At 36.3% G+C, this 47,243-nt stretch carries 53 protein-coding genes, 8 tRNA genes and 2 pseudogenes; 56 read left to right on the top strand and 7 right to left on the bottom strand.

Annotated features, from left to right (window positions below):
• Positions 1–54: 54 nt before the first annotated feature.
• The 25 genes from HCB38_RS14790 to HCB38_RS14670 all read left to right on the top strand — a co-directional run bounded on the left by HCB38_RS14790 (position 55) and on the right by HCB38_RS14670 (position 19,637).
• Positions 55–127: transfer RNA gene (locus tag HCB38_RS14790), tRNA-Phe, on the top strand.
• A gap of 21 nt (positions 128–148) precedes the next feature.
• Positions 149–232: transfer RNA gene (locus HCB38_RS14785), tRNA-Tyr, on the top strand.
• A 7-nt stretch (positions 233–239) separates the two neighbouring features.
• Positions 240–313: transfer RNA gene (locus tag HCB38_RS14780), tRNA-Trp, on the top strand.
• A 14-nt stretch (positions 314–327) separates the two neighbouring features.
• Positions 328–400 (top strand) — tRNA-His (locus HCB38_RS14775).
• Between the two features lie 31 nt (positions 401–431).
• Positions 432–503: transfer RNA gene (locus tag HCB38_RS14770), tRNA-Gln, on the top strand.
• Positions 504–508: 5 nt separating this feature from the next.
• Positions 509–580: transfer RNA gene (locus HCB38_RS14765), tRNA-Gly, on the top strand.
• 20 nt (positions 581–600) lie between these two features.
• A tRNA-Cys gene (locus HCB38_RS14760) sits at positions 601–674 on the top strand.
• A gap of 45 nt (positions 675–719) precedes the next feature.
• Positions 720–803: transfer RNA gene (locus HCB38_RS14755), tRNA-Leu, on the top strand.
• A 126-nt stretch (positions 804–929) separates the two neighbouring features.
• Complete coding sequence (locus HCB38_RS14750; RefSeq protein WP_246414945.1) at positions 930–1,187, top strand: hypothetical protein; 258 nt, start codon at positions 930–932, stop codon at positions 1,185–1,187.
• A 19-nt stretch (positions 1,188–1,206) separates the two neighbouring features.
• Entirely contained in the window at positions 1,207–1,677 is a 471-nt protein-coding gene (locus HCB38_RS14745) for a macro domain-containing protein (protein WP_185638942.1), read from the top strand.
• A gap of 296 nt (positions 1,678–1,973) precedes the next feature.
• Positions 1,974–2,444: an Rrf2 family transcriptional regulator gene (locus HCB38_RS14740; RefSeq protein ID WP_003723817.1), complete on the top strand. Its 471-nt coding sequence runs from the start codon at positions 1,974–1,976 to the stop codon at positions 2,442–2,444.
• 33 nt (positions 2,445–2,477) lie between these two features.
• Complete coding sequence (locus tag HCB38_RS14735; protein ID WP_185638939.1) at positions 2,478–5,261, top strand: YhgE/Pip domain-containing protein; 2,784 nt, start codon at positions 2,478–2,480, stop codon at positions 5,259–5,261.
• Positions 5,262–5,415: 154 nt separating this feature from the next.
• Complete coding sequence (locus HCB38_RS14730) at positions 5,416–6,717, top strand: PTS sugar transporter subunit IIC (RefSeq protein ID WP_185638937.1); 1,302 nt, start codon at positions 5,416–5,418, stop codon at positions 6,715–6,717.
• Positions 6,718–6,735: 18 nt separating this feature from the next.
• Positions 6,736–7,092 carry a PTS sugar transporter subunit IIB gene (locus HCB38_RS14725; RefSeq protein WP_185319441.1) on the top strand — a complete coding sequence of 119 codons (357 nt, stop codon included), beginning with the start codon at positions 6,736–6,738 and terminating at the stop codon, positions 7,090–7,092.
• On the top strand, positions 7,092–7,406 hold the full coding sequence (locus HCB38_RS14720; RefSeq protein WP_003763713.1) for a PTS sugar transporter subunit IIA: 315 nt from the start codon (positions 7,092–7,094) through the stop codon (positions 7,404–7,406). The genes HCB38_RS14725 and HCB38_RS14720 overlap by 1 nt, the downstream gene beginning before the upstream one ends.
• Before the next feature lie 13 nt (positions 7,407–7,419).
• On the top strand, positions 7,420–8,166 hold the full coding sequence (locus tag HCB38_RS14715; protein ID WP_185638935.1) for a carbohydrate deacetylase: 747 nt from the start codon (positions 7,420–7,422) through the stop codon (positions 8,164–8,166).
• Between the two features lie 15 nt (positions 8,167–8,181).
• A complete protein-coding gene (locus HCB38_RS14710) occupies positions 8,182–10,098 on the top strand; it encodes a BglG family transcription antiterminator (protein WP_185638933.1) in 1,917 nt (638 codons plus the stop codon).
• A gap of 20 nt (positions 10,099–10,118) precedes the next feature.
• The gene (locus tag HCB38_RS14705) at positions 10,119–11,426 is read left to right on the top strand and encodes a 6-phospho-alpha-glucosidase (protein WP_185638931.1); all 1,308 of its coding nucleotides are present in this window, start codon (positions 10,119–10,121) and stop codon (positions 11,424–11,426) included.
• A 121-nt stretch (positions 11,427–11,547) separates the two neighbouring features.
• Positions 11,548–12,393: a Cof-type HAD-IIB family hydrolase gene (locus tag HCB38_RS14700; protein ID WP_185638929.1), complete on the top strand. Its 846-nt coding sequence runs from the start codon at positions 11,548–11,550 to the stop codon at positions 12,391–12,393.
• A 45-nt stretch (positions 12,394–12,438) separates the two neighbouring features.
• Positions 12,439–13,170: a glucosamine-6-phosphate deaminase gene (locus HCB38_RS14695; protein ID WP_185319436.1), complete on the top strand. Its 732-nt coding sequence runs from the start codon at positions 12,439–12,441 to the stop codon at positions 13,168–13,170.
• 13 nt (positions 13,171–13,183) lie between these two features.
• A complete protein-coding gene (locus HCB38_RS14690; protein ID WP_185619641.1) occupies positions 13,184–13,714 on the top strand; it encodes an HdeD family acid-resistance protein in 531 nt (176 codons plus the stop codon).
• 189 nt (positions 13,715–13,903) lie between these two features.
• Positions 13,904–14,515, top strand: coding sequence for a hypothetical protein (locus tag HCB38_RS14685; protein ID WP_185319434.1), 612 nt, complete (start codon positions 13,904–13,906; stop codon positions 14,513–14,515).
• A gap of 199 nt (positions 14,516–14,714) precedes the next feature.
• A complete protein-coding gene (locus HCB38_RS14680) occupies positions 14,715–15,956 on the top strand; it encodes an MDR family MFS transporter (protein ID WP_185319433.1) in 1,242 nt (413 codons plus the stop codon).
• A 3-nt stretch (positions 15,957–15,959) separates the two neighbouring features.
• Positions 15,960–17,558 (top strand): amidohydrolase, encoded by a 1,599-nt coding sequence (locus HCB38_RS14675; protein WP_185638926.1) that lies wholly within the window; start codon positions 15,960–15,962, stop codon positions 17,556–17,558.
• Between the two features lie 126 nt (positions 17,559–17,684).
• Positions 17,685–19,637 (top strand): Na+/H+ antiporter, encoded by a 1,953-nt coding sequence (locus tag HCB38_RS14670; protein ID WP_185319431.1) that lies wholly within the window; start codon positions 17,685–17,687, stop codon positions 19,635–19,637.
• A gap of 31 nt (positions 19,638–19,668) precedes the next feature.
• Here HCB38_RS14670 and HCB38_RS14665 read toward each other — a convergent pair whose 3' ends face one another.
• Positions 19,669–20,562, bottom strand: a complete 894-nt coding sequence (locus HCB38_RS14665; RefSeq protein ID WP_185319430.1) for a LysR family transcriptional regulator — start codon at positions 20,560–20,562, stop codon at positions 19,669–19,671.
• Positions 20,563–20,803: 241 nt separating this feature from the next.
• Between HCB38_RS14665 and ssuE the strand changes: the two genes are divergently transcribed.
• From ssuE to HCB38_RS14600, 13 genes are all read left to right on the top strand, one after another.
• Positions 20,804–21,349, top strand: coding sequence for an NADPH-dependent FMN reductase (gene ssuE, locus HCB38_RS14660; RefSeq protein ID WP_185638924.1), 546 nt, complete (start codon positions 20,804–20,806; stop codon positions 21,347–21,349).
• Between the two features lie 15 nt (positions 21,350–21,364).
• Positions 21,365–21,901: a GNAT family N-acetyltransferase gene (locus tag HCB38_RS14655; protein WP_185319428.1), complete on the top strand. Its 537-nt coding sequence runs from the start codon at positions 21,365–21,367 to the stop codon at positions 21,899–21,901.
• Between the two features lie 16 nt (positions 21,902–21,917).
• Positions 21,918–22,727 carry an amino acid ABC transporter substrate-binding protein gene (locus HCB38_RS14650; RefSeq protein WP_185638922.1) on the top strand — a complete coding sequence of 270 codons (810 nt, stop codon included), beginning with the start codon at positions 21,918–21,920 and terminating at the stop codon, positions 22,725–22,727.
• Between the two features lie 21 nt (positions 22,728–22,748).
• The gene (locus HCB38_RS14645; RefSeq protein ID WP_185619651.1) at positions 22,749–23,465 is read left to right on the top strand and encodes an amino acid ABC transporter permease; all 717 of its coding nucleotides are present in this window, start codon (positions 22,749–22,751) and stop codon (positions 23,463–23,465) included.
• Positions 23,466–23,478: 13 nt separating this feature from the next.
• Positions 23,479–24,186, top strand: coding sequence for an amino acid ABC transporter permease (locus tag HCB38_RS14640; protein WP_185638920.1), 708 nt, complete (start codon positions 23,479–23,481; stop codon positions 24,184–24,186).
• Positions 24,183–24,962, top strand: a complete 780-nt coding sequence (locus tag HCB38_RS14635; RefSeq protein WP_185619653.1) for an amino acid ABC transporter ATP-binding protein — start codon at positions 24,183–24,185, stop codon at positions 24,960–24,962. The genes HCB38_RS14640 and HCB38_RS14635 overlap by 4 nt, the downstream gene beginning before the upstream one ends.
• Positions 24,959–25,954, top strand: coding sequence for an LLM class flavin-dependent oxidoreductase (locus HCB38_RS14630; RefSeq protein ID WP_185638918.1), 996 nt, complete (start codon positions 24,959–24,961; stop codon positions 25,952–25,954). The genes HCB38_RS14635 and HCB38_RS14630 overlap by 4 nt, the downstream gene beginning before the upstream one ends.
• Complete coding sequence (locus HCB38_RS14625) at positions 25,947–26,213, top strand: glutaredoxin family protein (RefSeq protein WP_185607814.1); 267 nt, start codon at positions 25,947–25,949, stop codon at positions 26,211–26,213. Before HCB38_RS14630 ends, HCB38_RS14625 begins: the two co-directional genes overlap by 8 nt.
• On the top strand, positions 26,210–27,532 hold the full coding sequence (locus HCB38_RS14620) for an LLM class flavin-dependent oxidoreductase (protein ID WP_185619655.1): 1,323 nt from the start codon (positions 26,210–26,212) through the stop codon (positions 27,530–27,532). Before HCB38_RS14625 ends, HCB38_RS14620 begins: the two co-directional genes overlap by 4 nt.
• 71 nt (positions 27,533–27,603) lie before the next feature.
• On the top strand, positions 27,604–28,305 hold the full coding sequence (locus HCB38_RS14615; RefSeq protein ID WP_185619657.1) for a pseudouridine synthase: 702 nt from the start codon (positions 27,604–27,606) through the stop codon (positions 28,303–28,305).
• Positions 28,306–28,437: 132 nt separating this feature from the next.
• On the top strand, positions 28,438–29,556 hold the full coding sequence (locus HCB38_RS14610) for a carbohydrate kinase (protein ID WP_185319420.1): 1,119 nt from the start codon (positions 28,438–28,440) through the stop codon (positions 29,554–29,556).
• A complete protein-coding gene (locus tag HCB38_RS14605; protein WP_003770033.1) occupies positions 29,553–30,464 on the top strand; it encodes a pseudouridine-5'-phosphate glycosidase in 912 nt (303 codons plus the stop codon). Before HCB38_RS14610 ends, HCB38_RS14605 begins: the two co-directional genes overlap by 4 nt.
• 79 nt (positions 30,465–30,543) lie before the next feature.
• Positions 30,544–30,987, top strand: a complete 444-nt coding sequence (locus HCB38_RS14600; protein WP_185607817.1) for a 2-thiouracil desulfurase family protein — start codon at positions 30,544–30,546, stop codon at positions 30,985–30,987.
• Here the strand turns inward: HCB38_RS14600 and pepC are convergent.
• Positions 30,984–32,309 carry an aminopeptidase C gene (gene pepC / locus HCB38_RS14595; RefSeq protein WP_185638916.1) on the bottom strand — a complete coding sequence of 442 codons (1,326 nt, stop codon included), beginning with the start codon at positions 32,307–32,309 and terminating at the stop codon, positions 30,984–30,986. The two genes, HCB38_RS14600 and pepC, sit on opposite strands and share 4 nt — an antisense overlap.
• A gap of 216 nt (positions 32,310–32,525) precedes the next feature.
• On the opposite strand from pepC, the gene HCB38_RS14590 reads away from it, so the two are divergent.
• The 4 genes from HCB38_RS14590 (at position 32,526) to HCB38_RS14575 (ending at position 36,552) form a co-directional block, all read left to right on the top strand.
• Complete coding sequence (locus HCB38_RS14590) at positions 32,526–33,278, top strand: DeoR/GlpR family DNA-binding transcription regulator (protein ID WP_185319417.1); 753 nt, start codon at positions 32,526–32,528, stop codon at positions 33,276–33,278.
• Positions 33,275–34,198: a 1-phosphofructokinase gene (gene pfkB / locus HCB38_RS14585; protein ID WP_185319416.1), complete on the top strand. Its 924-nt coding sequence runs from the start codon at positions 33,275–33,277 to the stop codon at positions 34,196–34,198. The genes HCB38_RS14590 and pfkB overlap by 4 nt, the downstream gene beginning before the upstream one ends.
• Position 34,199: 1 nt before the next feature.
• Positions 34,200–36,098, top strand: a complete 1,899-nt coding sequence (locus HCB38_RS14580; RefSeq protein WP_185638913.1) for a PTS fructose transporter subunit IIABC — start codon at positions 34,200–34,202, stop codon at positions 36,096–36,098.
• 106 nt (positions 36,099–36,204) lie between these two features.
• Complete coding sequence (locus tag HCB38_RS14575) at positions 36,205–36,552, top strand: helix-turn-helix domain-containing protein (RefSeq protein WP_003749261.1); 348 nt, start codon at positions 36,205–36,207, stop codon at positions 36,550–36,552.
• Positions 36,553–36,599: 47 nt separating this feature from the next.
• Here the strand turns inward: HCB38_RS14575 and HCB38_RS14570 are convergent, their stop codons facing one another.
• From HCB38_RS14570 to HCB38_RS14550, 5 genes are all read right to left on the bottom strand, one after another.
• On the bottom strand, positions 36,600–37,067 hold the full coding sequence (locus tag HCB38_RS14570; RefSeq protein ID WP_185638911.1) for a competence protein ComK: 468 nt from the start codon (positions 37,065–37,067) through the stop codon (positions 36,600–36,602).
• Entirely contained in the window at positions 37,058–38,416 is a 1,359-nt protein-coding gene (locus HCB38_RS14565) for a recombinase family protein (protein WP_185638909.1), read from the bottom strand. The genes HCB38_RS14570 and HCB38_RS14565 overlap by 10 nt, the downstream gene beginning before the upstream one ends.
• Before the next feature lie 64 nt (positions 38,417–38,480).
• A complete protein-coding gene (locus HCB38_RS14560) occupies positions 38,481–39,344 on the bottom strand; it encodes a hypothetical protein (protein WP_221772830.1) in 864 nt (287 codons plus the stop codon).
• 66 nt (positions 39,345–39,410) lie between these two features.
• Positions 39,411–39,578, bottom strand: a complete 168-nt coding sequence (locus HCB38_RS14555) for a hypothetical protein (protein ID WP_185638905.1) — start codon at positions 39,576–39,578, stop codon at positions 39,411–39,413.
• 157 nt (positions 39,579–39,735) lie between these two features.
• The gene (locus HCB38_RS14550) at positions 39,736–40,212 is read right to left on the bottom strand and encodes a helix-turn-helix domain-containing protein (RefSeq protein ID WP_185638903.1); all 477 of its coding nucleotides are present in this window, start codon (positions 40,210–40,212) and stop codon (positions 39,736–39,738) included.
• 163 nt (positions 40,213–40,375) lie between these two features.
• On the opposite strand from HCB38_RS14550, the gene HCB38_RS14545 reads away from it, so the two are divergent.
• From HCB38_RS14545 to HCB38_RS14480, 14 genes and pseudogenes are all read left to right on the top strand, one after another.
• Positions 40,376–40,597, top strand: coding sequence for a helix-turn-helix transcriptional regulator (locus tag HCB38_RS14545; RefSeq protein ID WP_185638901.1), 222 nt, complete (start codon positions 40,376–40,378; stop codon positions 40,595–40,597).
• Between the two features lie 28 nt (positions 40,598–40,625).
• The gene (locus HCB38_RS14540; RefSeq protein WP_185638898.1) at positions 40,626–41,414 is read left to right on the top strand and encodes a phage antirepressor KilAC domain-containing protein; all 789 of its coding nucleotides are present in this window, start codon (positions 40,626–40,628) and stop codon (positions 41,412–41,414) included.
• A gap of 118 nt (positions 41,415–41,532) precedes the next feature.
• Complete coding sequence (locus HCB38_RS14535) at positions 41,533–42,066, top strand: hypothetical protein (protein ID WP_185638896.1); 534 nt, start codon at positions 41,533–41,535, stop codon at positions 42,064–42,066.
• Positions 42,063–42,278 carry a hypothetical protein gene (locus tag HCB38_RS14530; protein WP_185638894.1) on the top strand — a complete coding sequence of 72 codons (216 nt, stop codon included), beginning with the start codon at positions 42,063–42,065 and terminating at the stop codon, positions 42,276–42,278. The genes HCB38_RS14535 and HCB38_RS14530 overlap by 4 nt, the downstream gene beginning before the upstream one ends.
• A gap of 108 nt (positions 42,279–42,386) precedes the next feature.
• Complete coding sequence (locus HCB38_RS14525; protein WP_003734954.1) at positions 42,387–42,575, top strand: gp45 family putative tail fiber system protein; 189 nt, start codon at positions 42,387–42,389, stop codon at positions 42,573–42,575.
• 231 nt (positions 42,576–42,806) lie between these two features.
• Positions 42,807–42,995 carry a hypothetical protein gene (locus HCB38_RS14520; RefSeq protein WP_233459027.1) on the top strand — a complete coding sequence of 63 codons (189 nt, stop codon included), beginning with the start codon at positions 42,807–42,809 and terminating at the stop codon, positions 42,993–42,995.
• Complete coding sequence (locus tag HCB38_RS14515; RefSeq protein WP_109422737.1) at positions 42,992–43,873, top strand: hypothetical protein; 882 nt, start codon at positions 42,992–42,994, stop codon at positions 43,871–43,873. Before HCB38_RS14520 ends, HCB38_RS14515 begins: the two co-directional genes overlap by 4 nt.
• On the top strand, positions 43,827–44,639 hold the full coding sequence (locus tag HCB38_RS14510) for a PD-(D/E)XK nuclease-like domain-containing protein (protein ID WP_185638892.1): 813 nt from the start codon (positions 43,827–43,829) through the stop codon (positions 44,637–44,639). Before HCB38_RS14515 ends, HCB38_RS14510 begins: the two co-directional genes overlap by 47 nt.
• Before the next feature lie 18 nt (positions 44,640–44,657).
• Positions 44,658–45,329: pseudogene (locus HCB38_RS15215) on the top strand (Lin1244/Lin1753 domain-containing protein); the annotation flags it as partial.
• Positions 45,330–45,380: 51 nt separating this feature from the next.
• A pseudogene (locus tag HCB38_RS15205) lies at positions 45,381–45,554 on the top strand (phage replisome organizer N-terminal domain-containing protein); the annotation flags it as partial.
• Positions 45,551–45,808, top strand: a complete 258-nt coding sequence (locus HCB38_RS14495) for a hypothetical protein (RefSeq protein WP_185638890.1) — start codon at positions 45,551–45,553, stop codon at positions 45,806–45,808. The pseudogene HCB38_RS15205 and the gene HCB38_RS14495, both read left to right, overlap by 4 nt.
• Before the next feature lie 21 nt (positions 45,809–45,829).
• Complete coding sequence (locus HCB38_RS14490) at positions 45,830–46,111, top strand: hypothetical protein (RefSeq protein WP_185638888.1); 282 nt, start codon at positions 45,830–45,832, stop codon at positions 46,109–46,111.
• The gene (locus HCB38_RS14485) at positions 46,108–46,572 is read left to right on the top strand and encodes a class I SAM-dependent methyltransferase (RefSeq protein ID WP_185638886.1); all 465 of its coding nucleotides are present in this window, start codon (positions 46,108–46,110) and stop codon (positions 46,570–46,572) included. Before HCB38_RS14490 ends, HCB38_RS14485 begins: the two co-directional genes overlap by 4 nt.
• Positions 46,569–47,138, top strand: coding sequence for a DUF1642 domain-containing protein (locus tag HCB38_RS14480; protein ID WP_185638884.1), 570 nt, complete (start codon positions 46,569–46,571; stop codon positions 47,136–47,138). The genes HCB38_RS14485 and HCB38_RS14480 overlap by 4 nt, the downstream gene beginning before the upstream one ends.
• Positions 47,139–47,243 lie beyond the last annotated feature (105 nt).

The raw sequence follows: 47,243 nt of genomic DNA, 5'->3' as shown, positions 1-47,243 counted from the left end.
CCTGCCTGTCACGCAGGAGATCGCGGGTTCAAATCCCGTCGGGACCGCCATTATGGCTTGGTAGCTCAGTTGGTAGAGCACTTGATTGAAGCTCAAGGTGTCGGCAGTTCGATTCTGTCCCAAGCCACTTTTTTTCTTTTATTAATATGGAGGGGTAGCGAAGTGGCTAAACGCGGCGGACTGTAAATCCGCTCCTTCGGGTTCGGTGGTTCGAATCCACTCCCCTCCACCATTATTATAGGGGCATAGTTTAAAGGTAGAACTGAGGTCTCCAAAACCTCCAGTGTGGGTTCGATTCCTACTGCCCCTGCCATATATAAAATAATGGCGGATGTGGCGAAGTGGTTAACGCACCTGATTGTGGTTCAGGCATTCGTGGGTTCGATTCCCATCATCCGCCCTTTTTGTTTTTATAAAACTATTATAATTGTTGGGCCATAGCCAAGCGGTAAGGCAACGGACTTTGACTCCGTCATGCGTTGGTTCGAATCCAGCTGGCCCAGTTAATGCGGAAGTAGTTCAGCGGTAGAACATCACCTTGCCAAGGTGGGGGTCGCGGGTTCGAACCCCGTCTTCCGCTTTTTTAGTTGAATATTGTGCGGCGCCATAGCCAAGTGGTAAGGCAGAGGTCTGCAAAACCTTTATCACCGGTTCAAATCCGGTTGGCGCCTCCATTTGCATAATTAATGTTTTAAAGTTATAATTTAATATATTGTTACGCCGGCGTGGCGGAATTGGCAGACGCGCTGGACTCAAAATCCTGTGCCCGCAAGGGCGTGCCGGTTCGACCCCGGCCGCCGGTATACTATAATACCAACGTTTCTAACGATTCGTTGGTATTTTTTTATTGTAAAGGTGGAATCTGCTTGAAAGTTATGTTATAAATAGAGACGGAAAAGGCCAATTTAGTAGAAGAGGTGTATAATTAAATGTTTTCAAAAATAAATTACAAAAATGGAAATATTACTTTTCTTGATCAAAGTGGTCTTTTGAAAGAGGATATTTTACAAGTTCAATATCCTAATGATTTACTGTTAGATGTTGGCTTTTATGGGGAGCAATATAAAATTTTTGTAATAAAAAATTTGAATTGGGAAGAACCGGTGGTAGTTTATGCATTAACGGATTTTAATGACATGTTATACTACTTACAAAAAATAATTAATGATATAACTATGTTTAAATAAATTTACAGAGGTGGAGAAAATGACAGAAATTATTTATTTAAAAGGCGACGCTACAAATCCGATGGCAAAAGGAAATAAAATTATCGCACATATTTGTAATGATGTTGGTGGTTGGGGAAAAGGTTTTGTTTTAGCTATTTCTAGAAAGTGGAAAGAGCCAGAAAAAGTGTATAGAAAATGGTATAAGGACAAAAATAATTTTAAATTGGGAGAAATTCAACTGGTTCCAGTGTTGGATTATATTAGTGTTTGTAACATGGTTGGTCAGAAAGGAACAAAAACAGGATCAAAAGGTGCTCCCATTCGATATGAAGCAGTAGAAAGCTGTTTAAAAAAATTGTCTAAAATTGCGCAAGAGCAGCAAGCGAGTATTCATATGCCTAGAATTGGGTGTGGATTGGCTGGCGGAAAATGGGAAATTATTGAACCTATTATTAGAAAAACACTTACGGATAAAGGTATAGAAGTATATATTTATGATTTTGATTAAGAAAGCAAAATATTTCGATGAAAGCATTATCGGTGGATGGTCTTTAAAGAATATCCACTGATAGTGCTTCTTTTGTTAGTTTATAGTAACCAATGGATAAATGAAATACATTAATATGCCTGTAAAATAGCAAATTTGTTGGAATGCTAATTTCATAAAAACGCATTCATTAAATTTTTTTCCATTTTTAGTAAAAAAGGCTTGCACTTTAAAAAAAATGGGTGTATTGTATATAGATGTTGAATGTCCATTAAGGATATTGAAAGGTAATAATGGGAAGAGGGAGGATTTTTATTATGAAGTTGAGCAAAAGTATGGATCAGGTTTTTTGTATTATGACGATGTTGTACACCCAGAAGGTAGATGTTCCCATTTCTTCCGTAACTATTCATCACCGTTTGCGTGATTCGTCGCCGTCTTATATTAGTAAAATTTTGAGGAAGCTAGTCGTTAGCGGGCTGATTAATTCAGTGTCGGGTAATAACGGTGGTTTCACGCTTGCTAAAGACCCTGAAGAAATTAATTTGCTGGACATTGTAGAAGCAGTGGAGGGGAAAATTGATACATACCCAGATTCCGACTTAATCCACACTGTTTTCTCTGACTATCATGAATTTGCAGAGTCCGGAATACACACCATTACAAGTGCTTTTAGAAACGCTGATAAAGAATACGCTAATTATTTATACTCGCAAAAATTATCTGTTTTAGTAGAGCAAGTTATTGGGAAAGAACGAACCACTATCATAGATTGGAACGAAGCGTAATAAATCTTTAAAAGAAAGAAGTGCGGTAATAAAATGGATATGGTAAAAAATGAGTGGAAAAAATTATTTAAAAACAAAATACTACTTTTATCATTTGTAGTTATTCTGTTTATTCCACTTTTATATGCAAGCTTTTTCTTAAAATCCGTCTGGGATCCGTATGGCAAAACAGGGGATTTACCAGTAGCGGTAGTTAACAATGACAAACCGGTTGATTATTACGGTCAAACAATGGATGTTGGTGATCAGTTAGTAACCAAACTGAAAAGTAACAAAGAACTCGATTGGAATTTCCTCTCCAAAGAAGACGCGGAACAAGGTTTAAAAGATGGCAAATATTATATGGTTGTCACGATTCCAAAAGATTTCTCTAAAAATGCAGCATCCGTTTTAGATAAAGATCCGAAAAAAATGGAATTAACCTATAAAACAAACGGCTCGCTTAACTATTTAGGACAAGTTGTGAGTGAACAAGGAGCCAAACAACTGAAAAGCGAGGTTTCCGCTGAGGTAACAAAATCATACGCGGAAGCAATTTTCGATAAAATTAAAGAGTCTGGTGATGGGTTCGCTCAAGCCGCTGATGGCTCTGGAAAAATTAAAGATGGTCTCGTGAAATCACAAGAAGGTAATAAAACAATTTCTACTAATTTAAAAACGCTCGCAGATAGCTCTTTAACGTTCAAAGATGGCGCTAATACGTTAGAAGTTGGTTTAAAAACTTACACAGATGGCGTGAACACTGCGGCTGCTGGTGGCGATAAACTAAATGCTGGTGTTTCAACGCTTGCTGCTGGTGTAGGGCCACTTAAAGACGGTGTGGCTGCACTTGACGGTGGAGCAACGAAATTATCAAATGGAGTTTCGACATACACATCAGGAGTAGATACACTTTCTGGTGGAATTAATCAAGCATACAATGGTTCTACTGCCCTTTCTGCTGGTTTAAACAAAATGAATGGCAGCGTACCAGCTCTTGCATCTGGAGTAACACAATTAAACGACGGTCAAAAAAGTCTGGCAACTGGCTTAAATTCACTAGTTGATGGTAGTAATAAACTTTCAGCAGGTTTAAAAGAACTAGATGGTAATTTAACTAATAGCCAAGGTAAAATAGCTCAATTAAAACAAGGTATGAATGATTTACAACAAGGTATCGACCAATTAAATCAAAATGTAAACGGTGAAGATGCAGCACTCGCTAAACAACTACAAGCACTTCAAAAAAGCTTAACTGATTTACAAAATGGTTTAACTTTTATTAAATCCAATGCGAACTTCGATGCCGAAGCAATTAAAGCAAAAATTAATGCAACAAACGGTGTGAGCGCAGAAGATAAACAAAAAATTATTGATGCTATTCAAGCTGATTTAGATAAAGAATCACAAAAATCTGCCACTCAAGTAGCGACTGTAGAAAAACTACAAAGTGGATTATCAGCGCTTGATTTAGCAGCTTTAGAGTCACAAGTAACTGAATTGCAAACTGGTGTAGCGAAAATTTCAGCTGGTTATAAAGCGGTTCATGGTGGAACTACAGAAGCATTTAATGGTATCCATCAAGCAATCAATGGTTCGGGCAGTCAAACTTTACTCGGTGGTGCGAACCAATTAACAGCTGGACTAAAATCAGCACAAGCCGGCAATGCCAAATTAGTTGCAGGAACAAATGAACTTAACAACCAAATTCCAACTTTAACTTCAGGCGTAGGACAACTTGCTGCCGGTAGTTCAAATATGGAAAACGGCTTAAGTCAGTTAAATGATGGAAGTAATAAACTTGCAAGCAATTCAGACGCATTACGTTCAGGCGCAACAGAACTACAAGGCGGAACAAACCAATTAGCTGCAAAAGTTCCAACACTTGCTGGAGGCGTAAATCAACTACAAGCTGGTTCAAGCCAATTAGCAGGCGGTCTAAATCAATTATCCGCTAATTCACCAAAACTAGTTTCAGGTGTAGGACAATTAGCAGATGGCTCAACGAAAATTGCCGATGGTTCTTCCAAACTAGCGAACGGTTCCTTCCAATTGGGTGACGGACTAACTAAATTAACAGATGGTAGCACAGAATTAACAGATAAACTTGCAGAAGGTGCACAGCAAGTGAAAGATACAAAAGCAACTGACAAAACATTCAACATGATTGCTGCTCCAACAAAACTCGCACATAATGAATACACACACGTAAGTAACTACGGACATGCATTAGCACCATATGTATTGTCACTTGCTTTATACGTTGGCGCACTTGTATTTAACTTCATTATGCCAATTAGACGTGTTTCTATGGAAGGTCAACCAGCTTACAAATGGTGGTTAAGTAAACTATCACTTGGCTTTGTCGCAGCAGTTGCGATGGCTCTTCTAGAAGGCGGCATCATGATAGCGTTAGGATTAAGACCAGATAATATCGTTGAGTTCTTTGGAACAGCGATTATTACAGCTCTTGCTTACATGTTCTTAATTATGCTACTTGCAATGACATTTGATAATCCAGGTCGATTTATCGCGATGGTATTACTCATTGTTCAATTAGCGGGTTCAGGCGGAACATTCCCAATGCCACTTACTGGATGGTTCTTCAATTTAATCCATCCATTCTTACCAATGACTTATTCAATTTATGCCTTTAGAGAGTCACTGGCAGCAGGTATGGGACCAAATGTATATAGTATGTCGATGCTCGTTCTTACAATTATTATGATTGCATGTATCGGTTTACTTTACCTATCAATGAGTCATTTGAAAAAACGCCATGATGCACATGAATCAGCACTTGATGATAATCAAAAATTAATGGCATTAGAAAACTAAAATAGCGAGATCCCTATAAAGTAGCAATTACTTTATAGGGATTTTTTTGTATTAAAAAGGATTTCCTATGCTTAGGAAATAAGATTAATTGTGAGGTGTTTTTGTATGCGCTATCATGAACGTATAACAGCTTAGTGAAAGGAAATGAAAATTAATGAAAGCATTAGAACGATTTCTGTCAAAATGGCTATTACCATTTGCAAAAGTATTAGAAAGTAACACCCAGATGAAGGCAATACGTCAAGGAATGATGGCACTTGTTCCAATAACTTTAGTTGGTGCAGTCCCGGTATTGTTCCAGCAATTAGGAGGAATCCCAAAACTACCTAGTTGGATTGCTGCTGTTGCTGAATATATCAATAACATTACCTCCCCGATTCATTTTGCTACCTTTGGATTAATGTCTGTATATGTAGCGATTTTCGTAGCATATTATTATGCAAAAGAGCGTAATTTGTGGGATATTGGGGCAATTGTAACAGCTTTAATGAGTTTTGTTGTAGTAGCAGTAAGACCACTTGAAGCTGGAGGAAGTGATGTAACTTATCTTGCCGGCGAAGGTATTTTTGTAGCTTTAGTGATTAGTTTGTTATCTGTAGAAATCCTACACATTTTTAAAAATAAATTGAAATTCACAATTAATTTAGGTCAAGGTGTGCCAACGCCGATTTTACGTTCTTTTGAAAACTTATGGCCGATTTTATTCTCGGTTTTAATCGTGGCAATTTTAAGCTTTGGTGTTGAATCACTTAGCGGTATTCGAGTTGTTGAGCTTATTCAAACATTATTCTCACCACTGACTTCGCTTGTAAACACGCTACCTGGAATTATGTTGATTATCTTTATCCAGCAATTATTATGGTGGTTTGGTATTCACGGATATTCTGTTATGGCGCCGGTTTGGTTAAGTGTAGCTTTCCAGAACGTAGACGCCAATGCAGCAGCACTTGCAAAAGGTGAACCACTTTCTTCCATGCTTATTTTCACTCCAGACTTTATGTGGAGTATCGTTGGGGTAACAGGAGCAGGAGTAACAGGCGCGCTCGTTGTTATTATGATGTTCTCTAAATCTAAACGTTATAAGACGCTAGGTAGATTGGCATTAATTCCAACATTTTTCAGTATTAATGAACCTGTAATGTTTGGTGTTCCGATTGTTTTAAACCCGAGATTCTTTATTCCAATGATGGTTGCGCCACAAATTGCAGCATTAATTGGGTGGTTCTCAATCAAGCTAGGTCTTATGAATCCATTTACGATGGTTTCTCCATATGTACCAGTTCCAATCGGTGCCATTGTTGCATCTTTTGACTGGAGATATATTATTGTACTTGGCCTTATCTTGGTTTGTTCAGCACTTATTTACTATCCATTCTTTAAAATTGCTGAAAAAGAAGCACTTGTACAAGAAACTAGTGGGAACCAAGAAACTAGTCTAGACGATTTTGATTTTTAGTAGGAAAGGACGATAGACATGAAAATTATGTTAGTATGTTTTGGCGGATTATCCACCTCTATTTTAGTAAAAAAGATGGAAGAGGCTATTGCAGCGTCAGAAAAGTTTAAGAATAAAGGAATTACAATTGAAGCTTGGGGGAAAGATGAATATTCTGAACACCTAGATAACGTGTCTATTGTTTTACTCGGGCCGCAATTATCAATGGCATATGAACAAGTAATAGAAGCTACAACAGAACGCGGGTTAAAAGTTCCTGTAGAAGTAATTGATAAAGAAGATTATGGCAATATGAATGCAGTACCAATTCTTATTGCTGCATTTAAGAAAATTAAAGAAGCTGGAACGAATACATTTACGACGGAGGGAAACTAATGGAAGGCACTGAATTACAATCTTTTAAAATAATATCAAGTGCAGGAGATGCGTCTTCCTTGTTTTTAAAAGCCGTCCAACACGCTGAAAAAAGTGAATTTGCAGAAGCAGAAGCATGTATCGAGCAAGCAAATCAATCTTTAAGAGAAGCCCATCATGTTCAAACGTCTTTGATTCAAGAGGAGGCAAACGGTAGCTCTAAAGAACTTTCTTTACTGCTAATTCACGCACAAGATCATCTAATGAATGCTTTTGTATACTCTGACTTAGTTAAATCCGTGCTTAATCTGTATAAGCGTTTAGATGAAAAGTAAGGAGAGAAAAGCTATGAAGCTAATTATCAACGCAGATGACTTTGGGTTCACAAGAGCTATCAATTATGGAATTATTGATGCACATAATTTAGGTGTATTAACTTCTACAACGTTAATGGTTACTATGCCAGCTTTTGAACATGCGGTAGAGTTATCTAAAAAAACACCAACGCTCGGAATTGGCTTGCATCTTAATTTGACACTTGGTAAACCGCTAACAAATGGAGCAACTTTAGTGAATGAAGACGGCGAATTAATAAAGCCTAAATTTATTACTCCTGAATATCCGTACAACGAAGAAGAGGTTTACCAAGAGTTTAAAGCACAATATTATCGTTTTACTGAGTTTATGAAGAAAAAGCCAAGCCACTTGGATAGCCATTTATTTTCAACAGATATTTATCCAGCCGTTACTAATGCCGCGAAAAGGCTAGCAGAAGAAATTGGGATACCACTTAGAAATCATGATACAAAAGGTTTTGAGCATGTCGAGTTTATGTGGGAAAAGCCGCTTGAAATCCCGTATGGTGAATATGATAACTTAGACTATATTTATGACAATGCAGCTTCTATTTTGTGTTATGATTATGTTGAAATCATGACACATCCTGGTTACCTAGATACTTTTATTCTGGAAAATTCAACATTCTCTATGCCACGCGCGAATGAATTAGAAAGTTTAATTTCACCGAGAATGCGCCAGTTTTTAAATGAAAATAATGTAGAATTAATTTCCTATCATGATATTCCAAAAAAATGAAATAGGTGATTAAAAATGCTTAATCAACGTCAAAAGAATATTTTAAGCACGCTGTATAATGAAAATAATTGGTTGCTTGGAAAAAAATTAGCGGATTTATTTCAAATAAGCGATCGGACAATTAGAAACGATATACGTGTTATTAAAGAAAATATAGGAGAGGACTTTATCTTTACTTCTAAAAAGTTAGGATATGCCTATAATATGGAGAAACCTTTTCCGGTTGACGTTGAGGAAGAAACTGGGTTTGAACAAAACCGGATGGCGCAATTAATTAAGAAATTACTTGTAGATGATGGAGTAGATATATACGAATATGCAACCGAAACATTCACATCAGAATCTACCATCCAACGTGATATTCAGTGGTTACGAGGCTACTTTGAACAATTGTTAGGTTTAGATGTAGTCATTCATTCTAGTGATGGTATTTACGCTATAAGTGCCACACCAACTACGAAAATGGAATTATTAAACCGCATCGCAAAGCTAGATGAGTCATTAAAAACAATCTTAATTACCAATTGTTTTCAAGAAATTAATAATGAAAAAGTTCGTCAAATAGTATTAGAAATGATTAATAAACATAAGGTTGTTTTAAAGTATTTTGATGAAACCATCTTATTAACGCAAATAATTTATAGTAGTAGTTTCTTAAAAAAACATCCAGACCAATCAACTGTTACAGAAATCGATAACCCGTTTTTAAGAGAGCTCTTTGATGCGTTAGAGCAGGAAGCGGGTTATGGGATTTCTGCTGAAATGAAACAATTTATTTTGACTGAATATGAAAAAATTGTTGCGATGAATAATTTTGAAAATCAAGTCACTACTAAAAAGGTCTTAGAAGGCGAACTTTACCAAGAAATTTTACTCATTCTTGAAGAAATTAAGCATGTTTATCTCATAGATTTTACAACTGATTTAGAAGTAACTAGCGATATGACAAAACACATTTTTATCGCACTTGAGAGGGCTAAAAGAGGTATTGTCATTAAAAATCAAGTGACACATATCATCACGCAGCAATACAGTTACTTACTAGATATTGCCATTTTCATCGGAGAAAAGTTATTAGAACGTCTAGGAGTAATTCTCAATCAAGAAGAAATTATTCTACTCGTAATGTATTTATACCAATACTACCGAAAAATAGAAGCTAAACATCAACTTAACCAAGTGGTACGGATTGCACTCATTGTTCTAGAAGGTAAAGCTGCGATGTATTACTTACGAGAGCAATTAGCAGAAGTACTAAGACCCGTAAACGTAGAAGTTATAGAGATTACCGATAATACACAGTGTCAATTACTACTATCAGAAAATGTAGATGTTGATTTGTGTATTTCTACTAAAAAAATTGATTTGCCTGTGGAAGTCCCGTGTATTGTCTTATCAAACAATATTGGTTTAATTGAAGAAGTAACAATAAAAAAACAGCTTTCGGCAACGATAGAAGCTAATAAAATGAAAAAATTTGCTTATATTAAAGAAAAATATTTACATGAAGATTTATTTTTGACCAATTATGAATATGACCAGAAATATAATGCAATTGATTTTTTAAGTGAATATTGTATAAGTAAAGGATATGTACCGACTGGTTTTACGGAAAAATTATTTAGCAGGGAACAGTTATTTTCAACAGCTATACCAACAGGGATTGCTTTACCTCATCCAATTAAAAATGTTGCGATTAAAAGTGGTATTTTTATTTGTATTATGAAAAAGCCAATTATTTGGGATAGTCACAAGGTTAGTCTAATTATGATTCCAATGATTGAAGAATTAGATGGAACGGAAGCGCCATTAATTAATGATTTTTTATCGTTAATAGCTTCTAATAAATCGTATGTAGAACAAATAAGCAAATGTAGCACTTATCGTGAATGCGTGGAGTTATTACAAACTATTTATAACAATAATGAGTAAGTTTTTAAGGAGTGAAAGGCATGCAAAAACAAATTATTACTATCGCCGGTGGTGGAAGTACTTACACGCCAGGAATTATTCAAGCAGTGCTTAACGGACAAGAAAGACTTCCAGTAAGTGAAATTCGTTTATACGATATTGAAGCATCCAGAAATGAAAACATGTTTTTAATTCTGCAATATATGCTAGAGCAACAAGGCTTTTCAAGTATTAAGCTAGTTCAGACAACCAACCCAGAAGAAGCCTTTACTGGCACTAACTTTATCTTTTCACAAATTCGTGTTGGTGGACTTAAAATGCGTGAAAAAGACGAGAAAATCCCACTTAAACATGGCTTAGTCGGACAAGAAACATGTGGACTTGGCGGATTTTCATATGGACTTCGCAGCATTGGCCCACTTTTAGAATTAGTTGGCTTTATTCAAAAATACGCTCCAGAAGCTTGGATTTTAAATTATACGAATCCGGAAACAATTATTTCTGAAGCAGTACGTAGACAATTTCCAGGTATTCGAATGATTAATGTTTGTGATATGACAATTGGTATTGAAGATACACTAGCAAAAAATTATGGATATGACCGCGATAACTGGGTTGCTACTTACTATGGCTTGAATCACTTTGGTTGGTATACCAAAATTTATGATAAATCATTGAAACGTGATATTATGCCAGAGCTGTTAGAGAAATTAAAAGTTCAAGAAATCAAAGAAGAAGACCCAAGTTGGAACCGCGCATTTAATATGATTCGCTTTATGGTGCAAAACTTCCCAGATAACTTACCAAATAATTATTTAGAATATTATTTGTATCCGGATATGTATGTAGATTATGCAGATCCAAATTATACGCGTGCTAATACAGTAATGGACGGCCGCGAGCAAAAAACTCAAGAAATGGCTGACAAAATCCGTAATAAAGAAAAAGAAGATGTGCTTGATTTCTACTTTGGCGTGCATGGTTTATATATTGTTGATATTGCTACATCCTTATTAAATGACGAGAAAAGTCGCTTTATGTTAATAGTTGAAAATAAAGGCTCTATTCCAAACTTACGCAGTGATGCGGTGGTTGAAGTACCAGCTTATGTTGGGGCGACCGGTGTAGAAGCTATTGCTTTGCCAGAGATTGGAGATTTCCATAAAGGCTTAATGGAAGCACAAGTTGCAGCAGAAAAATTACTCGTAGATGCCTACTTTGAAAATTCTTATCAAAAAGCATTACAAGCATTTACACTTAATCAATCAGTTCCGAATGCAACGGTTGCTAAAAAAGTGTTGGATGAAATGATTAGTGAAAATAAAGCATTTTGGCCAGTGTTAAAATAAAATAAAAAACATCGAATGGTAACAGTTATTACTATTCGATGTTTTTTTGTTATATAATTGAACGTCTTCCTATGAAAGAAATGCTATAATTAGACTATTAACAGACGAAAAGAGGTATTACATGACGAAAAAGATAGTATTTGTAGACGTAGATGGCACACTAGTGAGTGATGATGGGCTTGTACCAGAATCGGCAAGGGAGGCCATAATAAAAGCAAGAAGTAATGGGCATCAAGTTTATTTATGTACTGGTCGGTCCAAACCAGAGCTTTATGAGTCCATTTTATCCATTGGTTTTGATGGAATTATTGGGGCTGGTGGGGGTTATATCGAAGTAGACAATGAAACTATTTATCATAAAAAAGTAGCGGATGCAGATGTTGTTCATATGGTTGATTTTTTCCGCGAAAAGAATTTAGATTTTTATTTGGAATCAAACGGTGGCTTGTTTGCTAGTGAAAACTTAGAAGCCCACTTAGATAGTTTAGTTTACGGCGATGTGGAAAATGATCCAATAGCACGTGAGAAAAAAGTTAATAACCCACATCCGTTTATGGAAAGTTTAACTTACGGTGAAACGAACCTTTACCGCTCAGATGTTAATAAAGCATGTTTTTTAGAAAACAAAGATGTACCATTTGAAGAAATTAAAAAAGAATTTAGTAGTAAATTTGAAGTATTGCATTGTACAGTGCCTATTTTTGGAGACGATAGTGGAGAATTAATGGTTCCGGATATTCATAAAGCAACAGCAATTGAGTTTCTGTTAGCGCATATTGGTGCGGACAAAAGAGATACCATTGCGATTGGTGATGGTATGAATGACGCAGAAATGCTTGCGTATTGTGAAACTGGCATTGCAATGGGAAATGCTAAAGAAGAGTTGAAAAAACTTGCTGATGAAGTTACTAAATCGGTTGATGAAGATGGATTATATGCAAGCTTCGAAAAACATAACTTGATTTAGAAAATATTGTTTGGGTAATGAGTAGTATATGGAGGAGGAATTTTGATGAAATTAATTAAAACAAAAACATATGAAGAAATGTCACGAGAAGCTCTTGAAGTAGTGAAACAAATAATTACAGAAAATGATAATCCAGTTATCAATACAACAACAGGAGCGAGTTTTGATGGGATGTTTGCAGGACTTGTTAAAGGAATTAACGCTGGTGAAATCCCAATTGAAAAGGTATTTTTAATGAACCTTGATGAATATGTGGCTAAAAGAGAGGCATCTTTTACTGTCTATACATATATGCATCAAAAATTTTATGATTTAATCACCAAAATGCCAAAAAGAGTAGAATTGTTAGATGGAAGCTTAGATGATTTTACGGATGAAATTGCCCGTTACAAGGAAGTTTTGAAAGAAAATGAACGTGATTTACAGATTTTAGGACTCGGAGTAAATGGTCATCTTGGTGCGAATGAACCAGGTACCCCATTTGATGCTCGCTTATTTTTAGCAGATAGCGATGAATCTACCATTAAAAGTACCATCATGTATAACAATCTAAAAGAAGAAGAAGCGCCATCCCAAATGCTTACACTGGGGCTTGCGGATATGATGGATGCAAAACAAATCTTAGTAACAGCTTCAGGTGAACGTAAAGCCGAGGCGGTTAAAGGGTTGTTAGAAGGACCTATTAGCGTAGATTGCCCGGCTTCTATTTTGCGAAATCATCCAAATGTTGTCTTTATTATAGATGAGGCAGCTGGATCTTTACTTACTAACCATTAAAAGGAGTGGAATGATGAGAAAGTTATATACTTATTTTGTGTTAATCCTTGGTATAGCTATGGTTGGACTTGGTATTTATTTAATGTTTAATCCGAGTACTTCTCTTCAAGCGCTAACTATTTTTATCGGTATTATTTTAGTGCTAAATGGTATTAATGAAGTTATTTCTTATTTTGGAGAACGTAAATATTGGAGTATTTCTAAATGGATTATGTTGGATGGGATATTATCTATCTTGGTAGGTGGTTTTGCCATTTTTGAATCAAATATGGCAGAACGCATTTTTATTATCATCTTTGCAATTTGGATATTAGCTTCAGCGATTTTACGAATTTTAACGGCTTTCGCTGTAAAAGGTTTCCCGGGCTGGACTTTACTACTCATCATGGGGATTTTAGGAATCATCATTGCAGTTATTTCGCTATTTACGAATACATTAGTAGCGATTGCTATTGGAATTATCTTAGGATTGTTTTTTGTTTTTCAAGGTTTTACTTGTTTATCCCTTTGGTGGGTTATTAGAAAGGGAGAACATCAGAATTAATGTTAGTTTTTTATCTAGTTTTATCTTAAAACGTTAAAAATATAACGTTTTAAAAAGAAATATATTAATTTTGTCACAAAATAGACAAAAGAAGCGAGAAGATGGTTCTTTAGGAACTTACCTCTCGCTCTTTTTTTATTATGATTAAAGAAGTTGCAGTTTCGCAATGATTTTGAGGAGGCAGGATAAATGATGGGAATGTTTACTATGGAGTTAATTTTTACTTTAACTAGTAATCCGAAGTTTCAAGAGGTAGCCGAATTGGTTTATTGGAATAAGGATGATATTATTTATTGTCCTGAAAATAGTGAATTTGTTTACGCGATTGATGAAGGAAGCGTAACACAATATGCAGAAAAAAATAGTTCCTGGGGAAAAGGAAGTATTCTTGGTTTTATTCGAGAAAAGACAAAAATTCACCCTTTAAGTAAAACCGTTGCATGGAAAATTCCTTTAACATATGTTGCTGATATAGTGAAAAACATGGATAAAGTAAAGCTGGAAGATTTAACTGCAATAGAAATGAACTTTTTAAAACGGGAAACAAAGGATTGTATCCAATGGTTTATTAATAAAATGCCTGATAAACTTCATACTACTTCTTGGAAAATAGCACAAGGGTACTTTCGTCAAGAGATTATGGAAAAACTCCCCCAAGAGTCCTATTTAGCTCAATTAAATGAATTGAAAGAACGACACATTCTCTATGAATTAGGTTATTATTTTGAAATAAATGTATCCCAATTTCACTCTTATTTAAGAGATTTAGAATATGATTTATTATTAGAAAAAAATAATTAAGATATTTCTAACATTTTCACAGACAAATGATGCAATTCATAGTACACTTAGAATAACCATGATAGGGAATTATTGCCAGTCCCTTATTAGCCACCAGCATAATTTGCTAGGTGGTTTTTTGATGAAATTTTTCTTTTCGAAAGCGCTTGGTTGTGATAACCTAAAAAAGGTTAGTTTTTAAGAAGGGAAAGTGTAAAAAATGACAAAATGGTTACCAAAGGATTTATGGATTGTTATTATTGGAATGGTGTTACTATATACAGGGCTATCATTTATTTGGCCTTTTAATATGATATACATGACGCAAGAATTGGGTATGTCAACCACGGATGCTTCATTAGTATTGTTGATTAATTCAGGTGTAGGAATTATTTCTAGTATTATTGGTGGCCTTATTTTTGACCGTTTTTCAGGGTTTATTTCACTTACAATTGGTACGATAATATTAGTGCTCTCAACAGCGTCATTATGTTTCTTCCATGGATTTCCGTTCTTTATTTGGAATTTATGGGCAGTTGGTATTGCAATGGGAATGGTGTTTTCAGGGCTTTACGCGGCGGCAGGATTAACGCATCCAACTGGCGGTAGAACAGGATTTAATGCGATTTACGTAGCTCAAAATATCGGTGTTGCAGTAGGTCCGCTTCTTGCAGGTCTATTAGCAAAACAAGGAATGAGCCACGTATATATTGGTTCTTTTGTATTTGCAATTATATTTGCTGGCTATTTTTTCTTTTTCTTCCATAAAATAGACTGGAAATCAGAAAAAGTGAATGTAGAAACAAAGCATCGTAAAAAAGGAGCAAAACGAGAATTTCCAACGAAGCTCGCATTATGTTCTTTTATGCTACTACTACTGACATACTTACTCTGCCAATTACCACACGTACAGTGGCAGTCCAATCTTTCTACTTATATGACGGAAATAAAAGGTGTGACATCTAGTGAATACGGTAATTTATGGAGTTTAAACGGCGCTCTTATTGTACTTGGGCAATTAATTTTAATTCCAGTTGTTAATAGATTTAAAAAATACTTACTGGCGCAAATTTATATCGGTATTTTCTTATTTATTTTATCTTTTGTTGTCGCAATGAATGCAAGCGTATATAGCGGCTTTGTGCTAGGGATGATTTTCTTAACACTCGGCGAAATGTTTGCTTGGCCAGCGATTCCAACCATTGCTTATCAACTTGCACCAAAAGGAGCGGCAGGTTTATATCAAGGCTTAGTGAACGGAATGGCTACAGCTGCTCGCATGCTCGCGCCATTTTTAGGAGCAATTGTAGTTCAAAATTTAGGCGGCATCAAAGCTTTATTTATTGGCGCATTTATTTTACTCGGATGTGCACTAGTTAGCATTACATTACAACAAATTTTACAGAAAAAGGACCAACAAGAAAAAGCAGTCTTGAAAATTTCCATCAATCAGGGGGAATAGAAAATGAAATTATGGAAAAACGGTGTATTTTATCAAATGACAGCAGAAGGTGAGCAAGTTTCTGCTGTTTTAACAAAAAATGGTCATATTCATGCCGTCGGTGAAGTAGCGGACCTCAAAAAACAATATGCTACTGAAATTGATGAAACAATCGATTTGGAAGGGAAAGTAGTTTTTCCGGGATTTGTTGATGCGCATATCCATTTGCTATGGTACGGACAAGCTTTAGAGCGACTGAACTTAAATCAAACAACCACTAAAAAAGAGGCATTAGCACTTATTCTTGAACGAACAAAGCAACTTGCAAGTGAGGAATGGTTGTTTGTAGAGGGTTATGATGAAAATAAATGGTCAGATGAGCAAACATTGATTTCTTTAGCTGATTTGGATGAGGTAAGTAAAACCAATCCAATTTTAGTTAGACGGATTGATTACCATAGTGTGTCGATTAATTCGGCTTTAAAAGCGCACATCGAAAACTTTTCGGAAAACGCTTTTGATGGCGGTGGTGAAATTGTTCGTGATAAAGCTGGGGGATTTACTGGTATTTTAAGAGATAATGCGACAACGCTTGCTATAGACGCGTTTCCGGCGGCGACACCTGCTGAATTAAACGCTTGGTTAAAAATCGCAATAACAGATTTATGGTCTAAAGGAGTAACCGGCGCACATTCGGAAGACTTACATTATTTTACGGGATTTAAATCTACTTTTGCAGCCTTTCGGAATACGGTGGGAGCAAATGGATTGCCATTTCGCGCACATTTGTTAATTCATCATGCAGAACTTGCAAACTTTTCAGCGTCTAAAGAAAGTTTTATAAGTGGTGACGAATTTTTAGAATTAGGCGCAATGAAAATTTTCTATGATGGTACAGTTGGTTCGCGTACGGCGCTAATGAGTGCGGGATACGCTGATAATACGAACGAAAAAGGACTACAAATTCATTCCGATAAAGCTTTTGAGGATTTAGTTCAGTCAGCAAGAAAAGCGGGTTTACCTGTTGCGATTCATATTTTAGGCGATCAAGCTTTTGCTAATGTGATTCGAACTTTACGAGCAAACCCGCCTCAAGAAGGACAATACGATAGATTAATTCATACACCTTGGCTTACAAAAGAACTAATAGCAGAAGCGACTGGCTTACCGATATTATTTGATGTGCAGCCACAGTTTATGGCTAGTGATCTTCCGTGGGCTATCGATGTGCTTGGTGAAAATCATCCGCCACTTGCTTTTGCTTGGAATTCGCTTTTACGAGCAGGATTTCCATTAGCTGGAGGTAGTGATGCCCCGATTGAAGTGCCTAATCCATTTTTGGGGATTCATGCCGCTGTTACAAGAACGGCTAACGCAGATTTGGATGGTGTGCAATATTGGCCAGAAGAATCACTTACCGTATATGAAGCAATCGAACTTTATACAAAAGGGGCTGCGTTTGCAAGCTATAAAACGACTACCCGTGGTCAAATTGCACCCGGATTTGTAGCGGATTTTACGATTTTAGCAGAAGACCCTTTCCTAATAAAACCTGCAAAACTTCGTCATCTAGAAGTTATGTTGACAGTTGTTAATGAACAAGTAGTTTATCAGAAAAAGTAAATAAACGTGAAAAACTCCATACAGAGACGGATGTTCTCAAAAAATAATTTTGTTAGTATGAGAACGGATAAATTCTGGCCAAGAGACTAAAAAATTGGCGCGGAAACGGGAACGAGGGATGTATTAATGGAGATTTTTGAACTGATTTTATTAATGTTAAGTGCAGTTTTTTTATCAAATGTGTTAAGTCGATTTTTACCAAGTATTGCAGTGCCTTTAATTCAAGTACTACTAGGGATTATTTTGGCGATTCCGCTCGGGGATCATACGATGGATATAAATCCTGAGTTATTTTTATTACTATTTATGGCTCCAATCCTTTTTAATGACGGGGCTAGGACGGATAAAAAATCGTTATGGAAAAATCGAAAAGCCATTTTATCATTATCAATTGGTCTAGTGTTTGTAACAGTGGGAGTTTTAGGAGCTTTTATTCATTATTTAATTCCAGCGATACCTTTCTCGGCTGCATTTGCGCTTGCTGCAGCACTAGCGCCAACTGATGCGGTCGCGGTTGGAGCGTTAGCTGAAAAAGTAAGAGTACCACATAAAATTATGCATATTTTAGAAGGAGAATCGCTTATCAATGATGCTTCTGGTCTTGTTTCCTTTCAATTCGCAGTCTTAGCGCTTGTGACGGGAACATTCTCCTTTATATCTGCTGGAACAAGTTTTTTACTGCTTTCGCTAGGGGGGATTGCGCTTGGAGTGGTGCTTAGTTTACTGAAAATCGTGCTAATGCGTGGTCTGCGCCAACTCGGAATTGAAAATATGACTTCTTTTATGTTAATGGAAATTTTGCTGCCTTTTTTAATTTTTATGGTGGCGGAAAAGATTGGAGTTAATGGTATTTTAGCTGTAGTTAGCGCGGGAATGGTGCATTCGTTTAGTTATAAAAAAATCAATCCAGAAATGGCGCAACTTAATTTGCTTTCTAAAAATACTTGGTCAGTAATTATTTTTAGTCTCAATGGGCTTGTGTTTGTTTTACTTGGGACTCAGCTGCCGCAAATTATGACAGCTATTTGGGAAGATACGGGGATACATAAAAGCATGTTGTTCCTATATATTTTCGGAATAACGTTTTTACTACTTGCTCTTCGTTTCTTATGGATTTTGTTTTTCCGCAATTACGAGGAAAATCCCCATGCAGATTTAGTGAGCAGGCTAAAAAATACGTTTTTGTATACTGTAGCAGGTGTACGAGGAACGATTACATTAGTCAGTGCGCTATCCCTACCATTTGTTTTAGGTCAGGGCAATGCTTTTCCTGAACGTGATTTATTGATTTTTATTGCCGCTGGAGTAATTATTACGACACTACTTTTAGCTAACTTCACATTACCTCTTTTTGCTACTAAAAAAGAGGTTGTAGTAGCCGATCATACTACTGCAATTGCGCTATTACGAGATGTTGTCGGTCAATTGCAACGTTATAAAACAGACGAGAATGAAGTAGAAATGAATAATGTACTAAAAATGTATAATGGCCGAATTTTTTCGTTAATGGAACATAAAGAAGTGAGTGCTACTGAGAAAGAACTGCGGCGTTTAACGCAAGAATGGCAACTTGAAAATACAAGAAGGCTCGTATTCGAACGGAAAATTGACACCGGGGTTGGGTTATCGCTTATGATGCGGCTTGGGAAACGACTTTATGTCCAAACAAGAGCTGAAAAATATCGGGCGAGAATGAGATACCGTCAGCTTTTAAGTCATAGTATTCGTGATTTCCGCATAGTGCCACTTTCTTTTGAAGAACGTAGAAAAGAGCGAGCTAAACTCCAAAATGAAAATAATCAATTCGTCGTTCAAAAGTTAAATGAACTTGATAAAAACGAATTTAACCCTGAAATTATTTCCTTGTATTTAATGAATTTTGAACGAGCCTTAGGTTATGGCAAACATAAAAAAGAAACAGATAATGAAGAACTACAAACAACGATTGATTTAGCTTCTCAAATTGAACGGGAAACAATTCAACATTATTTTGAAAAAGGGATAATTACGAGGAAAGAAATGAAAGTTTACCGAGATAATCTTCTTGCGATTGAAGCAAGTTTCCAACTAGAATTTTAACGAAAAAAAGCAGTTAGACTATTTATTTAGTCTAACTGCTTTTTTTATCATCAAAATAATAAATAATCCGGTCAATAAATTCTTTCGTGGTACTATCAAAGTCTTTTTCTTTTTGGTTAGTTAAAAGACCAATTGGAGGTGAAATAGGTAAATTTTTAATCGGAATACGAACAGTTCCTTCTAGGAGTTCGGAATGTGCTGTGCTCGTAAAAATAGAAACACCAACGTTTTCACGGACAAAATACTTATGAGACATGCTACTAGTGAGTTCCATTTTTTTATAATCACTACCAATGGCACGTTTTAAATGTTGCTCAATTTGGATGCGAATCGGGCAATTTGCTGGAGTGAAAATAAAGCATTCATCACGCAAATCAAGCAATTCTACAGACGTCCGAGAAGCTAAAGGATGGTTTTCTGACACAATCAAATCAAGCGTATCATGGTAAAAAGGAAAATAAAAGTTCTCCAAAATTAGCTCAGGTTCTCCGCAAATGGCAAAATCAATTTCCCCGTCAATCAACTTTTGGCTACACGTATTAGCATCATCTACAGAAACATTCACCATTAGCTTTGGAAAATCGGTTAAAAATTGTTTTAAAATTTGTGGTAAGACGAGGCTCGCGCTAGGTTCTGAGATTCCTATTTTAATAAGGCCGGCATTGCCATTTTTTAAATCAAATATTGTATGATCCAGTACTTCATATTGAGCGATTAGCTGACCTGCTCTTTCATAAAACAATCTGCCGGCGTGGGTTAGTTTTAATGTTTTCCCCCGTTCAAACAACTGCACATCCAAATCTTGTTCCAGTTGTTTAATTCGCATCGAAATAGTCGGCTGCGAATAATTTAATACTTCTGCAGCCCGCTGAAAACTTCCCGTATTTACTACCGTATAAAAAGTTTTAATGGTTCTAAATTCCAATATAATTCCCCCTTCATATTGGAGTTTTTTGATATTTCTAACAGTATACACCGTAAAATAGCCAGAAGCAATTTATTAATCTGATAAAATTCATAGGAATAATGCGGATTAGAATAGAAGTATTAGTATTACTGTGGTTAGCTATTAGTTTTTTTGATTAGCCAAACAGAATCTTTTACTTTATAGTATAGCTAATATCTAAAAACCAAGTAAGTTGATGGGAATTAAAAGGGGCGATTTGATGGGAAAAGTGACAATTATTGCTGGGGGTATCAAAACGGAATCTCGGCTGAACGGTTTAATTCAACTAGCAGCAAATCAATTAACGAATAATGGTACGGAAGTTAAAATTATCGAAGTGCACAAAATTCAAGCAGAAGCATTAGTAACGGCCGATTTTACGCATCCTGATATTCATTTAGCAAATAGTGAAATTGAGTCCAGTTCTGGCGTTATTATCGCAACACCCATTTTTAAAGCTGCATATTCAGGCGTGTTAAAAGCTTATTTAGATCTTTTACCGCTCAAAGCTTTAAAAGGGAAAGTGGTTTTGCCGCTAGGGCTTGGCGGATCAAATGGACATTTACTTGCATTACAGTACGCGCTAGATCCAGTTTTAAAAGAGCTAGGTGCTGAGATAATTTTGAAAGGTCAGTTTACGGTTGATAAGCAAATCGAGCGGCTGGGTGATGGGCTTTATGAAATTGAAATTACGGCGAAAGAACGACTGGATAGTGCATTAAATCAGTTCATTTCGTTATTAAATCAAAATTCAGTGGAAGTTTAAGGAGGCGAGTAGAAAATGGCAGAAGATATTTTTAGAGTGGCGACTGTGGAAGATGCGCCAGAGTTTTTGGAATTGTTGTCGAGTGCTTTTAAGTCTGTGAAAGAACTGGGAATCGATTGGCCTTCTACTAATGCAGATTTAGCAATGGTTACCGAAAATATCGTTAATTCTTCAGCTTTTGTTTTAGAACGGAATGGTAAATTAATTTCTACAATTACTGTTCGTTTTCCGTGGGAGAGTAGTTCGCCTCCTTCTAAATATCCATTTGTTTGGTGGTTTGCAACAGCGCCAGAACTAGCTGGAAAAGGGATTGGTGATAAATTATTAACTTATGTAGAAGAGCGGGTACTTCGCGATACTCTTAAAGCTCCGGCACTTACGCTTGGTACTTCTGCTAGAAAACATCCGTGGCTACTTGATATGTATTTGCGCCGCGGCTATGAAGTTTATTTTGAACACGAAGAGGACGGCGATGTCGGTGTGATGATGCGGAAAATTTTAATTCCGGAAAAATTCGATGCCGCATTACTTGGAATACCTAGCTGGACATAAAAAAGGGGGAGAAAGAATGAAAAAGAAATATGGGATCTTAGCACTGGGCCTTGTAGTCGCATTAACATTAAGCGCATGTGGAGCGAAAGACGAACCAGAAGCAGCAAATAAAAAAGTTCAAACAATCACAGTCGGAACAGGTACACAGTTTCCTAATGTTTGCTTTTTAGATGAAAATGGCAAATTAACGGGTTATGACGTTGAACTAGTGAAAGAAATTGACAAACGTTTACCAGGCTATAAATTCAAGTTTAAAACGATGGATTTTTCTAATTTACTCGTTAGTCTTGGTGCCGGAAAAGTGGATATTGTAGCGCATCAAATGGAAAAAAGTAAAGAACGCGAGAAGAAATTTTTATTTAACGATGTAGCATATAATAATTTCCCATTACAGTTAACCGTATTAGATAGTAATAACAGCATAAATGATACAAAAGATTTAGCTGGAAAACGTGTTATCACAAGTGCGACATCAAATGGCGCGCTCGTCTTAAAGAAAATCAATGAAGAACAAGGCAATAATTTTGAAATCGCATATGAGGGACAAGGTTCTAATGATACAGCCAACCAACTAAAAACAGGTCGCGCGGATGCAACAATTTCCACACCTTTTGCTGTAGATTTCCAAAATAAAACAAGTGTCATCAAAGAAAAAGTAGTAGGCGATGTTTTATCAAATGCAAAGGTATATTTCATGCTTGGTAAAAATAAAACGGAACTGAGCAAGGACGTAGATAAAGCACTTCAATCCATTATTGATGACGGGACATTGAAAAAATTGAGTGAAAAATGGCTTGGTGCAGATTATTCAAAAGAACAATATTAAAAAATTGGGGGTGCCATTTAAATGGATAAAGCGTTTGATGTGAAAATGATTGCTGATTTTATTCCGACGTTAGCGGGTTATTTACCAATTACGTTATATATCTTGGCACTCTCGCTTATTTTCGGTTTTATATTAGGGATTATTTTATCATTACCAAGAATTTATCAGATTCCTGTTTTAAATCAATTTGCTCGCATATATATTTCATTTTTTCGTGGAACACCGATTATGGTGCAATTATTTATTGTTTTTTACGGAATTCCAGCACTTTTTGGCATATTCGGGATTGATTTATCGCAAATGGATCCACTTTATGCCGCTATTGCAACGTATGCATTAAGTAGTGCGGCGACCATTGCAGAGGTTATCCGGGCTGGTGTAAATAGTGTAGATGCGGGCCAAGCGGAGGCGGCTTATAGTGTCGGGCTGAACGGGCGCCAAACATTTTTACGTATCATTTTGCCTCAAGCACTTTATCAAGCATTGCCGAATTTTGGGAATTTAGTCATTGGGTATTTGAAAGATACTTCGCTAGCTTTTTCGATAGGTGTGATGGATATGTCAGGTAGAGGACAAACATTAATTACGCTAAGCAATCACGCGCTCGAAGTTTATATTTCGTTATCTATTATTTACTATATTACAGCAGTCCTACTTGAGTATTCTTTCAAATGGATTGAAAAACGAGTTAAAAAAGAGAATACCAGATTCACCAGTATTTTTGATATAGAACTTTAAAGGAGAGATGATGATGCCGCTTGATGTGCCTTTTATTGGGACAGCCGTAATGGCGATGCTAAACACGATACCGTTAACACTTGCGATGACTTTCTTTCCGATATTGTTCGGTTTTATAATCGCTATTTTACTAACGCTCATCCGGATGTACCATGTCCGTTTTTTGGAGCCGATTGCCAGGTTTTATGTGTCGTTTTTTCGAAGCACACCAGCGATTTTACATATAATGCTGATTTATTTAGGAATTCCGCTCATTGTCGATTTTTTAAGTAAGTCATTTGATTTAGGCATATCAGCAAATAAAATCCCAGTTGTGGTATTTGTGATAATCGCGTTATCCTTTACGGCGGGAGCTTACCTAGCTGAGATTTTACGGTCTGGAATTATTGCTGTTGATATTGGCCAAATGGAAGCAGCTTATTCTATGGGATATACGCATGGTCAAGCGATTCGTAAAGTGCTGTTACCTCAAGCTTTTATGACTTCGCTACCGAATTTTACTAACTTATGCATCGGATTTTTGCATACAACTTCGATTGCAGCTATCGTCGCGGTTCCAGAAATCACTGGAATGGCCACGATTGTAGCCTCTGATAATTACGCTTTTCTCGAAGCATTCATTGGTGCAGCACTGATTTATTGGTTCTTAACTATTTTAATAGAAGCAATTAATTATATTTTGGAAAAGAATATCGCTAAATATCAAGGAGGGACAGTATGATTACCATTAAAAATATTCAAAAAAGCTTTGGACAAAATCAAGTTTTAAAAGGAATTGATTTAACCGTAAAAAAAGGAGAAGTAGTGACGATTCTTGGTCCAAGTGGCTCAGGAAAAACCACTTTTTTACGTTGCTTAAACTTACTGGAACGTCCGGAAAATGGTGAAATTTCTATGCATGACCAAATAATTAACTGCAAGAAACCTTCCAAAAAAGAAGTATTACAATTACGAAAAAATACTGCAATGGTCTTTCAACAATACAATCTCTTTTCCCATAAAACTGTCATTCAAAATGTAATGGAAGGACTCACTGTTGTGAGAAAAATCCCGAAAAAAATTGCGCGGGAGATTGCTGCGCGGGAGTTAACAAAGGTAGGGCTAGCCGATAAGTTTAGCGCATATCCTTCCCAGCTATCAGGCGGACAAAAACAGCGCGTTGGCATTGCACGTGCGCTCGCGATTAATCCAGACGTCATTTTATTTGATGAACCAACCGCAGCGCTTGATCCGGAACTTGTTGGTGAAGTTTTAGAAGTAATGTTAGAAATCGCTCGCGCGGGTGCAACGATGATTGTCGTCACACATGAAATGGAGTTCGCAAAACGCGTCGCAGATCAAGTCGTCTTTATGGATGGAGGGCTCATTGTCGAACAAGGCACGCCAGATGAAGTATTCAACCACACAAAAGAAGAACGAACAAAACGCTTTTTACACCGAGTTTCGGCTGATTACTTATATGAAATCAAAGAAGTGAAAAAGGAGCGTGTCATATGACTATCCGATTTAGCATTTTGGATCAAAGTATTATTAATCCCGGCGAACGTCCTAGTGAGGCTTTACAAAATACTGTAGAACTTGCAGAGCTTGCAGAACAACTTGGCTTTTATCGATTTTGGGTTGCTGAACATCATAATTCAGACGAAATTGCTGGAGCTGCACCGGAAGTTCTTTTAGGATACATTGCCGCAAAAACAACTTCTATTAAGCTCGCATCTGGCGGCGTAATGCTGCAACATTATAGTCCATATAAAGTTGCTGAACAATTTCACGTGCTTGAAAACTTAGCTCCAGGACGAATTTCTCTCGGTGTCGGTAAAGCGCCCGGTGGATTTCAACCAGCGACCGATGCCCTTCAGAAAAACTTTGCAAAGCCAATTCAAACATTTGACGCTAAGTTGATAGAATTAGTCGATTTTGTTACACGGAAACCTGCTTCCAAAGCCGAAGCAAAACCACTACCAGAGAATAATCCGGAAATCTTTTTGCTTGGCGGAAGTGTAGCGAGTGCAAGACAAGCTGCCGAACTTGGGATTTCTTTTGTATTTGCTTATTTTATTAACGGCGAAGAGGAAACTTTAAAAGAAGCACGTGATACATTTGAGCAGTATCAAGTTAATCAACTAGCAAGTTTTCAATTAGCGCCAATTGTTGTTGTAGCTGAGACAAAAGCTGCTGCAGACCGTCATATTCCAGAGCGAGAATCAATTAAAGTGGAGCTTTCGGATGGGCGGAGAGTAAATGTCGGCTCACGCGAACAAGCAGAAGCTTACGTGAAAGGCATCAACCAACCGTATCGATTTATTACGCAAAAAATTGGAGCAATAACTGGGACGAAGCAAGATGTTGGAGAAGAAATTACCCGACTTTCAAAAAAATATAATATTCAAGATTTTGTCGTTTTAACACCTGTCAAATCCACGGAAATCAAACGCTATTCGTACCAATTATTAAGTGAAACGATAAAGGAGGAAGTTGTCCATGGCTAATGTCGTTGTTTGGAGTAAAGTTGGATGTCACTACTGTAAAGATGTGAAAGATTATTTAACCGAGCAAAATATTGTCTTCCAAGATATTGACGTCACAGACCATGATTACTTACGAGAAGTACTGCAAGCCAAATACGGTATTCGCCACGTTCCAGTAGTAGAAATTGGCGACATAGAAAGAGGGACTTACCAAGCAGTAACCGAAATCGGTATCGAATACTTAGAAAAAGCCTTATTACAAAAGGAGGAAGTAAAATGACTAGAGAAGATACAATCCAGTTTGGCGCAATCATTCACGGCGTTGGCGGCACAACAGATGGTTGGCGCCACCCAGATATTAACCCAGCAGCAAGTACAGATTTAGATTTTTATAAAACACGTGCAAAAATTGCGGAACAAGGCCTATTTAGTTTTGTATTTATTGCTGATGGTCTTTTTATTTCTGAAAAATCTATTCCGCATTTTCTTAATCGTTTTGAGCCGATTACTATTTTATCCGCTTTAGCAGAGTCTACAGAAAATATCGGGCTGGTTGGAACATTTTCGACATCATTTACGGAACCATTCACGCTCGCAAGGCAACTTTCCTCATTAGATCATATTAGTGGTGGTCGAGCGGGCTGGAATTTAGTCACCTCTCCGCAAGAAGGCGCAGCACGAAATCATAGCAAGAAAAACCTCCCGACCCACAGTGACAGGTATACTATTGCGGCTGAACATTTAAGTGTAGTTCGTGGACTATGGAATTCATGGGAAGAAGATGCTTTTACCTATAACAAAGAAACCGGCGAATTTTTTAATCCAGAAAAATTACATCGTTTGAATCATCAAGGTGAGTATTTTCAAGTGGAAGGACCATTAAATATCGGCCGCTCCAAACAAGGAGAACCAGTCGTTTTCCAAGCGGGAGCATCTAGTACAGGTCGGGATTTTGCAGCCCAAAATGCGGAAGCTATTTTTACGCATTCAGATTCACTTGAAGAAGCTATTCAATTCTATCAAGACGTGAAAATCCGTGCTAAAAAAGCTGGCAGGAATGCAGCAGAAATCCGAATATTCCCAGGAATTAGCCCAATTGTAGCGGATACTTTAGAAGAAGCCGAGCAGAAATACACTGAATTTGCGAGTCTCATTCCGATTGAAAATGCCGTCACCTATCTCGCGCGTTACTTCGATGACTATGATTTAAGCCAATTTGAACTAGATGAACCTTTCCCTGACCTTGGCGACATCGGTAAAAATGCTTTTCAAAGTACGACAGATCGAATCAAAAAAGAAGCAAAAGAGCGAAACCTGACCCTGCGCCAAGTAGCGACCGAAGCTGCCACCCCGAAAACACCTTTTATAGGAACAAAAGAACAAGTAGCTGATTTAATCGAAATTTGGTTTCAAAATGAGGCGGCAGATGGATTTATCATCGCGTCTGACATCCCAGGTACTTTTGAAACATTTGTCAATCAAGTTATTCCGCTTTTACAAAGTCGGGGATTGTATCGAAACGAATATCCAGCCACAACCTTAAGAGGCAACCTAGGTCTGGAAATACCCAAAAATAAACAAGCCGTTAATATCAAATAATAGAAAGAAAACGGAGCGCCTTTAAGGATCTTCGTTTTTTTGTTACAATAAAAGAAAAAAGGAGCTAAACCATGCGCTTAGATAAATTATTGTCCCACACAGGTTTCGGGAGTCGCAAAGAAGTGAAACCACTACTTAAATCCGGGGCAGTTGTCGTAAATGGAACGATTCAAAAAAACAGTAAGACCCAAGTGAATCCAGACAAAGATCAAGTTACTGTTCACGGAACCCCCGTCGTTTACCAAGAATTCGTCTATTTTATGCTCCATAAACCCCAAAATGTCGTGAGTGCAACAGAAGATAATGTATCAGAAACAGTCATTGATTTGCTCGCCCAAGAAGATACGCTTACTGATCCGTTCCCAGTCGGTCGGTTAGACAAAGATACAGAAGGCTTGCTAATTATAACGAACGATGGCACGCTAGCTCACAATTTACTTTCACCTAAAAAGCATATAGATAAAACATACTATGCTAAAATTGATGGTGATGTTACAGTAGAGGATGTAGAAGCTTTCGCAGCTGGAATTGAACTTGACGATGGCTATACTTGCAAACCAGCACGCTTAGAAATTATCACTCCAAATGAAATAAAAGTAATTATCCAAGAAGGGAAATTCCATCAAGTAAAAAGAATGTTCGCTGCCCGCGGGAAAACAGTCAGCTATTTAAAACGAATTTCAATGGGGAACTTACAACTAGATGAATCTCTTGAACTCGGTGAATACCGCCCACTGACCGAAAATGAGCTTCTTATCCTTCAAAATAAATAACGATAAACGAAAATTTTCTTCCTAAAAGAAGTAGATTTTCGTTTTTTTAGTTTGCAAAAGAAAGCATTTACATATATAATAAACATGTGTTTGAAATTAAAACAAAAGTTTGGAGTGGAGGTGCATTATATCGTGGAGAATAATAAAGCGAAAATGAACGAAAAGGAAGAGATAATTTTCAATTCCATCCGTAAAAATCCTTACATTTCTCAACAAGAACTGGCTGATATACTTGATTTATCAAGACCGACAGTAGCGAACCTTATTTCTGGCCTTATTAAAAAAGGTCGTATTTTAGGAAAAGCCTATATTTTAAATGAAGCCAAACAAATCGTCTGTATAGGTGGAGCGAACGTCGATCGGAAGTTTTACATTAAAGACAAGGCCCAGCTAGCTACATCTAACCCGGTGCGCTCAACACAAAGTGCCGGTGGAGTTGCTAGGAATGTTGGTGAAAACCTTGGTCGCCTTGGAAAAGAAGTTATATTACTCACTGCTTGTGGAACAGACTCCGACTGGGAAGCTGTCAAAAATGCCAGTAATACATATATGAACTTAGATTATGTCACTGCATTTCCAAGCATCGCAACAGGTTCTTATACAGCTGTACTTGAAAACAATGGAGATTTGCTCGTTGCACTAGCGGACATGGATGCATACGATCACCTAACCCCAGATGTACTGGCGAAAAATGAAGGCTTGCTAAGTCAAGCGAGCGCCATTATTGCCGATTTAAATTGTCCAAAAGAAACATTAGAATACCTTGGAAGTTTTGCCGAAATTAATTCCATTCCATTAGTCTTAGTACCCGTTTCCTCACCTAAAATGTCTCATTTACCAGAACGATTGGATCACGTGACTTGGCTAATATGCAACCGAGATGAATCAGAAACTCACCTAGGAATGACCATTGAAAACGAGAAAGACTGGCGCTTAGCTGCACAAAAATGGCTAGATTTAGGCGTGAAAAATGTTATCGTTACAAATGGCAGTAAAGGTGCAGTTGCAGCAAACAACGTAGAAGGCATTATCTTTGAACCCGCTATTGTCATTGAAAACATTGTAGATGTGACAGGAGCAGGAGATGCATTTTGTTCTGCGGTAATTTATGCATGGTTAGAAGGAAAATCTTTACAAGAAATTTTAAAAGCAGGGAGCGTAAATGCTGCGCGAACACTCGAATCTGAATACACTGTTCGCCAAAATTTATCAACATCCCAACTACAAAAAGATCTGGAGGAATTCAAATGAAAAATTATCTATCATTATCTGAAGAAGTAAAACAAGCAAAAGCAGAAGGAAAAGCTATCGTAGCCCTAGAATCCACTATCATCTCTCATGGCATGCCTTACCCACAAAACGTTGAAATGGCGCGTGATGTAGAACAAATTATCCGTGATAACGGCGCAGTACCGGCAACAATCGCTTTAATCGACGGTAAAATTAAAATTGGTCTTTCTGATGAAGAATTAGAATTATTTGCTAAAAGCAGCAATGTAGCAAAAGTTTCTCGTCGTGATATTGGCTACCTTATTGCTACAAAACAACTAGGAGCAACAACAGTAGCTGCAACGATGATCTGTGCTGAATTAGCAGAAATCGGTATCTTTGTAACTGGTGGAATCGGCGGAGTTCACCGCGGTGCCGAAACAACAATGGACGTTTCCGCAGATTTAGAAGAGTTAGCGAAAACAAATGTAGCAGTAGTATGTGCTGGAGCGAAATCTATCTTAGACTTAAACTTAACAATGGAATACTTAGAAACAAAAGGCGTTCCAGTAATTGGTTACCAAACAGACGTACTTCCAGCATTCTACACTCGTTCAAGCGACGTAGAATTAACATTACGTGCAGATGCTCCAGAAGTTATCGCGGAGTCCCTTAAAGCAAAATGGGATCTAAAAATTGAAGGTGGCGCTGTAATCACAAACCCAATCCCAGAAGAATTTGCAATGGATGAAAAAGTAATTAACGATGTTATCCAAACTGCACTTAAAGAAGCAGAAGAAAACCACATCCATGGAAAAGACGTTACACCATTCCTTCTTGGAAAAGTAAAAGAACTAACAGACGGTAAGAGCTTAGAAGCAAATATCGAACTTGTTAAACACAATGCACTAATCGGTACTCAAATAGCCGTAGCTTACCAAAATATCTAATAATCAAAAGAGCTGTCGCCTTTAAGTGGTGGCAGCTTTTTTATGTTAAAATAAATTTAAAAATAGAGGAGGAATATAAATGATTGCTGTAAGCGCTTGTTTAGCCGGAATTGCCTGTAGATATGACGGAAAAGATAAAGAAATTACTAAAATGAAACAAATGGTTGAAAATGGAGAAGCGATTCCTTTCTGCCCTGAAGTTGCAGGTGGTTTGGAAACACCAAGAAATCCAGCTGAAATAGTAGGCGGAGATGGTAAAGACATCTGGCTAGGTCGCGCTAAAGTAATGGATAATCAAGGATTAGATGTAACAGAAGAATATAAAAACGGAGCGAGTTTAACTTTGGCTAAAATGAAAGAACTCGGTATTACTCAAATAATTATGAAGGAAAAAAGTCCTTCTTGTGGAAGCTGTGCTATTTACGACGGCACCTTCTCTGGAAAAATAAAAGATGGTACCGGCGTAGCAGCAGCTCTTTTCCAAATGAATGGAATCAAAATCATCTCAGAATTTACAATTTAAAGTGCAAGCGAACCCATTGGATCCCAAGGTTTTAGTGCAATTGGCTCATTACTAAATGCTTCAATCAATTCTTTAGATAAATATTTTTTATGGACCACCACTTGGAATGTGAATTCATCCATCCAATCATCACTAGCAACAAAATATCCATTGTTGCCGATCTTTTCTCCCCAACTATTTTCCACTTTCCAACGATTAACTTCATTATTAACAATGTTAACCCCAGTTAGAACCATCGCGTGAGTGAGCATACTATGTTTATAATCAAGGCGTTCCGCTTTCGTCATAGCTGTTTTAAATCCAAAAGCCTGATTTAATAAGAAAATATCAGTATCCATAATTCCAGTAGTTCGTTCTGAAAGCTGACCTACATCACAACCGAACCACACAGTTTCACCGTCTTTGATTTGATCTGCGGCGGCTTTTTTTAATACATCCATTTCCACATTCAAATACTTAATAGGCGTCCCATTTACAATATTTCCTAAATAATCGACTGTAAATGCTTGATTAAAAGGTTTATCTTTAGTTGGCGCATTGATAAGCGGGATATAATCGTTCAAATCCATATCTACATAACGTTTATAAAATTCTTTAGGCGTAATTTGTAAGTCTTGTTTAAATTCATTGTCTTTATTTCGATATTCAAAATCAAACACTTTCGGCGGTTCACCTAAAGTCATAACTAAAAGCTGGTAAACTTCAGCAAGCATTTCTTCCTTCAACCCAGCTGTATCTTCCTGCTCTCTAACAGCTTTTCTCAAAATAACTGCATCCGTGCGAAGTCTTTCGTTTAATAGATGATTTAAATCCGCAGACTTACTACTTTGATAAGTTTCAGGCATAGCAGATTTCGGAACAACCCCATATTTTTCAATAATCGAAACAAGCATATCCCACTGACCGCCATCTTGTTGAGGTGTATCAAGCAACCATGAAACTAATCGGCTATCCTCATCTTCACTCGCTGTTTCAATAATATTCTCTATAAAATAATTAGCTTTCTCTAATTTATCCCAAAAGTTAGTATAGTTCTGCGATAACTCAAAATCTTTCAGGCCTAGTGTCCCGTTTAATCTATGACGAAACGTATTTAAGGCTGCAAACATCCAACACCTTCCACTTTGCTGTTGGTTAGAAACTTTGTCTGTATGAACCTCATGAGAAAAAATGGGTTGTACTGTTGCTTTTGATACAGGATTTTCTGTTGCTGCTTTAATCCCATTTTTCATAATACTAGCTTGGAAAACTAATTTATCTGGATTTTCACGCCACTTTTTGGAAAAACTTTCTAATTGCTCAAACGATATTTCAGTACTCATTTTTATTCCTCCTATATAGAACATTGCCTTCTAATTAAGTATACTGCTAAAAATAAAAAGTGCATAAGAAAACAACTATCTGAACTATTATGAAGGTTTTTGGCGAATCACATGATATAATATGAATGAAATTGATTATAAATGAATGTTTTTGGATGAAAACGGTTGATTTTGAAAGAAAAAGATGATAAACTAACTTTGGATGGAGGAGTAAGAATGTTAAATGCAGAGCGAAAACAACTTATTATGGAGAGTATTGAAAAGCTTGGTGTTATTAAATTACAAGAATTAGTTGAAGGGCTAGATACCTCGGAGTCAACTATTCGTCGTGATTTAATCGAATTAGAGGAACAAGGATTAATCGAACGTGTACACGGCGGAGCAAAACTTGTTATTTCTCATAATCAAGAACCAAGCATGAATGAAAAATCATTCAAAAACATTCAAAGTAAAAAAGAAATCGCAGCATATTGTGCTAGTTTGGTGGAAGAAAATGATTGTATCTATTTAGATGCAGGCTCCACAACACTAGAATTAATTACTCACTTAGCAAATCGAAATATTACTGTAGTTACAAATGGACTAACCCATATTGAAGAACTAGTTCGTCAAAATATTGATGCGTATCTTTTAGGTGGCAAAATGAAAGTGCATACAAAAGCAATTATTGGCGCAGTTGCCTTGGATAATATTAAAAATTATCATTTTGACAAAGCTTTTATTGGGACTAATGCTATGCATCCGGAGCATGGCTATACGACACCAGATATGGAAGAAGCATTTGTGAAACGTGCTGCAAAAGACTGTGCTGATCGCGTTTTTATTGTAGCAGACCATACGAAATTCAATGAAGTTAATTTTTCAAAAATGTTTTCAATAGATGAAGCTACTATTGTAACAGACTATATTCCTTCAGAAGTAAAAGAATCCTTTATCCAAAAAACTAAAATAATCGAGGTAGAAAAATGATTTATACAATTACTTTAAACCCTTCAATTGATTATATTGTGCAAATCGATCAATTAAAACTTGGCGAACTTAATCGCATGAAACAAGATTTTAAATTACCTGGGGGCAAAGGTATCAACGTCAGTAGAGTTCTAAATCAATTGAATGTACCGAGCCTTGCTACAGGGTTTTTAGGCGGATTTACTGGTGGATTTATCAAAGACTGGCTTCAAAATGAAGGCATAAAAACTGGTTTTGTGACAGTAAAAGATGACACTCGTATTAATATCAAACTAAAGCATGGAGAAGAAACAGAAATTAATGGTTTAGGTCCTACAATTGCTGAAAATGAAATTCAAGCATTTTTAAAATTGATGGACAAGGTAACTGCGGGCGACATTGTTATTTTATCTGGAAGTGTACCACCTTCATTAGGAAATGATTTCTACAATAAAATAATCCGAATCTGTAAAGAAAAACAAGCTAACTTCATGATTGATACGACTGGACAAGAACTGCTAGATGCATTACCAAATCGTCCAATCCTTATTAAACCAAATCATCACGAACTGGCAGAATTATTTGGTGTTAAGTTAGATAGCGTAGAAGATCTCATTCCATATGGAAAAAGATGCCTAGAACTAGGCGCACAACATGTAATCGTATCCATGGCTGGCGACGGCGCTCTACTTTTTACAGGAGAAGATGTTTATTTCGCTGATGCTTTAAAGGGAGAATTGAAAAATTCAGTTGGAGCTGGTGACTCAATGATTGCCGGATTCGTTGGAACTTTCGATAAAACTAACGATCCAGTTAAATCATTTGCTGCAGGCGTTGCAACTGGGGGCGCAACAGCATTTTCAACAGATCTAGCAGAAAAAGATTTAATTAATGAATTATTACCACAAGTGAAGATAACTAAAATAACAGGGAGGCACTAAAATGAGAATTACAGACTTACTCAGCAAAGACGTTATGATTATGTCATTACAAGCTACAACAAAAGAAGCTGCCATTGATGAAATGATTGCTTCACTTAAAAGTAATGGAAAAATTAATGACGAGGTACTTTTTAAAGAAGCGATAATGAATCGTGAAGCCCAAAGCTCTACTGGAGTTGGTGAAGGAATTGCAATGCCACATGCGAAAACAAAAGCAGTTAATGAACCAACTGTAGTTTTTGCGAAAAGTGAAGAAGGCTTAGATTATAACTCTTTAGATGGTCAACCTGCTCATTTATTCTTTATGATTGCAGCTCCAGATGGTGCAAATGCAACTCATTTAGAAACACTAGCAGCACTTTCAAGATTATTAGTTCATCCAGCATTTGTTCAATCATTAAAAGATGCAAAAACACCAGACGAAGTAATCAAGCTATTTAACGAAGAGCAAGGAGATACAGAAGAAACAGTTGTTGCTCCTACACCTTCTAACGATACTGGCAAAACAGTTGTCGCGGTTACTGCTTGTCCAACTGGTATTGCTCATACCTATATGGCTGCAGAAAAGTTGCAAGAAACAGCAAATAAATTAGGTGTTCGAATTAAAGTAGAAACAAATGGTTCAAGAGGAGTAGAAAACCGGTTAACTGATAAAGAAATTGCTGAAGCTGATGGAGTTATCATCGCAGCTGATGTACAAGTAGACATGCCTCGTTTTGATGGGAAACATTTAATTGCGAAACCAGTTGCAGCAGGAATTCATAAACCAGAAGAGCTTATAAAAGAAGCTATCTCAGGGAATGCACCTGTTTATAAAGCTGAATCAGGGAGTGAGGCGACAGAAAGTACAGATGGCCTTTCCATTGGCCAACAAATTTATAAACATTTAATGAGCGGCGTTTCCCATATGTTACCATTTGTAATTGGTGGTGGGATTGCAATTGCTATTGCATTTATGCTGGATCAAATACTTGGTGTGCCACAAGATCAACTTGCAAAATTAGGATCATATAATGAAATACCAGCATTATTGAAACAAATTGGCGATGTTGCATTCGGATTTATGCTTCCAGTATTCGCGGGTTATATTGCTTACAGTATATCGGACAGACCAGGACTTGTAGCTGGTTTTGTAGCAGGTGGAGTTGCGTCTGTAGGTGGAGCAGGTTTTCTTGGCGCGTTAGTAGGTGGTTTTCTTGCGGGTTATGCAGTTGAGTTAATTAAAGTTATGCTCAAAAAATTACCAAAAACGTTAGATGGAATTAAAGTAGTCCTATTTTATCCAGTTCTATCTGTCCTAATTGTTGGACTATTAATGCTACTATTAAATGTGCCAATGAGTGCATTAAATACTTGGTTAAATGACTTCTTAAATAGTTTAAGTGGAACCAACGCGGTTATTCTAGGATTACTCTTAGGAGCAATGATGGCTGCAGATTTAGGTGGACCAATTAACAAAGCAGCCTACATTTTTGCAACTGGAACGCTTGCAGCAAGTGTTGCAACAGGTGGTAGCGCGATTATGGCGGCTACCATGGCTGCTGGTATGGTACCACCGCTAGCAACATTCGTAGCAACTCTTATTTTCAGAAACAAATTTACAGCACAAGAACGTGATGCTGGACTAACCAATTCTATTTTAGGTGCTTCTTTCATTACAGAAGGAGCTATCCCATTTGCAGCAGCAGATCCACTTCGAATGATTCCAAGTTTTATCGCAGGAAGTGCAATAACTGGGGCAATTGTAATGTTTTTAAATATTAAAGTATTAGCACCACACGGAGGAGTATTTGTTATCTTCTTAGTATCTCAACCGTGGTTCTATCTTATCTCCATTGTGATTGGAACTATAATAAGTGCAGCATTAATTGGGATCTTACGCAAAAAGCCAACAGTATAATAGACAGGAATCGTCTTTTAAATTTAAAAAGACGGTTCCTTTTTATGTGATTTCTCGAATTCTTCCTTAAAAGTTGTTATAATGGAAAGGAAGAGAGGTGGGCGTATTGGAATTTGGAGAAAAATTAATTCATTTACGAAAGAAAAATAGACTTACTCAAAAACAATTAGCGGCGAAAATTGGAACTACTGCATCAACTATCAGCAAATATGAAAATGATAACCACCGACCGCCAATCTTTATTTTGGCTAAATTAGCAGAAATTTTGGGTACTACAACAGACTTTTTACTAGATGATGTAGCAGGTTTACGAGAAAAAAATTCAGTAAATGCTTTTCCTTTAATTGGAAATCCTGAGCTTGAGAAATGGTATTTGGAATTGCCTTATACATATTCAGAAGAAGAATTATTGATGTTAAAACGAATTGCAGATGCGATTGAGAATAAAAAATAATTTAAGAAGTAAACCAGATATACGATGAGTATATCTGGTTTTTAATTTTATTGTTCAGGATCTTTTGGATCGTCTTTTTCAGAAAGCATAGTGTTATAAAATCGTCTAGATTCAGCAGCGAGTGTAGCTGGTGGAAAAAACATATTCATTGAAGGGAAATTGCTCTCCATTGTTCGCATTTTTTGTGAGAACTTCATATGTAGCATGGAGGTCCTAGCAATTTGATTATTAAAAGAGGCCAATGACATATCAATTTCAAAAGTCTGTAAATTAGAAAATTTTATCAACGTATGGTTATATCCAATTGAATGATAATCCTTGATATGTTGTGGGAAAATCCAAATACAGTCTGTTGAACTTGGTGCGACAGTTGGGAATACATAGGTAGAAGTAACCGGATCAATAATGATAGGTGGCTTATGAGTAACACCTATTAGATGCTTTGTTCCCTCCTTACGTCCAGTGAGAGGAAATGAGATGCAAAACAATTTGAATAAACAAGCTACTAGAGCCATTCGATAGTAACTTGTTCATCGTCAATATAAATTTTATTAATTAGTGATTTTAAATAAAGTTGCTTTTCTCTGAACTCTAAAGAGTCAAAATTAACTGTTGCTAAATCAGCTAAGTTTTCTTGAATCTTTTTATTTTTCTTCAATTCCTCGTTTGCTTCTATTTGAGCCTCATAGTAATTAATTTGAGCATCAATATCATTCATCATAGAATCAAGCTCTGAAACTTCATACGAGCCATTTATATATAAATCAAATAATCGTTTTTTCTTTGCATGTTCTATTTTAAGTTTTTCATTTAAGTAATCTAATTCATCTTCTTTATCTACATTTCTGGAAGCGAAACTATAGTTATTCACGCGTTCAATAATTAGTTCTTCTAGTTTGTCAGCTCTCCAAATTTTATTCCCGCATTTTTCGAGTTCGTGAGTATGTTTATAAGTCTTGCAACTATAATATCTATAATGATATTTTTTTCCGCGGGAAACAGTATCTTTTCTCCGATGAACAAAACCCAAACCACATTTTCCACACACTACCAAATTATTTAGCAACGATGCTGAATCTCTATTCATGTTCCGATTTTTACCAATACGAGTAAATATTTCTTGAACTCTATAGAATTGCTCTTCACTGATGATAGGTTCATGAATACCTTTTACATGAACTTTATCTTTATATGAAACATAACCGCAATATAGATCGTTTGTTAGCCAGTTGTTATAGCGATTATATGTTCTAACTTTAAAGCCTAATTTTTTTAGTCTTTTCTGTAAAAAAGTAATACTTTGTTCTTCTTCGAAAATATCATAAATCAATCGTAGCTGTTTTGCTTCTTCTTCATTAATGTATAATTTTGTATCTATAACATCATAGCCGAACGTTCTACCCTTCGCAGTTGTTAACGGAAGACCTGCTTCAATACGCTTAATTTTACCCATTACCATACGATCTCGGATTGTTTCGCGCTCTAATTGAGCGAACACGGACAATATACCAATCATCGCGCGTCCAAATGGACTAGAGGTGTCAAGAGTTTCAGACAAACTAACAAATTCTACATTGTTTTTTAAGAAGTATTCTTCAATAAGCGTTATCGTATCTCTTTGCGAGCGGGATAGTCTGTCTAATCGATATACGACTACAGCATCAATTTCATGTAATTTACTTAGCATTTCATTTAATGCAGGGCGATTCATGTTTGAACCGCTGTATCCGCCGTCAATAAAAATATCGTATACGTCCCAGTCCTTCGAGCGACACAAGGCTGTTAGCTTTTCAGTCTGTGCCTGTATTGAATAATTTTCTACTTGTTCTTGAGTAGATACACGTATATAAATAGCTGCCTTCATTTCCGTTCTCCTTTCGCACATACGTTCTTTTTCTGGGTAAAAAGAAAAGCCTTATGGCTTTCTTTTAAATTTTTGCATAAAAAGTTAAACTAGCATCTGAAAATAAATTGAAAACAATTTCAATGTTTCCGCCTTCGTCAACTCCAGCATAATATTCTGCATTCATATTTTTTCCATTTAATATTTTTCCGGTGGTGTTATCAAGTGGATATCTTGTGCCCATAGTGCTGTTAGAGTCATATACATCGATATCAGAATTAACATAGTATTCATTTCCTGAATTGTTTTCAACCTTATAACTTACCTTAATTACATTTTTGGGTTTAGTTTCATCAAATTGGTTTCTTTCAGAAGTTTTAACGGCAGACACGAGTGTAACTGTAATACCACCAAGTGTTTGTTTGTCTCCAACGCTATATTCTTTTTTAGTTTGGTCTTTTTCGCTTTCTTCAATAAAGGTAGTTACAGCAGCTGGAAGATTCTCGTCATAGTGGTTATCCGCTAAGGCTTTTACACTAGCTCCGATTCTATAGCTAATATCAGAAACAGAATCGTAATTAGAGTTTTCTATGTTTTGTTTGAAGTCAGTAAGATTATTTAAATAATTATTTAAGTCAACTTTAAATGAACTATCAATACTCTTATTGTTCATTGATGATTCTATCTCATCTAATTGTTGTGCTAACTTATTGTTCAATTCATTTACTCTTTGCAAATCTTCATCCGTCATCGAATTAATAATATTAATATACAAATAGCCTGTCGTCTCGTAATAGCTTTCAAAATTTTTAGGAGTGAACTTTTCTTTCTTAGACTCTTTGAAATTTGATTTATCATTAGTATCCGTTACTTGTATATCGTTTTTTTCATTTCCACAACCTTCTAAAAAAATACTAAAAGCTAATAACAACCCCGTTAAAAAAATCATCCCTTTTTTCACATTGCAAACTCCCTTTTGTATGTACCAACCCGCGGCCGCGAACTGGTTACATAGTTATATTTTATTCAAAAGTCTTGCGATGTCTTCCAATTTCTCGCTTCGACTTAGTCTACTATCAATAACTATGAAAATTTCTTTTTTTAAAGTGAATGAACAAGAAGTAAATTCGTGTTCTAGTATCACTATATCATGTTGTAAGTTCAGTTCATCTAAATTTTTCATGTATTTATACCCCGTTGTTTTTTATTGCAACGTTGCACTTATATTATACATAATTTTTTTAAGAAATATCACGTTTTCACAGAAAGTTAATAATCAATAGTAATAACGAGTAAATAAATTACAAGTCAAGTGGCTCAATAGTAAATAGATTATTAATCTATTCCTTTTTTTGTTTCTCATAATATTCAATGAATGACTTAACAGCTTTGACTGCTTCTGCGTCATTCATTACTCGAGCTGCAACTGCTTTAAAATCCTCATTTTCGTCAACAAATTCATTTACCTCTTTATCTTCTTTTGAAGCCACTTCAGTGATATTTATTTCCTCTTCATTTACATGTTCTTTTCTTTTTTCTTCTATATAAGCGAGTATTTCTTTTATATCATCTTCTGTTGCGTTTGAATCAATGTGAGCTGCGATTGTGTCTATAAAACTATTATTACTCCTACCAAGCAAATAATCTGTTGACACTCCAAAAATATTTGCCAATTTAACTATTGTTTCCATGTCTGGCTCATTTCTACCATTTTCAATGTGCGAGTAAGCTCCTCTGGAAATTCCTAATATTTTTGAAATATCTTCTTGTGTTTTATTATTATTCTTTCTTAATTGTTTAAGTCTGTTGCCAAACATTTTTCGCACCGCCTTTAAAAAAAATATTAACACGAATTAGATACTAAAGGTATCTTTTTTAATAAAAATATACAAAATGTATCTAAAAGGCTTGACGATACAAAAAGTATCATGTATATTATATGTATCAGATACAAAATGTATCGAAAAGAGGTGATTAAAAGTGAGATTGTCTTTTAAAGAAAAAAGAAATACAGCCGGTTTAACTCAAAGAGAGCTAGGAATTGCTGTTGGATTAGCGGAAATTTCAATTAGGAAGCTTGAAAATGGAGAGAGGGACCCAAGTATAAATACGGCAGTAAAAATTTCAAAAGCTTTAGATTCTAATATGGAAGAAATTTTTCCAGATATTTTTTTGGATATTAGTGATACAAAATGTATCTGATAAGGGGTTGGAATAGGAGGTATGTAAAATGTCAAATTTACAAGTAATTGCAAATGATATATTACCAGTCTTTGAAAATGAAAAAGGTGAAAAATTTGTAAACGCTAGAACCTTGCATGAAAAACTAATGACTACAACGAAATTCGCTGATTGGATTAAAAGACGAATTCGTCAATATGGGTTTGTAGAAAATGAAGACTTTTTCTCACTTCTCAAAAATGAGAAACGAGCAATCGGAGGTACTACATCAATAGATTATATCTTTACTCTTGATTCTGGAAAAGAATTGGCAATGGTAGAGAATACAGAACAAGGTCGAGCAATTAGAAAATACTTCATTGAAGTAGAAAAACAAGCGAGGAAATTAGCAACTGAGCATCTAACATTTTCATATATGATAGATGACCCAGTCGCCCGGGCAAAAAAATGGATTGAGGAACAACAGGAGAAACAAGATGCATTAAAACAAATTGAGGAACAAAAGCCGAAAGTAGTTTTTGCGGAAGCCGTACAAACGAGTGAGAACACAATTTTAGTAAAAGATTTAGCTACTATTCTAAAACAAAAAGGATTAGATATAGGACAAAATAGGCTTTTCGAATGGCTGAGAGGAAGCGGTTATTTGCTAAGTAAAGGTGCTTATTACAATAAACCGTCGCAAAAGGCGATGAACCTAGAATTGTTCGAACAAAAAACATATATTCATACAGATAGAAACGGCTTAATGATAACGACCTATACACCAAGGATAACCGGTAAAGGACAAGTATATTTATTAAACAAATTATTAGAGGAACACGATCAAGTTATAAGTTAAGCGCCGCTACCACAACGGCGCTCGCAGACAACTTAGTCACGGGGAGCGACTAACAATAGTATATAACAATAAGTTGTTAATTAATCGCTAAAAAATAAACAAAAAGGATTGAGATATTATGTTTCAAAAATCAACATATGCACAAAATGCGATGCGAGTTTTAGCAGAAACTCATTCGCAAAAAGAGCTAGCGATAGATAGTTATGTAACAGCTGCTTTAATTAGTAATCAAGCAAAAGGAAAACGTACCGTTTCACTAGAGCAAGCAGAACAGTTAATTGATAGCTACAACGAACCAGAAAGCACATATTTATTCGCACATGAATTTAGCAATAAAATGATACCGCCTTTACTGAACGGCTTAGACAGTCACCACGCGGCTTTAACTTGTCGCTTTGAACTAGAAGTAATAGAAGCGATAAACACGTTAAAAAACGGCTTAGAAACGATGACGCTTGCCTTAAAAAAAGAAGACAAGATGCAACGAGAAGCAGCTAAACAAGCTATCGCAGAAATTGCAGACGTGATTGCAACTGCCTTAACACTAAACACAAGTATTGCAAAAACTTTCAGTATAGATTTACAACAAGTTTTAAACAAACGTGATCAATATTATCAAAAATCTGGATTAGTAAGGAGTTGTGGAAAATGAGCGAAGTTTTAGTATCGGCTAATTACGAAGGTTACGAGTCGAAGGGTATTAATTTCACAGAAATAAACAACATTGTAAAAGAGCGATTTAAAAAGATTGATGAAGTTGAGCGCAAAAAAAGAGCTGAAGCTTTTAACAAAAAGTACAAAGTCACTAAAGAGCTTGTAAATGGGCATTTGCGCGAAATTATTATACCGAGGCGCGCAATATGAAGAACCAACTTTTATTCAGCATCTTAGTGATAGTAGCGGCGGCATTAGCGTTAATCAACTTATGTAATTTGATTTTAATTCTGATTTTAATTTAGGAGGATTACAACAATGACAGAAAGAGTTTTCAGAAAGACAACAAACTTCGGTGATAGCGAAATTCATACAAATAGCAGAACAAAAATGATTGCTAATCCAGCGTTTCAGCAGAAAATCCCGTTAAACGAAACAGGTTGCGACAACATGACGGACTATATCGAAGAATTAAAACTAAAGGGTTATGAGGAGGTCACAAGATAATGGATGTATTTATGGTAATGATTTTCGTGTCGTTTATGTCTGTAATCGCAGGCTACTGGCTGAGAGGAAGTGATAAACGTGGTTGAGAATCCGATGATTGTTGATGATCTTTGGGACGATGGTTTTAGGCATTAAAAAAGACCCGCGTAGCAGCGCAGGTCCGGGATTTGAGATATTACCTTAACAGAATTATACCTCGAATCCATTAAAAAATCAATGGAGGTAACATATATGTGGTTTTTAACAACCTATTCAAATATCAAAGTAAAAGTGTTTGATTTTAGTGAAAGTGAAGCGGCAACCGAATTGTTTAATTATCTTCGCTTCTATCAAAGCAACAAAGAAGGAAGTAAAGAATTTGACGATTTAATCAAGATATATCAGTTGTTAGTTGGAACAGAAGGAGTGGTTAACGTATGAATGAATTAGGAATGGAATTATCTAAACAGCAAGGTAATGGAGTTATGGCTCACGCAACGGCGAGTCGTGAAATGGAGGAAGTAAAAGGGCAAATTTTTATGGCACAAAATTTCCCGCGAAATCAATATCAAGCAGAAATCCGAATTTTAGAAGCATGTAAACGACTTAGATTAGCGGAAACTGCAATTTATCAATATCCGCGAGGTGGTCAAAAAGTAATTGGTCCTTCTATCCGTTTAGCAGAAGTGTTAGCGCAGAATTGGGGAAATATTAGCTTTGGTGTTAAGGAATTAGAAAGAAACGACCACGAATCTACAGCAATGGCTTACGCATGGGATGCTGAAACAAATACTAGAACAGAAAAAATATTCACCGTGCCACACAAACGAACAACTAAAAAAGGAACGCAGATGGTTACTGACGAACGAGATATATATGAGCTTGTAGCGAATATGGGGTCACGCCGATTGAGAGCTTGCTTATTGAGCGTTATTCCCGGAGATATAGTAGAAGCCGCAATGCAACAATGCAATGAAACATTGAGAAATGGTGGCGGAGAAAAACCGCTTAAAGATCGCGTTGGGGCTATGTTGACTTATTTAAAAGAACAGTTCGGTGTTACTCAAATCCAAGTTGAGAAACGTTTTGGGTATAAAACTGACTCATTTACTGAATATGACTTAGTACAGACTAAAAACATAATTAATTCGATAAAGGACGGTATGTCAAAAATAGAAGATTGGTTCGATAAGGATTTACCAACAAAAACGGACTCTTCGAAATCTGAACTTGCAAAAGAATTGGAACCAGAAAAAGAAGAGGTGAAAACAGATGACAAAGAACAAGCCGTTGAAACTGACCAAGGAAAACTATTATAGTCAAGCAGCTAATTTAGATTACATGTCCGTTTCGCAATTCAAATCTTTTATGGATTGCGAAGCACGGACAATGGCAGAACTTCATAAAAAATGGTCTCGCAACGAATCTACAGCGCTTTTAGTTGGTTCCTATACGCATACGGCATTTGAGTCAGAACAAGCTTTTAACGACTTTGTTTCTGAGAATGAAAAGAAGATTTATAAAGCAAGAGGAACAGGGAAACGGGCAGAGTTTGAACAAGCTGATTTAATGATTGAAACAATTAAAAAAGACCCGCTGTCGATGATTGCAATGGATGGAGAGAAAGAAGCTATTGTTACTGCAAATTTATTCGGAACAACTTGGAAAGCAAAATTAGATGTACTTAACCATGATAAAAAACGTATAGGTGATTTAAAGACCACACAGGAGCTACAGAAACGCTTTTGGTCGGTCAAATACAACGGTTGGGTATCTTTTATCCAAGCATATGATTATGTGCTTCAAATGGCTGTTTATAAAGCTATGGTGGAATGTCAATTTGAAGGAGATTATAAACCTTATATTGTAGCAGTCACAAAACAAAATCCGCCAGATAAAGCGGTAATACAATTCCATCAAAACTGGTTAGATAGTGAATATAGTTTTTTGGAAGAAAAAATGCCACGAGTTATCGCAGTTAAAAATAAAGAACTTGATGCAATAAGATGTGAAGAATGTGAGTATTGCCGAGCAACTAAACAATTAAAAGATGCTATCAATTTAGAAGACTTATTAAAAAAATGATTAAAGGGTGCTGATGTTATGAATAATTACTTCTCGCACGATAGCAATGCGAGAAACAGCGATAGGTTGTTGCCAGTGCGAATGAGATATGGTGCAGAAGGCTACGGAATCTATTTTATGCTCTTAGAACGTCTTAGAGAAGAACCGGAATATATGAGTGTCAAAGATTACAATATGTTAGCCTTTGACCTTCGTGTGGATACTGGCAAGTTAAAATCCATCGTGGAAGATTTTGGGTTATTTACCTTCACTGATAATGGTGAGTGTTTTTACTCCAAAGGATTTAAAAAGCGAATGGAACTCAAAGACAAGAAAAGTAGCAAGCTTTCAGAAGCCGGAAAAAGAGGAGCGAAAAAGCGTTGGGGCAGTAACGAAGAGGTAGCCGAGCCAAAGCCTAGTTATAGCCACCCCATAGCAAATGCCATAGAAAATGATAGCAAGAAAAGGAAAGTAAAGGAAAGTAAAGAAAAGAATAATAAAACAAATACAACAGACTTAAAAGAGGACTTTTCAAAGATTTGGAATTTATTTCCTCGTAAGGAACGAAAAGACGATGCCTTTAAAGCGTATCAAAAAGCAATTAAGGAAGGCGTAACAAACAAAGAGATTCAAGATGGGATTGTGGCGTATAAAAAACATATCGCAGCAAAAAACACAGAGCCTAAGTATATTGCGCAAGGTGGAACTTGGTTTAATCAAAGACGTTGGAACGATGAATATGATTTAACGCCAGCTTCAATTAACAAGCCCGCTTACAACAAACCAGTAAAACAAGAAATATTGCCAGATTGGCTCGACAAAGAGCAGAAACAAACAAAACAAGAAACTTCAACAACAGAATCAAGCGAAGACTTAGAAAAGAAAGTCGCTGAAATTAAAGCGAAATTAGCGGCTAGGAGCGAGGTGCAGGCGTGAAAACAATCGCAAATGAGTATAAAGAATACATCACAGAAAGAATAAGGCTAGGTGACAACGGTATAAAACTAACTGCTTATAGTTTTAAAAATGGTTATCAAGCGAGAGTGATAGAAAATCTTGATTCTAATATTGTATCTCTTGTACTGGTAAAGTTTGAGGACGGAAAAAGTTCTTTAAAAGACCTATTATTTCAGTTAACACCCGAACAACTGAATGAAAAGCTAGAAGAGATTAAGAATTATGAGTTATGAAGTTAGAAAGGATGAAATTTCTTGGGGAAATATTATTGGCACGTGTCAAAGCAAGGTGAGAATCCAGCAGTAATTAGACATTATAAGCACATTACAAAAATGTATAGGTTTATTTTGCGAAATCCTGCTATGTTCAAAGACAAAACTTTAACGATTTATGATGACGCAAAACCAGTTACAAACATGACGTTTAACGAAATTAAGTATAGAGCTAGTTTGAATTTATGTGAAACGTTAGAAAGAAGATATGTGTTGTCACTTACTGAACGGCTTATGGAGGAACAGAAGGAGGCTAGAAAGTGAAAATATTGGATGCTTGTTGCGGTAGCAGAATGTTCTGGTTTAACCGCACAAATAAAAACGTTACGTTTATGGACAATAGAGAGCTTGAAACTGAATTGTGCGATGGCAGGAAATTAGTCGTAAAGCCTGATGTAGTAGCAGATTTTAGGAGTATGCCATTCGATACTAATACATTTCACTTAGTAGTTTTTGATCCACCGCATTTGCTCAAAGCAGGCGATAAATCATGGTTGGCCAAGAAATATGGGAAGTTGGATTTGCTAACTTGGAGAGATGATATAAGTAAGGGTTTTGAAGAATGTATGCGAGTTTTGAAACCAAATGGCACATTAATTTTCAAATGGAACGAAGACCAAATAAAGCTAAGCAAGATTTTAAAGATAATTGATTTTGAACCGCTTTTCGGTAATAAGCGTTCTAAAACGCACTGGTTAGTTTTTATGAAGGAGGAACAAGCATGAATTTAAAAGTAGGAGACAGAGTAGAACTCATTTTAAGAAGCAAAAAGCGCGTTGGGACAGTAGAAGAAGTTTATAACGACATACAAAAGTGCAAAGTGCAGATTGACGAATTTCCGGTGACAGTTACGAAGCCACAAAAGTATCTGGTGAAAGCGGAAGGGTCAGAGCTAGTAGTACCTCAGTGTGTAGCTGATTGGTATGAAGACAATAAAGGTGATATAGGGGTTTCAATCTGGCAATACATTTTCAACTGGGAATATCAAGATAAAAATAGCGCATTTTACGAAGTAATGAGCAATCAAATTAGTAGTACGCTAGAAATGTTATTCAAAATGCAGGGCGGTTACAAAGGTGAAAAAGAAGCGCTTTATTATGTGAGGGTTATTGATAATATAAATGGTTATCTTAATTTTTCTTCTAATAATTCGTTTCTCGGAAACGCTATAGAACGCGGTAAATACAAAACAAAATTTACAGAAGCAGAAATTAAAGCAATGGATAAAGGCGAAGCATATTGGTTACTTAGGAAACCTGTTGAAGAAGTGGAGGGTGAAGACAATGAGTAAAAACTTGTATGCAATCAAACAAAATGGCTTGTACAAACATTTTCCGCAATGTAACTATAACAAATCAATATCGAAAGATTGTTTGTTTGTGAGAAAAGACACCGC

This window comes from Listeria farberi (assembly GCF_014229295.1).
GTDB lineage: Bacteria > Bacillota > Bacilli > Lactobacillales > Listeriaceae > Listeria > Listeria farberi.
Note: the sequence above shows the minus strand (reverse complement) of the source record. Positions and strands in the feature narration are given on the sequence as shown.

Coding starts and splice junctions, on each gene's coding strand:
- HCB38_RS14530 (WP_185638894.1), top strand. CDS start 42,063: ATGAGCGAAGTTTTAGTATCGGCTAATTACGAAGGTTACGAGTCGAAG.
- HCB38_RS14670 (WP_185319431.1), top strand. CDS start 17,685: ATGGAGATTTTTGAACTGATTTTATTAATGTTAAGTGCAGTTTTTTTA.
- HCB38_RS14565 (WP_185638909.1), bottom strand. CDS start 38,416: ATGAAGGCAGCTATTTATATACGTGTATCTACTCAAGAACAAGTAGAA.
- pfkB (WP_185319416.1), top strand. CDS start 33,275: ATGATTTATACAATTACTTTAAACCCTTCAATTGATTATATTGTGCAA.
- HCB38_RS14715 (WP_185638935.1), top strand. CDS start 7,420: ATGAAGCTAATTATCAACGCAGATGACTTTGGGTTCACAAGAGCTATC.
- HCB38_RS14735 (WP_185638939.1), top strand. CDS start 2,478: ATGGATATGGTAAAAAATGAGTGGAAAAAATTATTTAAAAACAAAATA.
- HCB38_RS14525 (WP_003734954.1), top strand. CDS start 42,387: ATGACAGAAAGAGTTTTCAGAAAGACAACAAACTTCGGTGATAGCGAA.
- HCB38_RS14600 (WP_185607817.1), top strand. CDS start 30,544: ATGATTGCTGTAAGCGCTTGTTTAGCCGGAATTGCCTGTAGATATGAC.
- HCB38_RS14720 (WP_003763713.1), top strand. CDS start 7,092: ATGGAAGGCACTGAATTACAATCTTTTAAAATAATATCAAGTGCAGGA.
- HCB38_RS14570 (WP_185638911.1), bottom strand. CDS start 37,067: ATGGCTCTAGTAGCTTGTTTATTCAAATTGTTTTGCATCTCATTTCCT.
- HCB38_RS14580 (WP_185638913.1), top strand. CDS start 34,200: ATGAGAATTACAGACTTACTCAGCAAAGACGTTATGATTATGTCATTA.
- HCB38_RS14695 (WP_185319436.1), top strand. CDS start 12,439: ATGAAATTAATTAAAACAAAAACATATGAAGAAATGTCACGAGAAGCT.
- HCB38_RS14625 (WP_185607814.1), top strand. CDS start 25,947: ATGGCTAATGTCGTTGTTTGGAGTAAAGTTGGATGTCACTACTGTAAA.
- HCB38_RS14560 (WP_221772830.1), bottom strand. CDS start 39,344: ATGATTTTTTTAACGGGGTTGTTATTAGCTTTTAGTATTTTTTTAGAA.
- HCB38_RS14750 (WP_246414945.1), top strand. CDS start 930: ATGTTTTCAAAAATAAATTACAAAAATGGAAATATTACTTTTCTTGAT.
- HCB38_RS14605 (WP_003770033.1), top strand. CDS start 29,553: ATGAAAAATTATCTATCATTATCTGAAGAAGTAAAACAAGCAAAAGCA.
- HCB38_RS14620 (WP_185619655.1), top strand. CDS start 26,210: ATGACTAGAGAAGATACAATCCAGTTTGGCGCAATCATTCACGGCGTT.
- HCB38_RS14675 (WP_185638926.1), top strand. CDS start 15,960: ATGAAATTATGGAAAAACGGTGTATTTTATCAAATGACAGCAGAAGGT.
- HCB38_RS14515 (WP_109422737.1), top strand. CDS start 42,992: ATGAATGAATTAGGAATGGAATTATCTAAACAGCAAGGTAATGGAGTT.
- HCB38_RS14535 (WP_185638896.1), top strand. CDS start 41,533: ATGTTTCAAAAATCAACATATGCACAAAATGCGATGCGAGTTTTAGCA.
- HCB38_RS14520 (WP_233459027.1), top strand. CDS start 42,807: ATGTGGTTTTTAACAACCTATTCAAATATCAAAGTAAAAGTGTTTGAT.
- HCB38_RS14680 (WP_185319433.1), top strand. CDS start 14,715: ATGACAAAATGGTTACCAAAGGATTTATGGATTGTTATTATTGGAATG.
- HCB38_RS14710 (WP_185638933.1), top strand. CDS start 8,182: ATGCTTAATCAACGTCAAAAGAATATTTTAAGCACGCTGTATAATGAA.
- HCB38_RS14655 (WP_185319428.1), top strand. CDS start 21,365: ATGGCAGAAGATATTTTTAGAGTGGCGACTGTGGAAGATGCGCCAGAG.
- HCB38_RS14700 (WP_185638929.1), top strand. CDS start 11,548: ATGACGAAAAAGATAGTATTTGTAGACGTAGATGGCACACTAGTGAGT.
- HCB38_RS14685 (WP_185319434.1), top strand. CDS start 13,904: ATGATGGGAATGTTTACTATGGAGTTAATTTTTACTTTAACTAGTAAT.
- HCB38_RS14635 (WP_185619653.1), top strand. CDS start 24,183: ATGATTACCATTAAAAATATTCAAAAAAGCTTTGGACAAAATCAAGTT.
- HCB38_RS14550 (WP_185638903.1), bottom strand. CDS start 40,212: ATGTTTGGCAACAGACTTAAACAATTAAGAAAGAATAATAATAAAACA.
- HCB38_RS14640 (WP_185638920.1), top strand. CDS start 23,479: ATGCCGCTTGATGTGCCTTTTATTGGGACAGCCGTAATGGCGATGCTA.
- HCB38_RS14615 (WP_185619657.1), top strand. CDS start 27,604: ATGCGCTTAGATAAATTATTGTCCCACACAGGTTTCGGGAGTCGCAAA.
- HCB38_RS14645 (WP_185619651.1), top strand. CDS start 22,749: ATGGATAAAGCGTTTGATGTGAAAATGATTGCTGATTTTATTCCGACG.
- HCB38_RS14705 (WP_185638931.1), top strand. CDS start 10,119: ATGCAAAAACAAATTATTACTATCGCCGGTGGTGGAAGTACTTACACG.
- HCB38_RS14730 (WP_185638937.1), top strand. CDS start 5,416: ATGAAAGCATTAGAACGATTTCTGTCAAAATGGCTATTACCATTTGCA.
- HCB38_RS14510 (WP_185638892.1), top strand. CDS start 43,827: ATGACAAAGAACAAGCCGTTGAAACTGACCAAGGAAAACTATTATAGT.
- HCB38_RS14650 (WP_185638922.1), top strand. CDS start 21,918: ATGAAAAAGAAATATGGGATCTTAGCACTGGGCCTTGTAGTCGCATTA.
- HCB38_RS14725 (WP_185319441.1), top strand. CDS start 6,736: ATGAAAATTATGTTAGTATGTTTTGGCGGATTATCCACCTCTATTTTA.
- pepC (WP_185638916.1), bottom strand. CDS start 32,309: ATGAGTACTGAAATATCGTTTGAGCAATTAGAAAGTTTTTCCAAAAAG.
- HCB38_RS14630 (WP_185638918.1), top strand. CDS start 24,959: ATGACTATCCGATTTAGCATTTTGGATCAAAGTATTATTAATCCCGGC.
- HCB38_RS14740 (WP_003723817.1), top strand. CDS start 1,974: ATGAAGTTGAGCAAAAGTATGGATCAGGTTTTTTGTATTATGACGATG.
- HCB38_RS14745 (WP_185638942.1), top strand. CDS start 1,207: ATGACAGAAATTATTTATTTAAAAGGCGACGCTACAAATCCGATGGCA.
- HCB38_RS14590 (WP_185319417.1), top strand. CDS start 32,526: ATGTTAAATGCAGAGCGAAAACAACTTATTATGGAGAGTATTGAAAAG.
- ssuE (WP_185638924.1), top strand. CDS start 20,804: ATGGGAAAAGTGACAATTATTGCTGGGGGTATCAAAACGGAATCTCGG.
- HCB38_RS14540 (WP_185638898.1), top strand. CDS start 40,626: ATGTCAAATTTACAAGTAATTGCAAATGATATATTACCAGTCTTTGAA.
- HCB38_RS14480 (WP_185638884.1), top strand. CDS start 46,569: ATGAATTTAAAAGTAGGAGACAGAGTAGAACTCATTTTAAGAAGCAAA.
- HCB38_RS14690 (WP_185619641.1), top strand. CDS start 13,184: ATGAGAAAGTTATATACTTATTTTGTGTTAATCCTTGGTATAGCTATG.
- HCB38_RS14555 (WP_185638905.1), bottom strand. CDS start 39,578: ATGAAAAATTTAGATGAACTGAACTTACAACATGATATAGTGATACTA.